This window comes from Mycolicibacterium hippocampi (assembly GCF_010723735.1).
In the GTDB taxonomy this organism is placed as follows: domain Bacteria; phylum Actinomycetota; class Actinomycetes; order Mycobacteriales; family Mycobacteriaceae; genus Mycobacterium; species Mycobacterium hippocampi.
Window position 1 is genome coordinate 5,357,599 of sequence record NZ_BLLB01000002.1, and the last position, 56,445, is coordinate 5,414,043.

A 56,445-nucleotide genomic window follows, 5' to 3' on the forward strand; every position below is an offset into this window, starting at 1 on the left:
CGGCGAGAACAGCAACATCGGCGCCTCCAGCGTGTTCGTCAACTACGACGGAGAAGCCAAGCGGCGCACCACGATCGGCTCCCACGTCCGCACCGGTTCGGACACCATGTTCGTCGCGCCGGTGACGATCGGCGACGGCGCCTACACCGGTGCGGGCACGGTGATCCGGGAGGACGTCCCCCCTGGCGCGCTGGCCGTGTCCGCGGGCCCGCAACGCAACATCGAGGGCTGGGTGCAGCGCAAGCGCCCGGGCAGCGCGGCGGCGTCCGCAGCGGCGGCGGCTGAGGCAGCGGAGGATTCCTCACCTACCGATCAGTAGCCGTTTGTTGGCATTCTGGTAACCCGGCAGCGTGCGTGCGTGAGCGCTACGTACGATGGCCCGGTATCGATCGCCGACGCGAGGGCAGCCCGTGAGTCACGACTGGACCGACAATCGCAAGAACCTGATGCTGTTCTCCGGGCGGGCGCACCCCGAACTGGCCGAGCAGGTCGCCAAGGAACTCGACGTTCCGGTCACCGCGCAGTCCGCCCGTGACTTCGCCAACGGTGAGATCTTCGTCCGCTTCGACGAGTCGGTGCGCGGCTGCGATGCCTTCGTGCTGCAGAGCCATCCGTGGCCGCTGAACCAGTGGCTGATGGAGCAGTTGATCATGATCGACGCCCTCAAGCGCGGCAGCGCCAAGCGGATCACCGCGATCCTGCCGTTCTATCCGTACGCCCGTCAGGACAAGAAGCACCGCGGCCGCGAACCGATCTCCGCGCGGCTGGTCGCCGACCTGCTCAAGACCGCAGGCGCGGACCGAATCGTGACCGTCGACCTGCACACCGACCAGATCCAGGGGTTCTTCGACGGCCCGGTCGACCACATGCGCGCGCAGAAGCTGCTGACCGGCTACATCGCCGAGCACTACTCGAATCACGACATGGTCGTCGTCTCCCCCGACTCGGGACGGGTGCGTGTCGCCGAGAAGTGGGCCGATTCGCTGGGCGGTGTCCCGCTCGCCTTCATCCACAAGACCCGCGACCCGCTGGTGCCGAACCAGGTCAAGTCGAACCGGGTGGTCGGCGACGTGCGGGGCAAGACGTGCATCCTCACCGACGACATGATCGACACCGGCGGCACCATCGCCGGTGCGGTCCGGCTGCTCAAAGAGGACGGCGCGGTCGACGTCGTCATCGCCGCCACCCACGGCGTGCTGTCCGACCCCGCCCGGGAGCGACTGGCCGAGAGCGGCGCCCGCGAAGTCATCGTCACCAACACCCTGCCGATCGGCGAGGACAAGATGTTCCCGCAACTCACCGTGCTGTCGATCGCGCCGCTGCTGGCGAACACCATTCGCGCGGTCTTCGAGAACGGCTCGGTGACAGGGCTTTTCGACGGGTCCGCTTGACATGTCGGGGCGTGACACGGCAACGATCTATCACAACCCGAAGTGCTCGACATCGCGCAAGACACTGGAGTTGTTGCGCGACAACGGCGTTGAGCCCGAGGTCGTGCTGTATCTGAAGACCCCGCCGTCACGGGCCGAGATCGCGAAGCTGATCGCCGATGCCGGGATCGACGTGCGGTCCGCCGTGCGCAAGCGGGAGTCGCTCTACGCCGAGCTGGGGTTGGCCTCGGCGTCGGAGGACGAGCTCCTCGACGCGATGGCGCAGCACCCCGTCCTGATCGAGCGGCCGTTCGTGGTGACCTCCAAGGGGACCCGGCTGGCGCGGCCGCTCGACAACGTCCGAGAGATTCTGTGACGGTACGGTCCCTGGCGGCGGCGGCCGCGGTGGCCGTCGTGGCTGCGGGGTGCGGGACGGAAGCCCCCGACTACCAGTCCGTGTGGTCGACGCCCAGCGAGACGAGCACGGTGCCGCCCACCTCGGCGGTGGCGGCGCCGGTGAACATCGCCGGTTTCCTGGAACAGGCCGGCGTCGTCGGCGAGCCCGTCGTCTACGACAAGCTGACAGACCTCACGATCAATATGCCCACGCCGCAGGGCTGGACCCCCTACCAGGGCACCAACCTCGCCCCGGGGACCCGGATGATCGTCAAGGGTGACACCTACCCGACCGCGATGCTGATGGTGTTCCGACTCGAAGGTGACTTCGACGCCCGTGAAGCCGTCACACACGGCAACGTCGACGCCCAGATGTCACAGAACTTCCGGGAGCTCAACACATCCGCAGCGGACTTCGCCGGGTTCCCGTCGTCGATGATCGAGGGCAGCTACGACCTCAACGGCGCCCGGATGCACAGTTACAACCGGATCGTCATCGCCACCGGCGCACCACCGGCCAACCAGCGCTACCTCATCCAGTTCACCGTGACGGGCTATGCCGAGGACGCCGCCGACGAGGCGCCGGACATCGAGGAGATCATCGAGGGCTTCACCGTCGAGGTCCCCTGACCCCTTCTCGCCGGAACGGTATTCCAGCAGAGGTTTTGCGAGCCACGGCCTGCTGGAATGCAGTTCCGGCGGAGGTGGGGGCGAACACTAGGGTGGGAATCCATGAGCGACTGGACCGCCTCCGACCTGCCCTCGTTCGCCGGACGCACCGTGATCGTCACCGGCGCCAACAGCGGCCTCGGCCTGGTCACGGCACGCGAGCTGGCCCGCGTCGGCGCCAAGACCATCCTGGCGGTGCGCAACCTCGAAAAGGGCGAGACGGCCGCCGCGCAGATGGACGGCGACGTCGAGGTGCGCAGGCTCGACCTTCAGGACCTGACCTCGATCCGGGCGTTCGCCGACGGCTTCGCCGAGCCCGGCGCCACCGTGGACGTGCTGGTCAACAACGCCGGCATCATGGCGGTGCCGTACGCACTGACTGCCGACGGCTTCGAGAGCCAGATCGGCACCAATCACCTCGGCCACTTCGCGCTGACCAATCTGCTGTTGCCGAAGATCACCGACCGGGTGGTCACCGTGTCCTCGATGATGCACCTGTTCGGCTACATCAGCCTCAAGGACCTCAATTGGAAGTCGCGGCCGTACCTCGCCTGGCCGGCCTACGGCCAGTCGAAGCTCGCCAACCTGCTGTTCACGACCGAGTTGCAACGCAGGCTCGACGCAGCCGGGTCGCCGCTGACGGCCGTCGCGGCCCATCCCGGGTACTCGGCGACCAACCTGCAGGGAAAGAGCGGGAACCAGTTCGGCACCCGCGTCGCGGACGTCGGCAACCGGCTGTTTGCCACCGACGCCGACTTCGGCGCCCGCCAGACCCTCTACGCGGCCTCGCAGCCGCTGCCCGGGGACAGCTTCATCGGGCCGCGATTCGCCATGCGTGGCCCCACCGGAGCAGCCCAGCGCAGCCCGCTGGCCCGCAACCGCGCCAAGGCCGCGGCGCTGTGGACCCTGTCCGAGCAGCTCACCGGGGTGGAGTTTCCCATCTGATTTTTGGCTGACCACGGTTCTGCGCTACCCTTACCGACGCGTCACGGCGAGGGTGGCCTGCTCTTCATGGCCACCGTTATCGACGGGAACCAGCATCTTCGATGGTGTTCAACCCTGGCCGTGCCCGACATCGATCACCGGCACAGGAGCACCACAATGGCGAGAAACGCCCCCAACAATCTGACCGCGCAGGTCCGCACCGCGACCGGCAAGGGCGCCTCGCGTCGCGCCCGCCGCGAGGGCAAGGTACCCGCGGTGCTGTACGGCCACGGCTCCGACCCACGCCATCTCGAGCTCGACGCCCGTGACTTCGCGGCCGTGCTCCGCCACACGGGCACCAACGCCGTGCTCACGCTCGACATCGAGGGCACCGAGCAGCTCGCGCTGACCAGGGCACTGGAGATCCACCCCATCCGCCGCAACATCCAGCACGCCGACCTGCTCGTGGTGCGCCGCGGCGAGAAGGTGACCGTCGAGGTTCACATCGTGGTCGAGGGTGACGCCGCCCCCGACACCCTGGTCAACCAGGAAACCAACACCATCGAGATCGAGGCCGACGTCCAGTCGATCCCCGAGCAGTTCACGGTGTCGGTCGAGGGAGCCACTGCGGGCACCCAGATCACCGCCGCCGGCGTCGAGCTGCCCGAGGGCGTCACGCTGGTGTCCGATCCCGAGCTGTTGGTGGTCAACGTGATCGTCGCGCCGACCGCCGACGACCTCGAGTCCGAGGGCGCAGGCGAAGAGGGCGAGGCCGCCGCCGACGAGGAAGCCACCGAGGAAGCAGCATCCGACTCCGACTCCGAGTAGGCCTGCCGGGACGGAATGCTGCCGTGGCCGAGCCGCCCCCTGCCCTCGGGCAGGGTCCCCTGTTGGTGGTCGGCCTCGGCAACCCGGGACCGAAGTACGCCCAGAACCGGCACAACGTCGGCTTCATGGTCGTCGACGTCCTTGCCGGCCGGGTCGGCGAGACGTTAAAGGTGCACAAGAAGTCCGGGGCCGAGGTGGCCACCGCCCGGCTCGCCGGTCGGTCGGTGGTGCTGGCCAAGCCACGGGTGTACATGAACGAGTCCGGCAGGCAGGTCGGACCGTTGGCGAAGTTCTATTCGGTGGCCCCGGCGGACATCGTGGTGATCCACGACGAGCTCGACATCGAATTCGGTCGCATCCGGCTCAAGCTGGGCGGCGGCGAGGGCGGCCACAACGGCCTGCGTTCCCTCGTTTCAGCGTTGGGCACCAAGGACTTCAAGCGAGTACGCGTCGGCATCGGCCGGCCGCCCGGCCGCAAGGATCCGGCCGCCTATGTGTTGGAGAACTTCAGTTCGGTCGAGCGCGCCGAGGTCCCGACGATCTGTGAGCAGGCCGCCGACGCCGCGGAGTTGCTGATCGCCCAGGGACTCGAAACCGCGCAGAACACCGTCCACGCGTGGTCCTAGCGCAGCCCCATCCCGCCGTCGACCACCTTGACGGGCTTGTGCGGGAAGCGTTTTCTCGCGTGCGCCTCGGCGTCGGAATCCTTGAGCACATATAGGTTCTCCACCTTGTCCTGAAGCGGCCGCAGCACCAGATCCATGAACCCTTTACGGTCATCGAGATAGGGTTCGATCACCTCCTCCCCCGCAGGGCAGACAGCCAGGCAGTAGGCGGCCTTGTAGTTCGCCTTGAACGACAGGCTCTGCCACATCGACGCGTTTTCCGAATCGGTGACGCGGGAGCGGAAGTCGGCGGCGTCGGTGCTGTCGGCGACGGTCTGCGCCCAGTCGGTGAAACCGCCCATGAACTCGCGGTAGTTGTGCACCGAACAGGCAAAGAAGTCGAAGTCCCCGTTCTTCTTGATGGCACCCACCGGGCACGCCGCAACGCACAGCTTGCATTCCAGGCACGGTGAGTAGTCCAGCGGCTCACCGTAACTGCTGATCGGCGCGGCGACCAGGATGGTGCCGAGGAGGATGAAGTTGCCGAACCTGGGATGGATCACGTTGCGATGGATGCCCATCACCCCCAGGCCTGCGGCCACCGCGACCGGTTTGTGCGCCACCACCCAGATCCGACCGGGAAAGCGGTCCATCTCCATCGGGAAGGTGGCCGACGGGTTCACCACCCGGTAGCCGACGTCCTGCAGCACCCGGGTGATCCGGTGCGCCGCCTCGTTCATGATCTCGCCGCTGCGGTGGAACTCCTGGTTGGCCACGCTGCGCTCGCTGGACCGGACGTTGTCGCGGTTCATCTTCACCACCAGGGAGATGTAGCTGAGCGCGCCCGGCAGGGCGGCTTCGACGTGTTGGCGCTCCGAGCTCAGGGCCGGGTTGTCGACCGCAGCGAAGGCGACGTCGTCGGCCCCGGCGTCCAGACACACCTGCCGCAACCACTCCGCGTCCAGGATGCCCGGTTTCTGTGCTGGACGGGCACGGACCGCGCGCACGGTGGGATGTTCGGCCAGTCGCGCAGGTAACCTCTCCATGCTGGGTATAGTACACAATACTCAGCAACGGCGTATGAATTGATTTCGTCGCCACCGCCGTCGCGGTCGCGGTCGCGGGCCGTGAGCGTGCTCGAAAAGCCAGGAATTACGGCGCGGCGGTGTGCAGACACGCGCGCTCGCGGTACGGCTGGCGTGCTACCCGGACGTGCGGCGGCGGTAGGCATACAACGCCACCGGCGCGAAGACCGCCGTCAGCGCCAGCGACCACAGGATCGTCGACAGCACCGGGTGATGCAGCGGCAGTTGGGCGCCGGCGGGTGCGGGACCGCCGTTGCCCCACAGCTCGCGCATGGCCTGAGCCAGCGACGAGACCGGGTTCCACTCGGCGATCATTCGCAACCAGTGCGGCATCGGCTCAGTCGGCACGAAGGTGTTGGCCAGGAAGGTCACCGGGAAGAGCGCGGTGAACATCACGCCGTTGACCGCCTCGACGGTGCGCATCAGCGAGCCGACGAGGATGCCGAACCAGATCATCCCGAAGCCGAACAACAGCAGCAGCGCGAACGCCAGCACCGCTTCGGCGATGCCGCCCCGGATCCGCCATCCGATCAGCAGCCCCGTCACCGCCATCACCACCACGCCCAGCGACGAGTGGATGACGCTGGCGATGCTGCGCCCGATCAGCACAGAGGACCGGGAGATCGGCAGCGACCGGAACCGGTCGATGATCCCCTTCTCCACATCGGCGGTGATTCCCGCCGCCACCACGAACGCCGAGAACACGATGGTCTGCGCCAGAATGCCCGGAAGCAGGAACTCACGGTAGGAAGCGCCGCCGGTGTTGGTGATCGACGCCCCGAAGACGAATGCGAACAACAGCACGAACATGATCGGCTGCGCCGTGACGTCGCTGAGCATCTCCGGCATCCGCTTGGTGTGAATCATGTTGCGTTTGACCATGATCCAGGACTGTTGCAGCAGATTCGTCGGATGCGTGGGAACGGGACGGGGGGTGATGGGCGCCTGCGCCCTGGTCTCGAGTGCGGTCATGCGCCCACTTCCTCACTGTCCTCGGTTCGGTGCCCGGTCAGCGTCAGGAACACGTCGTCGAGGCTGGGCCGCGACAACCCGATGTCGTCGACGCCGATGCCGCTGTCGCGCAGCCAGCCCGCCACACTGATCATGTCGTCGAGCCCGTCGGCAGAGGCGGTCAGCCTGCGGGCGGCGGTGTCGGTGAACACCTCGGCCCCGGTCCTGGCCAACAGCGCGTGGGCGGGTTCCAGGTCGGCGGCGTCGGCGACGGTGACCACCAGGCTGGCACGACCGGCCTGCTGCTTGAGTTCCAGCGGTGAGCCCTGCGCGATGATGCGTCCCCGGTCGATCACCACGATGTTGTCGGCCAGCTGATCGGCCTCCTCGAGGTATTGGGTGGTCAGCAACAGCGTGGTCCCCTGCGCCACCAGCCCGCGCAGCACGTCCCACAGCTCGCTTCTGCTGCGGGGGTCGAGCCCGGTGGTGGGCTCGTCGAGGAACAGCACCGGCGGCGACGCCAGCAGGCTCACGGCGAGGTCCAGCCGACGCCGCATGCCGCCGGAATAGGATTTCACGACCCGGTCCCCCGCGTCGGTGAGCGAGAACTGCTGCAGCAGTTGATCGCCGATCCTGCTCAGGTCCTTGCGCCGGATGCCGTAGAGGCCGCCGATCATCCGGATGTTCTCCCGCCCGGTGAGCAGCTCGTCGACGGTGGCCACCTGACCCGTCAGGCCCATGTGGCGCCGCACCTGGTCGGGCTCGGTCAACACGTCGTAGCCGGCGACGCGTGCGGTGCCGCTGGTGGGCTCGGTGAGCGTGGTCATCATCCGGACCGTCGTGGTCTTACCGGCGCCGTTGGGCCCCAGCAGACCCAACACGGTACCGGGGGGAACGGTGAAGCTGACGCCGTCGACGGCGGTTTCCTGGCCGTAACGCTTGACCAGTTCGATCGCTTCGATCGCCGGCGGGGATGGCATGCGCTCGACGGTATCCGCGCGGACCGACATCCGGCCACTCGATTACCGGCCGACGACGATGGCGAGCGCGACGTTTTGTACGCAACACGCCGTGCGAGAGCGTGCAGACACGCGCCCTCGCCGGGAAAGCTAGCCGGTGACCAGCGAGACCGACGTGGAGCGGCGCAGCTTGCCCGACGGCGTCTTCGGGATGCTGCCCGGCCCGAGCACGACGACGTTGCGGGGCCGCACGTCGACCTCGGCCACCACCTCGTGGGCGACCTGATGTTCGATCCGGCGGACCTCGACCGGGTCCTCCCAGGCATTGGACTCGACGGCGACGGCGAAGGTCTCGCGCGAGTGCCCGGCGTCCAGTCGAACCGCAACCGCGCAACCGGCCCGGACCCCTTCGACCCGGCCCGCCGCGCGCTCGATGTCGGTCGGGTAGATGTTGCGGCCGGCCATGATGATGACGTCCTTGACGCGTCCGCAGACCACGACGTGGCCGTTGTCGGTCAGGTAGCCGAGGTCTCCGGTGTCATACCAGCCCTGCTCGTCCTGAGCCGGGATGAAACCACCCATGGTCAGGTAGCCGGGTGTCAGGCATTCGCCACGCAGTTCGATGACCCCGACACCGCGCGTCGGCATGATGTTGCCGTGGTCGTCGATGATGCGGGCCTCGAGATCGGTGAGCAGCGGTCCGAGGGTGGCCAACCGCTTGGTGTTGCCTTTCGAGGCGGGCACCGCACGGCGCAGGGCCGCCAGCAGGTCGGCGTCGACCTCGTCGACGACCAAGCCGGCGTTGCACGGCGAGAAGGACACCGCCAGCGTCGTCTCGGCCATGCCGTAGGCGGGCAGGATCGCCTCGGGTCGCAGGCCGAACGGCTTGCCGGCGTCGATGAGGTCCTCGACGTCGGCCGGCTCGACCGGCTCGGCCCCCGACAGCGCGAAGCGCAGCGTGGACAGGTCGAACTCACCTGGCTTGGCCTGCCTGCGCAGCCGCTTGGCGAACAGCGCATAGGCGAAGTTCGGCGCCGCGGTCATGGTGCCCTTGTACTTGTCGATGAGCTTGGCCCACAGCAGGGTGTCCCGCAGGAAGTCCATCGGCGTGACCTTGACCAGCTCCGCGCCGAAGTACATCGGGATGGTCAGGAAGCCGACCATGCCCATGTCGTGGAAGCAGGGCAGCCAGCTGACCATGACGTCCTTGTCGACGTCGTACTCGGCGCCGATGAACATCGCCTCGGCGTTCGAGTAGATGTTGCGGTGCGTGATCTGCACCGCCTTCGGGGATCCGGTCGAACCGGATGTCAGCTGCATCAGTGCGAGGTCGTCCTCGCCGACGTCGATCGGGTCGATCGGCTCCGAGGTCAGCAGGTCGGCGACCGTGAGGACCTTGATGCCCTTCTCCTCCAGCACCGGGATCGCCACCAGGAACGGCTCGGACACGATCACGGCCTTCGCCTCGATCATGCCGATCACGTTCATCGTGTCCTCGGCCCACACCACCAGGTCGGTGCGCGGGGTCGGCTGGTGCAGCATCGTCAGGCTCGCACCGCGCATCCACAGGCCCTGGGCCGTGGGGGCGATCTCCACCGGGAACCCGGCCAACACGCCCACGGCGTCGCCGAGGCCGATACCGGCCGCTTCGAGACCACCAGCGATGCGCCGTGCCCGCTCGTGCACCTCACCCCAGGTGTGCCGGACCGGCTCGTACGGCTCGCCGGTCACCATGCCCCTGCCGGTGGTGTGCGCACTGCGGTACATCTTCTCGGTGAATCTGCTCACCACGACCTCCTCGCCGACATCTGCCCCGATGCGCATGCGCGTTTGCCATGCTCCGCCTGCTGGGAGGCGTTTTCACGGAGGCGCGCACACGGTTGGGCAGCAGTTGTGTCTCGAATCGGTGATGGCCCGTAAGCGCGATCGAACCCAGTCCGTCGCCCACCGTGCTCAGCGGTGGCGGAACTGGTTGCGTCCACTGCTCGACCGCTAGCTCTCACCGTCGCTCATCTTAGGCAACTCTTAAGTAACTGCCAAACGGAAGCGAGGAATGAGTCATTAGTCACACTGGTTCGTGACCCGGCCGAAGCGTGTTCACACCGAGGTCGACGGACTGGGGACGACGCGGGCGCCCTGCACCGGGCCGCTGGCCACCCGGACCGTGCGGCACACCCCGGCCCCGGCGAGTTCGGTGCCGACGTCCACCGCGGCACCTGCCGAACCGCACAGGAACGCACAGGTGGGCCCCGAGCCGGACACCACTCCGGCGAGGGCGCCGGCCGCCACTCCCGCGCGCAGGGTGCGGCGCAGCGACGCGTCGAGGCTCAGCGCCGCGGGTTGCAGGTCGTTGCCGAGCAGCGGCGCCAACTGCGCCGGATCCCCCGAGGCCAGCGCGGTCAGCACCGGTTCGGCCGATTCCAGGCGCGGCGGCAGGTTGCGATCGTCGGCCGCACGCAGTCGGTCGATCTCGCCGAAGACCTTCCTGGTGGACAGTTGGCCGGCCGAGAACGCCAACACCCAGTGAAATGTGTTGCGGGCGAGGACTGTTGCCAGTTCCTCGCCCCGGCCGGTGCCCAACGCCGTACCACCGTGCAGTGCGAACGGCACGTCACTGCCCAGCTGGGCGGCCAGCACATGCAGGTCCCGCCGCGGCACGCCGAGCTCCCACAGCGAGTTCATCGCCACCAGCACCGCAGCCGCATCGGCGCTCCCGCCGGCCATTCCGCCGGCGACCGGGATCGTCTTCTCGATCGAGATCGCGACGTCCGGGGTCCGACCGACGTGCTCGGCCAGCAGTTCGGCGGCGCGCCACGCGAGGTTGCGCTCGTCGGTGGGCAGCGATTCCGCGCCCTCACCCGTGACCTCCACCGACAGCATGTCGGCGGTCGTGACGGTCACCTCGTCGAGCAGTGACACGGCATGGAAGACGGTGGCAAGTTCGTGGTAACCGTCATCGCGCCGGTCACCGACCTCCAGATAGAGATTGACCTTGCCGGGAACTCGGACGCTCACCGACCCGGTGGGCACCCATTCCGATGCGGTATTTCCGTCGTTCGCGGACACCGCTCGACACTAACGCCGCAACGACCCGCGGGGGCACCCGACGCCCGGGCGGTCCCGCCCTATCGCGCGGTGATCTCCGATGCCTGGTCGACGTCGACCGCGGGTTCCTCGACCGACTGCTCGGCAGCGGGTGCGGCCTTGGGCGTGATGTGCCAGTCCGCAGAACGCTGCAACAACCGCACGAAGTCGGCGACGGCGAGCGTCTCACCACGGCGCGACGGATCGATGCTGGCAGCCAGCAGCCGGCTGGCCGACTCGTTGCCCGAACCCGCCCATTCGGCGAACGCGTTGCGCGAGGTCTTGCGCCGCTGTGCGAATGCCACGTCGATCAGCTCGAACACCTGCTCACGGAACTCGGGATCGGTGGGCCAGGGGGACGTCTCGTGCCGGTCGATGCGCACCAGGCCGGAGTAGACGCGCGGAATGGGCCAGAACACGGTCGGCGACACCATGCCGTAGCGCCGCACATTGCCGTAGAACCGGACCTTGACGCTGGGCACGCCGTACTCCTTGCCGCCGGGTTCGGCGGCGAGACGCTCGGCGACCTCGGCCTGCACCATCACCATGACGGTGCGGATGGACGGGAACTCGGCAAGCAGATGGAGCAACGCCGGGACAGCCACGTTGTACGGCAGGTTCGCCACCAGGGCCGTCGGCATCTCGGTGAGATCGGACTTCTTGAACGTCAGGATGTCGCGGTTGAGCACCGTCAACCGGTTGATCTCGCTGTGCGAGTGGTCCGCGATCGTCGTCGGTAGCTGGCGGGCCAGCACCGGGTCGATTTCGACGGCGGTCACCTTGGCGCCGCGGTCGAGCAGCGCCAGCGTCAGCGAACCAAGACCCGGTCCGACCTCGAGAACGTGGTCGGAACGGTTGACGCCGGAGGCCGACACGATGCGGCGCACGGTGTTGGCGTCGTGGACGAAGTTCTGACCGAAAGACTTGCGCGGCCGGAAGTCCATGGCCTTAGCCAGGTGACGAATCTCAGTTCGCCCGAGCAGCCGAATTGTCACGACGCACCGATCCTCCCGCTACAGGTCGGCCACGCCCCCCAACCTTGACGCGCCCGAGTTACTTCAGCAATCGCGATCTGCTCTTCTCTAGTTGCCAGATCCGCCCTCGCAGCATAGCGCAGACCACCGCTGCGCTCCCACGTGTTTTGGTCAAATTGGACGCCACCAAAGTATCCATTGCCGGTATTGATGGCCCAATTACCTCCCGCTTCGCAGCGGGCAAGCGCGTCCCAGGTGGCCCCGTTGGACACCGGGGGCACCTCGGTGCCCGGTTTCGCCCCGACTCTGAGCACACCGTCGCGGGCCGGAGTGATGACGACATTGGCTACTGGCAGCTTGCCGGTTTCGACGCCGTTGACCTTGGCAACCGCGAACGTGACGTCCTGAATGCCGGGTTGTCCCGGATCCTCGACGATCTGCCGGCTCATGTTGAGCGTGACATCCTCGATGCGCTGGTTGTTCGGTGCCAGAGGCACTCGCTGGATGACCTTTTCGACGCGGATCCGGGTGACCTCGACCAGCATCCCGTCGACCACCGGTGACGACGGCGCCGGGACGACGGTATCCCTTTGCTGCAGCGGAGCACCCGCGGCGTCGAGCAGCGCGGCGACGTTCGGTGCGGCCAGACGCACCGTACGGATTGCGCCACCGTCGTTGATCTGCACCGTCTTCGGGCTGACCACCGGCAGCGCCATACCCCCGAGCGGCACCCGGCTACCGCGTGACGCGGCCACCGGCGCCTTGTCGGTCATCTCGAGCTGGGCCAGTGCTTCCTGCACGGTCGACGCGGTCGTCCACACCTGCTCGGAGCCGCCGCCGTCGGTGGAGATGTCCAACGGGCGGCTGCGACGCAGCACGATCGTCCCGGCCTGTTCCACCGGCGAATCGGCGGCCGGAAAGAGGTCGTCGCGGTCGCCGACCTGGTAACCGTTCTCCTCGACGACGTCGATCACCCGGGTCTTCATCGTCGGCACCGTCATCGAGGCACCGTCGACCGTCAGCGTCACCGTCTTGTGCGCGGCAACCGCGGTTCCGCCCGCAAACACCAAAGCCAGCAACGTCGCGGCGACAACCACCCGCAACATCGGCGAGCGCGTCTGATGAAGTCTGTTCAAAGCATTCAAGATCGTCGTCTATCCCCGACTAGAGCAGTACGCGCAGCACAGCGGCCGGCACGCATTTGATTACAAGACGGTAACGAAGTGGTCTACGAGCGGCAACTCTGCAGCCCGTACGTGCGTTCCGCCGTCGCAGAGGTCTCGTCTGCGATGGTCTCCGCGGTCTGGCCGACGATGTCGGCCAGCGCACGCACAGTGTAGGGCAGGCAATAGGGCTCGTTCGGCGCCCCGCGATACGGGTGCGGCGTGAGGAACGGCGCATCGGTCTCCACGAGAAGTTGCTGAGAAGGGATCAGCACTGCAGCTTCCCGCAGTTCACGGGCGTTGCGGAAGCTCACCGTGCCGGACAGGCTGAGCAGCCAGCCGGCCGCCACACACGTGCGCGCCATCTCCACACCGGACGAGAAACAGTGGAATATCACAGTCTCGGGCGCCCCCTCGGCGCGCAGCACGTCGAGCACCTCGACGTCGGCGTCCCGGTTGTGGATCATCAACGGCTTGCCGGTGCGCTTGGCCAGGTCGATGTGCCATGCGAAGGCCTCGCGCTGCTCGGCGGGCCCGGCGCAGCCCTCCAGCCGGCCCGGCCAGTACATGTCCATGCCCGTCTCCCCGATCGCGACCACCCGCGGATCGGCGGCCAGCCGCTCGATCTCTGCCCGGGCCTCGCCGGTCAAAGCAGCGGCCCGGGTCGGATGCAGCGCCACCGCGGCGTACACCCGCGGATCCCACGACGACGCGTCCACCGCCCAACGGGCCGAGGCCAGGTCGTCGGCGATGGTGACGACCGCCCGCACGCCCGCCCGGGCGGCGCGGTCGACGATGGCGCGGACGTCGTCGGCGTCGGCAGCGCCGCAGGCGTCCAGATGGGTGTGTGCGTCGACGAGGGGCGTCAGCGGCTCCGGGAGGGGCGGCGGCTCGCGCCGCTGTTTCGTAGAGCTCACCGCTCACACTTTAAGGTTGCCTTCTGATGCCTGCCTCACTCCCCGGCGCGGGGACGCGCACCCCTGCCTCACTCCCCGGCGCGCCGTACTACATCACCACCGCGATCGCGTACCCCAACGGGACCCCGCACATCGGCCACGCCTATGAGTACATCGCGACCGACGCCGTGGCCCGGTTCAAACGCCTCGACGGCTTCGACGTCCGCTATCTCACCGGCACCGACGAGCACGGGCTGAAGATGGCGCAGACAGCAGCGGCCGAGGGCATCCCGACCGCCGAGCTGGCGCGGCGCAACTCCGATGCGTTCCAGGCGATGCAGCAGGGTCTCGGCGCGACGTTCGACCGGTTCATCCGCACCACCGACGCCGACCACCTCGAGGCATCCGTCGACATCTGGAAGCGGATGGAGGCGGCCGGCGACATCTATCTGGACTCCTACTCGGGCTGGTACTCGGTGCGCGACGAGCGCTTCTACACCGACGACGAGCTCGAAGAACGCCCCGACGGCTCACGGGTCTCCATCGAGACGGGAACCGAGGTCACCTGGACCGAGGAACAGACGTACTTCTTCCGGCTGTCCGCCTACGCCCAGCGACTGCTGGACCACTACGCAGCGCACCCCGAGTTCATCGGCCCCGACGTGCGGCGCAACGAGATCGTCAGCTTCGTCTCCGGAGGTCTGCGCGACCTGTCGATCTCGCGGACCACGTTCGACTGGGGAGTGCCCGTCCCCGACCATCCCGACCACGTGATGTACGTCTGGGTCGACGCGCTGACCAACTACCTCACCGGTGTCGGTTTCCCCGACACCGACTCCGAGGACTTCAGGAAGTACTGGCCGGCCGACCTGCACATGATCGGCAAGGACATCATCCGTTTCCACACGGTGTACTGGCCTGCGTTTCTGATGTCGGCCGGTATCGAGCTGCCGCGCCGGGTGTTCGTACACGGGTTCCTGCTGGTCAGCGGCGAGAAGATGAGCAAGTCCGTCGGCAACGTCGTCGATCCCGTCGCGCTCGTCGAGGCGTTCGGGCTCGATCAGGTGCGTTACTTCCTGCTGCGTGAGGTGCCGTTCGGGCAGGACGGCAGCTACAGCGAGGACGCCATCATCGGACGGATCAACGCCGACCTCGCCAACGAGTTCGGCAACCTGGCCCAGCGGTCGTTGTCGATGGTCAACAAGAACCTCGACGGCGTGGTGCCCGAGCCCGGACCGTTCAGCGACGCCGATCGGGAGCTTCTGGCGCTCGCCGACGAATTGCTCCCCAAGGTCCGCGCGCACTTCGACGTGCCGGCCATGCACCTCGCGCTGGAGGCGATCTGGTCGGTGCTCGGAGCGGCCAACCGGTACTTCTCGTCGCAGGAGCCGTGGGTGCTGCGCAAGACCGACACCGAGGAGGCCCGGGTGCGGTTCGCCACGGTGCTGTACACGACGCTGGAGGTGGTGCGCATCGCGGCGCTGCTGAGCCAGCCGGTGATGCCCGACGCGACGGCGAAGCTCCTCGACCTGCTCGGCCAGTCCGGCGACCAGCGCTCGTTCGCCGCGCTGCCGGTGCGGTTGGCGCCCGGAACCGTGCTCCCCGCCCCCACCGGTGTCTTCCCGCGCTTCCAACGCGACTGAGTTTCTCCTAGTTTCTCCTATACAGAAGTGATGCGCGTCACGTCGTGTCACATCCGGACCGCCGCCGGTGTCTCGAGGGCAGGTCCGAGAAAAGGAGAGACACCATGAACGAGAAGAACACCAAGGTCGCCAATGTCGCCAATGTCGTCGTGGTCGGTGGCGGCTACGCCGGCGTCCTGGCCGCCAACCACCTGCGCCTCGACGACAGCATCGACATCACGTTGATCAACCCGCGGCCGTCCTTCGTCGAGCGGATCCGGCTGCACCAGTTCGTGACCGGATCAGACGACGCGGTGGTCGACTACGGCACGGTGCTCGGCGAGGGCATCAACCTGGCCGTGGACTCCGCGACGCGGATCGACACCTCCGCCCGCCGGGTCGAACTGGCCTCCGGCGGCAGCATCGGCTACGACTACCTGATCTATGCCGTGGGCAGCACCGGCGCCGCCCCGACGGTCCCCGGTGCAGCCGAATACGCCTATCCGATATCGGAATACGAACACGCCGAACCGCTGCGCGCGGCCGTGGCGGCCAGTGGTGCCGACGCGCCGCTCTGTGTGGTCGGCGCCGGACCCACCGGTCTGGAGATGGCGGCCGAACTCGCCGAGGAAGGCCGGCGCGTGACGCTGATCTGCGGCACGGTGATGGGCCCCTACCTGAGCACCCGCGCCCGCCGCGCGGCCGCCAAGCGGATGGCCAAGCTCGGCGTCACCGTGATCGACGGTCCAGGGGCGGTCGTCACCGAGGTGCTGCGCGACACGGTGGTGCTGGCCGACGACCGCAGGGTCGCCGCCGCCGTGACGATCTGGACCGCCGGGTTCGGCGTGCCCGACCTGGCCGTGCGCAGCGGCCTGAGCACCGACTCGATCGGCCGACTCCTCACCGACGAAACCCTGACCAGCGTCGACGACCCCCGGGTCGTCGGGGCCGGCGATGCGACGGCGCCGTCAGACCTGCCGCTGCGGATGAGCTGCCAGGCGGCGATCCCGCTGGGCGCGCAGGCCGCGAACACGGTGCTCAGCCGGATCGCCGGCACCCCGCCGAAGCCGTTGAACCAGGCCTTCACCGGGCAGTGCATCAGCCTCGGCCGGTCGGCGGGGCTGATCCAGATCGCTCACCTCGACGACACCGTGACACCGCTTTACCTCGGGGGCCGGGCCGCGGCGAGCATCAAGGAGGCGGTCTGCAAGGGCACGATCTCGTTCCTGTCCCGGGAAGCCCGCAAACCGGGCAGCTACTTCTGGCTCAAGGGCGGAAAGCGCCAGCAGAAGCTGGCGGCCCAACCGGTGCCGTCGTGAGCGAACACGCCGAACGCTTCACGCATCTGCGGCCGCTGCTGTTCACGATCGCGTACGAGATCCTCGGCAGCGCAACCGAATCCGACGACGTCCTGCAGGAGAGCTACCTGCGGTGGGCCGACGTGGACCTGAAAAAGGTGCTCGACACCAAGGCCTACCTCGCCCAACTGGTCACCCGGCAGTCGCTGAACACGCTGCGGGCGCAGTCGCGGCGCCGGGAAGAGTACGTCGGGCCGTGGCTGCCGGAGCCACTGCTCACCGAGCAGGATGCGTCCGCCGATGTGGTGCTCGCCGAGTCGGTGTCGATGGCGATGCTGGTGGTGCTGGAGACGTTGACCCCGGACGAGCGGGCGGTGTTCGTTCTGCACGAGGTGTTCGGCTTCTCCCACGACGAGATCGCCGCGACGATCGGCAAGTCGGCGCCGGCGGTGCGCCAGATGGCGCACCGCGCCCGCGCCCACGTGCAGGCGCGACGAAAGCGGTTCCAGCCCGTGGACGCCAAGGTGTCCTCCGAGCTCACCACTCGGTTCTTCACCGCGGCCGCCACCGGTGATCTCGACGGCCTGATGGCGATGCTCGCGCCCGACGTGGTGTGGACCGCCGACAGCGACGGCAAGGTCAGCGCGGCCCGCCGGCCGGTGGCGGGGGCGGATCGCGTGGCCAGACTCATCCTCGGGTTCATCCGGCTGGCCGGTTCCGACGGCAGGGTCGAACCCGCGATCTACAACAGCGCACCCGGCCTGGTGCTCTATCTCGGCGACCATCTGGAGGGGGTTGTCACCTTCGAGGTGATCGACGGCCGGATCACCAACTTCTACGCGATGCGCAACCCCGAGAAGCTGGCCACCGTGATGGTGCCCCGCCGGATCGGCCGGTAACCGGTAGCCCACGGCAGGCTCGGGTCTGTCAGGCTGGGTCGGTGCGCATCGAGCGACTCGGCGATTTGGGTGATGCCTCGTCGGTGCTGCGCGCGCTGGGGGCGGCCGCGACCTCGCAGGGCATGGCCCCTCCTGCCGCCCTGACCGGCGCCTGGTTCGGGTCGCGGGCGATCATCGCGCCGTCGCTGACAGCGTCGGAGGTCCCGGCCGGCGAGGTCTTCGACGTCGCATCCGGGCACTGCACCGACGGCCCGGTCGGGGGCGGCTGGTTCGGGTATCTGTCCTATCCCGACGCCGGCGCCGACGGGCTGGGCCCGCGGATTCCGCAGGCTGCGGGCGGTTGGACCGACAACGTGCTCCGATGTGACGACCACGGCACCTGGTGGCACGAAAGCCTCTCCGGGGCAGCGCTTTCCGGTTGGGTTTCGGATGCTCTGCGGAATCCCGCTGTCCCCCGCTGCACTCAGATCGTCTGGGGCCAGGCAGACCGTGCGGCCCACCACCGGGGCGTGCTCGACTGTCTGGACGCCATCGGCGCCGGTGAGGTGTATCAGGCCTGCGTGTGTACGCAGTTCACCGGAACGTTCGCCGGCGACCCCCTCGATTTCTTCGCCGAGTCGGTGTCCCGGACCGCTCCCGGCCGCGCGGCCTACGTCGCCGGGGACTGGGGTGCGGTGGCGTCGCTGTCGCCGGAGTTGTTCCTGCGCCGCTGCGGTGAGGCAGTGACGTCGAGCCCGATCAAGGGCACGCTGCCGGCAGACGCCGACCCGGCCGGGCTGCGCGCGTCGGTCAAGGACGTCGCGGAGAACATCATGATCGTCGACCTGGTGCGCAACGACCTGGGACGGGTGGCCCGCACCGGGTCGGTGTCGGTGACCGAACTGCTCGCGGTGCGCCCGGCGCCGGGCGTGTGGCATCTGGTGTCCACGGTCTCGGCGCGGGTGCCCACCGATCTGCCGATGTCGGCCATGCTGGACGCGACGTTCCCGCCGGCGTCGGTGACCGGCACCCCGAAGGGACGGGCCCGCGAACTGCTGACCGGGTGGGAATCACACCGGCGCGGCGTGTATTGCGGCACAGTAGGTCTGGCATCGCCGGTGGCCGGCTGCGAGTTGAACGTGGCGATCCGCACGGTGGAGTTCGCCGCCGGTGGGACTGCGGTGCTCGGCGTCGGGGGCGGCATCACCGCCGACTCCGACCCGGGCCGCGAGTGGGACGAGTGCCTGCACAAGGCCCGGCCGATCATCGGTCACCTCGGCGCGCTGACGTCAGTCGCGCGCGCGTAGCACCGCGTCGTAGAGCTCGCGGCGCGACGGAGCGCCGGGGTTCGCGGCGACCACCTGGGCGCACGCGTCCTTGACCCGCATGCCGTCCTCGACCAGCCGGTTCACGTCGGCCACCAGCGCCTCGGGGTCCGCGGTCGGGATGGCCCCGGCCAGCACCACGGTGACCTCGCCGAGCACCCCGTCGGCGGCCCATTCGGCGAGTTCGCCGATCGACCCCCGGACGATCTCTTCGTGGGTCTTGGTCAGCTCCCGGCAGACGACCGCCCGCCGCTCGGGACCGAACACGGCGACGGCGTCCCGCAGGCAGTCGGCCAGCCGTCGCGGCGACTCGAAGAACACGCAGGTCCGCGGCTCTGCGACCAGCGACCGCAGCCACGAAGTGCGCGCCGACTGCTTACGCGGCGCGAACCCCTCGAAGCAGAACCGCTCCGACGGCAGGCCGGCGACGGCCAGTGCCGTCGTCACCGCGGACGGACCGGGCAGACACTGCACCGGCAGGTCGTTGTCGACACAGGCCGACACCAGCCGGTAGCCGGGATCGCTGATCAGCGGCATCCCGGCGTCGCTGACCAGCAACACCGTCGCCCCGCCGCGGATGTCGTCGACCAGCGCAGGCACCCGCGACGCCTCGTTCTGGTCGAACACGCTGACCACCCGCCCGGCGAGCCGGACCTCCAGCGCCTGGGCCAGCGTGCGGACCCGGCGGGTGTCCTCGGCGGCGATCACGTCGGCGCTGCCCAGCGCCCGGACCAGTCGGGCCGACGCGTCCGACGGCTGCCCCAGCGGGGTGGCTGCGACAAGCAGTCGGCCGGGGGACATGGACTACAGCCTACGATCGCTGTCGTGAGCGCCACCGCGGACGTGAGGAGCAGGAGTACCCCCGCGGACGAACTCTTCGCTCACGAGCGCACGGTTCCGGTGATCAGCCCGGGGCCGCTGGTACCCGTCGCGGATTTCGGCCCGATCGACCGGTTCCAGGGGTGGATGATGACCGCGGTCATCACCGCGCTGGCTGCGGTCACCCGGTTCCTCAACCTGCGGTCGCCGACCGACGCGGGCACTCCGATCTTCGACGAGAAGCACTACGCGCCGCAGGCCTGGCAGATGTTGCACAACAACGGTGTCGAGGACAACCCGGGCTACGGGCTGGTGGTGCACCCGCCGGTCGGCAAGCAGCTGATCGCCCTCGGCGAGGCGATGTTCGGCTACAACGGGCTGGGCTGGCGGTTCTCCGGCGCGGTGTGCGGCGTCGTCATGGTTCTCCTGGTGGTCCGGATCGCACGGCGGATCAGCAGGTCCACGCTCGTCGGCGGGATCGCCGGGCTGCTGGTGATCGCGGACGGCGTCAGCTTCGTCACCGCGCGCACCGCCTTGCTCGACGGGTTCCTCACGGTGTTCGTGGTTGCGGCGTTCGGCTGCCTGATCGTCGACCGCGACCAGGTGCGCGAACGGATGCACATCGCGCTGCTGGAAGGCCGGATCGGCGAGACGGCATGGGGTCCGCGCCTCGGGGTCCGCTGGTGGCGTTTCGGCGCGGGCGTGCTGCTCGGGCTGGCCTGTGCGACGAAGTGGTCGGGGCTCTACTTCGTGATGTTCTTCGGCGTCATGACGGTGGCCTTCGACATCGCCGCGCGCCGGCAGTACCGGGTTCCGCGGCCGTGGCTGGGGGTGTTTCGCCGCGACGTCGGTCCCTCGCTGTACGCGCTGGTGCTGATTCCGTTCGGGGTGTACCTGGCGTCGTACGCGGCCTGGTTCGCCTCGGAGACCGGGACCAACCGCTACCAGGTGGGCCGCTCCATCGGACCCGACAGCGTGCTGCCGGTCCCCGACGCGGTGCGCTCGCTGTGGCATTACACCTACGCGGCCTTCCGTTTTCACTCCGGGCTGACCAACGCCGACGGCAACCACCACCCGTGGGAATCCAAGCCGTGGACGTGGCCGATGTCGCTGCGACCGGTGCTCTACGCGATCGAGACCGAGAACGTGCCGGGGTGCGGCGCGCAGTCGTGCGTCAAGGCCGTGATGCTGGTCGGCACCCCGGCGATGTGGTTCGTCGCGGTGCCGGTGCTGGCGTGGGCGGTGTGGCGCGCATTCGTCAAGGCCGACTGGCGTTATGCGGCGCTGCTGGTCGGCTACAGCGCGGGCTTCCTGCCGTGGTTCGCCGACATCGACCGGCAGATGTACTTCTTCTACGCGGCCACGATGGCACCGTTCCTAGTGATGATCATCGCGATGATCCTCGGCGACATCCTCTACAAACCGAGGCAGAACGCCGAGCGACGAACGCTGGGGCTGCTGGTGGTGTGCTGCTATGTCGCCCTGGTGATCACGAACTTCGCCTGGCTGTACCCGATTCTGACGGGTCTGCCGATCTCGCAGAGCACGTGGAACCTGCAGATCTGGCTCCCCTCCTGGCGCTAGCCCCCGGCCGAAATGGGGTTTTCAGGTCGTCATTCCGCTCACCGGCCTGGTGGGTGAGGTGCAGTGTAGCGATGACGACGCGCCCAACCAGACGGCCCAACAGCAACGACCTTCGGCGTCCATGTGCACGGCATGGACTCGAGAACAAGGATCATTCCAATGGATCAGCATTCTGACCCGGTTCGAACCGACGACATCTACGCGGCGCTGCCAATGGCGATGGAACTAGCGACCGAATACCTGGCGGGTCTCCCACACCGGGCGGTCGATGCGATCACCAGCTACGACGAAGTGGTCGATGCCCTGAGCGGGCCGCTGCCCGACCAAGGCACGAATGCGGTGGAGGTAGTCGAGCGGTTAGCCGCCACTCTGGGTCCGGCAACGATTGCGTGCGCCGGCCCCCGCTACTTCGGCCTCGTGGTCGGGGGAACGTTACCCGCGGCGCTGGCCGCCGACTGGCTGGTATCGACCTGGGATCAGACGGCCTACAGCCGGATGTCCTCGCCGGCGGGTGCTGCGATCGATGCCGTCACCGAGCGCTGGGTTCTTGACGCTCTCGGGCTGCCCAGGGGAGCATCGGTGGGTTTCGTGACCGGAGCCACGGCGGGAAACGTCGTCGGGTTGCTTTCCGCACGGCACGTGCTGTTAGCGCGGCGAGGTTGGGACGTTGAGGCCGATGGTCTCGCGCAGGCACCCCGTGTTCGCGTCCTCGTGGGCGACGAGGTCCATCCCTCGGTACTGCAGGCGTTGCAGATGATCGGTTTGGGAGCGCGCCGCGTCGAGCGCGTAGCCGTCGACGCACAAGGAGCCATGAGAGCGGATGCGCTCGCCGACGCGCTCGCCGCTGACCCAGACCCCGCCATCGTCTGCGCACAAGTCGGCAACGTGAACTCCGGAGCGTGCGACCCGGTGTCAGAGATCGTCGCGGCAACGCGCGAGCACGGCGGATGGGTTCATGTTGACGGCGCGTTCGGACTGTGGGCTTGTGCATCGCCGCGACTGTCGGCACTCGTTCGAGGTGTCGAGCTGGCCGATTCGTGGTCGACCGACGCGCACAAGTGGCTCAACGTCCCGTACGACTGCGGGCTGGCCATCGTTGCCGATCGCCGAACTGCCCGCTCGGCACTGGGCGCCAACACCAGCTATCTTCCCACGAGTAGCGAGCGCGAACCCGGTGTCCTTGTGCCCGAGATGTCCCGGCGTGCACGGGCGGTCCCCGTCTACGCAGCGTTCGCCTCGCTAGGCAGGCAGGGGCTGCGACAACTGATCGAACGCTGCTGCGACCATGCCGACCGTCTGGCCCAGATGATCCAGGCCACGCACGGCTTTGTCGTGTGCAACGACGTCGTGCTCAACCAGGTCCTGATCCGTGCTGACGACAGCGACGAGCGCACTTGGCTTGTGGCAGAACTCGTGCGACGCACAGGTGAGGCGTGGGTCGCGGGAACCGAATGGCACGGTCGAGCGGCGATACGCGTTTCCTTCTCCAACTGGACGACAACAGATACCGACGTCGACCGCCTCGCCGAAGCGCTGCGGCAATCGCTGACGGCGGCGCGCAAGGCACAAGAATAAGGCAAGGCTGCGGCCGAATCCGACAACACAGCAATCGTCTCCTCCAACGATTCCAGGTCATCGACGGCGAGCCGAAAAGAAACCATTCTCCGACAGCCCCACCGCGCATGGGCACAACGCGAACCAGACGTGAAGGTCGTGCGAGAGGTGAATTCAACGACCGCGAAACCCATTTCGGCGCAACTAGAGCGGGTCGCGGGCCGCCGGGCACGACATACAGCGCGGCCCGCCGCGGCCGGTGCCGAGCTCGGACGCCGCGATCGACAGCACCTCGATGCCCGAATCCGCAAGGCGGGCATTGGTTTCGGTATTCCGCTCGTATGCCACCACCACCCCGGGTGCCAGCGCCAGCGTGTTGTTGCCGTCGTCCCACTGCTCGCGTTCGGCGGTGACGGGATCGAGCCCGGTGTCGATCACCCGCAGCTTCCCGATGCCCATCGCCTCGGCTGCGGCATTGACGAACGGCGCGGCGCCGTCGATCTTCACCCCGTCGGATGAGCGGCGAATCGTGAACGTCGTCAACGAGTCCACGATGTTCGGATACATCACGACGGCATCGGTGTCGACCATCGTGCACACAGTGTCGAGATGCATCTGCGCCCGCTCCTGCGCGATCGGCACCGCCAGCACCGTGTGCGCCAAGTCATCGTCGAAAAGGCTGCGCGCCAACGCCTCCGCCCCCGCCGGTGTGGTCCGCTCCCCCACCCCGACGGCAACCACGCCGGGCGCCAGCAGCAGCACGTCGCCGCCCTCGACCGGGGCCGACCGCGACTCGTAGGCGCGGCGGACGCCGAGGAAACGCGGGTGGTGCGCATAGATCACGTCGGTCAGCGACGTCTCGCGTGACCGAGCGGGCAGGGCGAGCGAGGTGATGGCCACCCGCGGGCCGATCCAGAACGACGAGTCCCTGGCGAAGAGCAGGTTGGGCAGCGGGTTGATCACGAAGTCCCCGCCATGGTGCATGCGCCTCACCAGCGACAGTTCGTTCTCTCCGAACGACAGCTCGTCGAACGTCATTCCGGCCATCAGCACATGTGCCAACGAGGCGGCGTCCAGAGTGCGCAGGTACGTCGAGAGCTCCTGGGCCAACGGCAGACCGAGCCTTCGGGAGTCGACCGCGGCCGCGATGCCGTGCATCCGGGCGGCCCCGCTGTTGGCCAGCGCCTCGGTGAGCAGGTCACCGAGCAGCAGCACCTCGACCCCGCGGGAACGCAGCAACGCCGCGAAGGCGTCGTGCTCCTCCTGCGCCTTGGCCACCCACGGCAGCCCGTCGAAAAGGAGGGTGTCGTTGTTGCGGGGCGTCAGCCGCTGCAATTCGGGACCCGGACGGTGCAGGATGACGGCCCGCAGCGTACCGACCTCGGAATTGCACCCCAACACCACGTCCGTCACATCAAGCACCGTATCCCGAAACAGCCCACCTCAACTATTGTTGAGGTCATGGAGATGGCACAGGAGCTCACTCCCGGGGACATGGCGGTCCGCAGTGGCGTGGCGGTTTCCGCCCTGCATTTCTACGAGCGCGAGGGGCTCATCGCCAGCCGGCGCACCACCGGCAACCAGCGCCGCTACAGCCGCGACACGCTCCGCCGGGTCGCCTTCATCCGGATGTCGCAACGGCTCGGGATCCCGCTGGCGCGGATCCGCGACGCGCTGTCGACGCTGCCCACCGATCGGGTCCCCACGAGCAAGGACTGGGCCCGGTTGTCCGCAGGCTGGCGGGAGGACCTCGACCAGCGCATCCTGCACCTGCAGCGGCTGCGCGACAACCTCACGGGCTGCATCGGCTGCGGGTGCCTGAGCCTGAAGGTCTGCGCACTCGCCAATCCCGGCGACTCGCTCGCCGAGCACGGCCCGGGCGCAGTCCGGCTCTGAGTTCGAACGCCTGTGCGATAGACTTCGGCTCATGGAGCCGGCTCTGCAAAGCTCTCTGTTCGACCACGCCGAACGCCGCGACCTCGGCGACGGCGCGTGGCTCGAGCTCCGTTCCGGATGGTTGTCCCAGGACGACGCTCGAGACGACTCACTGTTCGCGCAACTGCGTGACACGATCCCCTGGCGGGCCGAGCGCCGCCAGATGTACGACCGGGTTCTCGACGTTCCCCGGCTGGTCAGCTTCCACCACCTCGTCGACGACGAACCGCCCCATCCCCGGCTGAAACAACTCAGAAGACGCCTGAACGACGCCTACGCCGGCGAGCTCGGCGAGCCGTTCGTGACGGCCGGGCTGTGCCTCTACCGGGATGGCAACGACAGCGTCGCCTGGCACGGCGACAACATCGGCCGCAGCAGCACCGAGGACACCATGGTCGCCATCGTGGGCCTGGGTGCGGCCCGGGTTTTTGCGCTGCGACGCCGCGGCGGCGGCCCGTCGCTGCGGCTGCGCCACGGCCACGGCGACCTGCTCGTGATGGGCGGTTCGTGCCAACGCACCTGGGAACACTGCGTCCCGAAGACCGCCCGCCCCACCGGTCCGCGGATCAGCATCCAGTTCCGGCCGCACGACGTGCGGTGAGTCAGCCCCTGACCAGGCTGACCGCTTGGGTGACCAACTCGCGGGCGCGCGCCGTATCAACCGGGACGAGCGGCTGGTCCGGGATCACCAGCGAGTTCGCGGTGACGATCACGATGAAATTGCCGAAGTTGGCGACGTAGTTGTAGAGGTCGCCGGTGCGCGGTGCGCCACCCGCGGTGGTCTGCAGCACTCGGCGGGTGCCGACGACCTGGGTGTTGTCGATCTGCGGGGCCTCGACGACCTTGATCAGGCCACGGACCCCCCGCCCGCCGAACACCACCTCCTGGCACTGCTCGGTGGGCACGCTGGCGGGCACCGGTTCGGAGGTCTCGACCGCGATCACGATGTATCGGAGGCCGTCACCTTCTGCCGTGGTCGCGGCCATGTTGCCCTGCACCCCCGCTGGGACGGCCAGTTTGCCGGCCGCCTCGGCGCAGTCGGGGGGGTCGAAGACCAGCCCCTCGGGCAACGACTGCGGGCCGAGCAGTCCCGGCTCGATGGCGGCCGGGCCCACGGTGCTGACCGTGAACGACGGACCGAACTCGGACTCGAGGTCGGCGACGTTGGCGATATCGGCTTGCGAGAGGTCCTCGGGCTGTCCGGAACTGCACGCCGCCAGCAGCCCGGCGCACGCGACGGCCAGCGCCACCTTGGGGTTCGACAAGGGGTTCGACATCGCCGCCAAATGTACCCGGGTGGTCCGGTTCAGCCGCGCAGCGCGGATGTGGCGCTGGCCAGCAGGTCGCCCGCAAAGCCGGGTCCGAGCGCCGGATGGGGTGATCCGGGGTCGGTGATCAACGTGACGAAGCAGACGTGACCGTCCAGGTATGCAATGAATGTGTCTGCGCGGGAGCGTGTTTGTGTCCCACCCTCGACCCGGGTGGTGGCAGTGGTACTCATCGCCACCGTTGTTGCGGCGTCGATCACCGGACCGGGCCGTGTGCTGACGGTCCCGGTGGTGTGCCCAGATGCCACCGTCCACTGCGCACACTCGGCGAGCAGCGTGGAACCCGGCACCTGTGGGCCGTGGGCCCGGGCGACCACCGTGTGCACGATCCCGCCGGGCCCGGACGCCGACCAGCCCCGGGTCGTCGCCGGGTCGACGGCCGGTACCGCCAACTGCGCGCACTGCGGCGGCTCCGAGACCGCCGCCTCTGCGAAGCCCCACAACACGATCGGTGCGGGTGCTGCGGTGTACCCGGCGACCTCGTAGCCACCGGGCAGCTCGCTGCGGGTCCGGTCGATTCTCGCGGGGTTGATCTGGCCCGCTCCCGATGTCGTCGAGGACGGTGCGGGGGCGGGTTCCGTCGGCTGGGCGCAGCCGGCACCCAACACGGCCAGTGCGCAGACCCCCATCAGCCTCACGGCCCGTTGATACCACGTGACGGCACCAGGTCCGTGACGGCACCAGTGTTCGCCCGCCTTTTCCATGAGATCTGGTTCTCGGACGGTTATGCTGCGCTGCGATCCGGCTTTCGTCGAGCGCAGACTGCGTCCACGCCACGGGGCCGATGAAACAGGAGACGACATGACAATTCCCATTCGGGCCGGCGTCACCGCCATCGCCGCCGTCGCACTCGGAATCGGCCTCTCAGCCTGCGGTTCCGACACTCAGACCGAGGAGACGACGACCACCACGTCGGCCGAGGCGGAGACCACCACCAGTGAGGCTCCCACCACAACGGCCGAGGCCGCCGGGCCCGCCAAGACCATCGTCGACTACATCCAGGAGAACAACATCGAGGAAGCCCCGGTGAAGCGTGGCGATCCTGGTGCGCCGACCATCGACCTGCCCTTCCCCCCGGGGTGGGAGGACGCCGGGCCCGCCACCCCGGAATGGGCATACGGCGCAATCGTCTTCACCGGCGACCCGGCGATGGCCCAGGACCCCCCGACGATCATCGCGATCCTGTCCAAGCTGACCGGAAACGTCGACCCGGCCCAGATCCTCGAGTACGCCCCGGGCGAGATCCAGAACCTGCCGGAATTCGAAGGACCCGAGACCGGCCAGCCCGGCACCCTCGACGGGTTCGAGTCCGCCCAGATCGGCGGCATGTACGTCCGGGACGGCGTGACCCGGATGATCGCCCAGAAGACCGTCGTGATCCCCGGCCAAGACGGCCTCTACGTGCTGCAGCTCAACGCCGACGGCACCGAGGATCAGGCCATGCCGCTGATGGACGCCACCGCGGCCATCGACGAAGAGGCCACGATCACCCCCTGAGGCGGGCGTCAGGCCCTCGACACCGCCGAGGCCTCGGCGATCTGTTCCGGGCTCGGGCGCACCCCGGTGTAGCGCGCGAACTGCTCGGCAGCCTGTAGCGCGATCACCTGCGCCCCGGTGATGACATCGACGCCGGCTGCGCGTGCCGCGCAGATCAGCGGCGTCTCGGACGGCAGCGCCACGACGTCGAAGACCGTGCGTGCGGCGCGGATCGTCGCGTCGTCGAACGCGACGTCGTTCTCCTCGGGCCCGCCGGCCATCCCGATCGGCGTGACGTTGACGACGATGTCGGCGGTGCGCCGGCCGACCTCGGCGGTGTACTCGTAGCCGAGCCGGTCGGCCAGCGCCGCTCCGGCGACCGGATTGCGTGCGACGACGACACCGGCGTCGAATCCGCTGTCGGCGAACGCCGCCCCGACGGCACCGGCCATCCCGCCGCTGCCGCGGATCAGCACCGACTGCTGCGGGGTCAGCCCGTGAGTGCCGATGAGCTGTTGCACGGCAAGGTAGTCGGTGTTGGATGCGGTGAGCCGGCCGTCATCGTTGACGATCGTGTTCACCGACCGGATCGACTTCGCCGAGTGCTCCACAGCGTCGACGAGGTCGAGCACCGCCTGCTTGAACGGCATCGACACCGAGCACCCGCGGATCCCCAACGCCCGCACCCCACCGATCGCTGCGCTGATGTCGTCGGTGGTGAAGGCCTTGTAGAGGAAGTCGAGTCCCAGTACCTCGTAGAGGTGGTTGTGGAATCGGGTGCCGATGTTGCTGGGACGTCCCGCCAGCGAGATGCACAGCCGGGTGTCCTTACTCAATTGCGGCCTCCGGCTCGCGGTCCCCAACTGCGGACTCCGGCTCGCGGTCCCCAACTGCGGCCTCCCACTCGCGGCGCTCAACTGCGGCCTCATCCCACCGCCCGGATGACCTGCCGGGCCACGTCCCGGATCTGGCGGGTCAGCTCGGGCGAGAAAGGCAGATCCTTCGGGTGGGGCACCGCGATCTCGGTGGTGACGACGCCGAGGTCGTCGCGGTGCCACGTCGCGCCGAACCGGTCGAGTATCGCCCGCATGGGCGCGTTGTCGCTGAGCACCCGCGCGGTGAACCGCTGCACACCGTCACACCAGGCGGCCACCGAGATGGCGCCCATCAGCAGGGTGCCGATGCCCCGGCCCTGGTACGCGTCTCCGACGATGAACGCGATCTCGGCCTCTGCCGGGTTGACCGCATCGCGGACGAATCGCACGTCGGCGACCACCGGGCCGTCGGGCCGGTCGGTCAGCACGAACACGAAGTGCTCCAGGTAGTCCACCTCGAACAGGTAGGCCATCAGCGCTTTCGACGGGACCTTGACCGACTGGAAACGGCGGTAGAGGGTCTCGCCGGAGAACTCGACCGGGCCGTTGGTGGTGCGTTCGATGTCACCGGGCAACACCGGGCGCAGGTACAGCGTCGAGCCGTCGCGGACCTCGACCGGGATGGGCGTGACGAACGCGGCCAGGCGCTGGCGGGCGGTCCGCACCAGCTTGTCCATCAGCCCGGGCACCTCGAGCATGGTGGCGAATGCTTCGCGACCTCCGACCCAGCCGGTCAGCGGATCGGTCGCCACCACCGTCGCGGTCCGCGGCGCATCCCGCAACAGCGCGATCTCGCCGACGATCAGACCGGGGGTCACCTCGACGACGGTGTCGTGACCGTCGACACCGCTGTGGGTGACTTCGGCGCGACCGGAACCGATCAGCAGGAACGACACCGCGAGTTCGCCCTGTTGCATCAACACCTGACCGGCGGCGGCCGTCACCGGGCGCAGTTGTGCGGCCAGCGGGACAAGCGCCTCGACGGCGGTTCCCGCGAATACTGCCAGGGCAGCGAGATCATCGGCTCGGACAACGGTCAGGCCGGACACCTCACGAGGTTACGGCGGGCGGGGAATACGGGGCAAGAACCATAAAGGACGAAGTCACCCGCGGACAGGGTCGGACGGCGAAGTGGCGACAGCCGTGATCAGAATTGTCCACCCCCGCGAATCGGCTAGTGCGCGGCGTCGAAAGCTTCGACAATCTCGGCTTTGATGCGACCACGATCGGCCACCTCGTGCCCATTCTTTCGCGCCCACTCGCGAATCGCGGCCAGCTGCTCCGGCGAAGACTTGCCGTTGCCGTTGGTCCGCACGCGGCGCGAACGTCCGCCACCGCGAACCTTTTCCGCCGCCTCGACGTACGGCTTCAGGGCCTTCTCGAATTTGGCGATGTTGGTCGCGGAAAGGTCAATTTGATAGTCGGCGCCGCGAAACGAGAATTCAACTCGTTCACCGTCGCCTTCGCCTATTTCAGACCCGTCAATATCATCGATCAGTTGGCGGACAATTACCTCGGCCATGACAGCTCCTCATCGAACTTAATTACTGGCCAGTAACACTACCAGTAAATTCGACATGCCTATCCCGAATGTTGATGGATACACCAATAGGCAGACAAGCGGTTACTGCCGCGCCATCGCGATCCGGAATCTCTCGTCGGGGTCGATGTAGTGGTCGGCGTCCTCGGCGTCCTCGCCGAGGTCGATGCGCACCCAGTCGATCTTGCCGCTGAACCGGCTGGTGTGGGCGGTGTAGTCGGGGCTGACGGTGGTTCCGGACTCGTAACCGACATCAGTGGTCTCGTCGGCGGAGAAGATGAAACCCTGCGTCTGGTCTACGCGCCCGCTGCCCACCTCGGTGCCGTCGTAATAGAGCCTGACGCTGCCACCTCTGCCCATTCCGCCGCCGTCGTAGTCGAACTCCATCCGCACCTGCGCGGTGCCCGCGGGGACGGGTTCGCTCGCTTCGATGTCATAGGACTTGATGCCGAGCACGTTGTAGTGGAATTTGGCACGGCCGTCCTTTGTGTACAGGCTCCACCCGCCGAACCTGCCGCCCTGGGCGATGATCACACCCTCGGCACCACTGTCGGGCACATTCACTTCCGCGGTGACGGCGAACGACTTGTTCTTGATGTCGAGCACACTGTTCTCAGACAGCCGCCCCATCCCGGCGAACAGCAGCTGGCTGTTGCCCTTGATCAACGACGGTCGCCCGGCGGTGGCGGGGTTGATCCGCTCGATCTGCCGGTCGTCGAGCGGGAGAACGTTGTACTTGACGGCTTCGATCAGCCAGAGGCGTTGCAGCTCATGCAGTTTGTCGGGATGCTCTTTGGCGAGATCGTTCGCCTGCGTCCAGTCGCTGTTCCCGTCGTAGAGTTCCCACACGTCGTCGTCGAAGGCGGGCATCACCTGGCCCCCCATCGCCCAGGGGGTGCGGTGCTTGGTCACCGCGCTCCAGCCCTTGTGGTAGATCCCGCGGTTGCAGAACATCTCGAAGTACTGGGTCTCGTGCCGCTCCGGAGCGTCGGCGTCGTCGAAGCTGTACAGCATGCTGGTGCCCTCGATAGGGCTCTGCATCACACCGTTGACGAACGTGGGGGCCGGGATGCCCGCGGCCTCGAGCACGGTCGGCGCGAAATCGATGACGTGGCTGAACTGGTTGCGGTGGCCACCTTTGTCCTTGATCCCGTTGGGCCAGTGCACGATGGTGCCGTTGCGGGTGCCGCCCCAGTGCGACGCCACCTGTTTGGTCCACTGGTAGGGGGCGTCCATCGCCCAGGCCCACCCGACGGCGTAGTGGCCGTAGGAGCCTTCGCCGCCGAACTCGTCGAGCTTCGAGATCATGAACTCGGGCGTCTCGATGTCGGCCATGCCGTTGAAGTTGGCCATCTCGTTGTAGGCGCCCTGCAGGGTGCCCTCAGCCGAGGCGCCGTTGTCCCCGACGATCAGATAGACGAGGGTGTCGTCGAGCACCGGCCCCAGCGCATCGAGCAGCCGGCCGACGTGGTGATCGGTGTGCTCCATGAAGGCGGCGTACACCTCCATCTCACGTTCCAGGACGGGCCGCAGCGCGGGATCCATGTCGTCCCAGGCCGGGATCTCCGCGTCCCGGGGCGTCAGTACGGCGTCCGGCGGGATGACTCCCAGTTCCTTCTGCCGTTCGAAGGTGATCTCGCGCTGGCGGTCCCAGCCGTGGGCGAACTTGCCCTTGTACTTGTCGATCCACTCCGGGGGCACCTGGTGGGGCGCATGGGTGGCACCGGGGGCGAAGTACATGAAGAACGGCTTGTCCGGCAGCAGCGCCTTCTGTTGCCGCACCCAGTTGATCGCCTTGTCGGTCAGATCCTCGGTCAGGTGGTAACCCTCGGCCGCGGTCTTGGGCGGCTCGATCGGGGTGGTCCCCTCGTAGAGCGCCGGGTCCCACTGGTTGTTCTCCCCGCCGATGAAGCCGTAGAAGTACTCGAAACCGCCGCCGCCGGTGGGCCATGCGGTGAACGGTCCGGCCGGGCTGGTCTGCCACACCGGAACCTCGTGACACTTGCCGAACTGCGCAGTCGAGTAGCCGTTGAGTTTCAAGGTCAACGCCAATGGCGCCTTGGTGTTCGGCAACACCGACGTGTAACCGGGTGCGGCGGTGGCGGTCTCGGTGATGTTTCCCATGCCCACCGAGTGGTGGTTGCGGCCGGTCAGCAGCGCTTGCCGGGTGGGCGAGCACAACGCCGTCGTGTGAAACCGGTTGTACCTCAGGCCGCCTGACGCGAGCTTCTCGAAGTTCGGCGTCTGACACGGCCCGCCGAATGTACCGCTGGCGCCGAAACCCACGTCGTCGATCAGGATGACGACGACGTTGGGCGCGGTGGCCGGCGGACGTACGTCCCTGATCGGCGGGTAGCCGGTATCCGGGTCCTTCGCGTCGTACGTCGTCAACCCCATGTGGGCCACATCAGGGATCGGCAGGACGTCGCGACGGATCGAGTCCGGACGCTGTGCTGCGGTCATCGGGTGCCTTCCGCACGCGGAGGCCGACGCCGGACGGTGAGCACCCGCCTCCTGGAGCGCCCGCTGAGATCGTACGCATCACCCCGGACCGGCGCATCGATCGCGGGAACATGACGGCCCGGCGTCACAACTGGCGGCGTCCTTGGCGCATGATGCGATGCAGACAGAAGTTTCGCGACGTGGACAGGAGCGACGGTAGTGAGGACGTTGATCACCGGAGTAGACGCTGACGGCAAGTCCTGTGTGGTCAGCCGGGACGAGCTGGCGCTGGACCAGCTGGCGCCCGGCTTCGCGATGGGTATTCCTTACACGACGGCGACCAGCCCGCCGCCGCAGCGCCCCACAGGCACGGCCCCGCTGATCGACCAGGGAATCGACCCGGGTCTGGTCCGGTGGATGGTCGTCGAACTCGGACCCGACTCCGAGACACCCATGCACCACACCGACACGCTCGACCTGCAGACGGTGCTGTCGGGAAGCGTCGACCTGATGCTCGGCGACGGCGCCCACCGACTGACCCAGGGCGACCTGGTGGTGTTGACCGGTGTCGACCACGCATGGCGGGGAGGGCCCGACGGGTGCCGCCTCAGCGCGGTTCTGATCGGCACTCCCCCACCCGACGCGGACGCGGGGTCACGATGAGCGAACCCGGATTCAGTTCGCACTCAGAGCTTTTCACCCTCGCCGGAAAGCGGGCGCTGGTCACCGGCGGCACCCGTGGCATCGGCCTGATGATGGCACGCGGGTTGCTGCAGGCCGGTGCGCGGGTGGTGATCAGCTCCCGTAAGGCCGATGCCTGTGAGGCCGCCCGGGCCGAGTTGGCTACGTTCGGCGACGTCCGGGCGGTGCCGGCGGACCTGTCCCGGCACGACGAGTGCTCCCGGCTCGCCGGACTCGTCACCTCCGAGGGCGGGCTGGACATCCTGGTCAACAACGCCGGAGCGACGTGGGGTGAACCGCTGGAGAGTTTCCCCGACGCCGCATGGGACAAGGTGCTCGATCTCAACGTCAAGTCGCCGTTCTGGATGGTGCAGTCGCTGCTGCCGGCGCTGCGGGAGGCCGGCAACGCGACCGACCCCGCCCGGATCATCAACGTCGGCAGCATCGACGGCCTGCGGGTCAGCCCGATGCCCATCTACTCCTACGCCAGCAGCAAAGCGGCACTGCACCAACTGACTCGAGCCCTGGCCCGTGAACTCGGCCCCCAGCACATCACCGTGAACGCCGTCGCCCCAGGGCCGTTTCCGTCGAAGATGATGGCGGCCACGCTGGAGTCCTTCGGCGACGAGATCGCGGCGTCGGCGCCGCTGCGACGGATCGGATGTGACGACGACATGGCGGGCATCGTGGTCTTTCTTGCCAGCCGGGCGGGTGCCTACCTCACCGGAGCGGTCATCCCCGTGGACGGCGGCATCTCGACGACGGCAGGCTGACGATGGCCGTCAGCGAGCAGCGCGCCGGCGTCGACCTGACCAACCTCGACGAGGCGTTGAGCCCGGAAGCCGGGGCCACCAAACGCGACCTCGTCGATTACCTGGACGGGGTGGCCGAGCGCATGCTGCCCGGGCTCGCGGGGCGGCCGCTGACGGTGCTGCGGGTGTTGCGCGGCCAGAAGCCGTTCATGCAGAAGAACGTTCCGAAGTACACCCCGGACTGGGTGCGCACCGTCCCGATGTGGGCGGAGGCATCCCAGCGCGAAGTGCATTACGCGCTGTGTGACGATCGGCGCACGCTGCTGTGGCTGGCGAATCAGCGGGCCGTGGAGTACCACCCGACCCTGGGCTTGGCCGACGACGTCTACCGCCCCACGCACCTGGTCCTCGACCTGGATCCGCCCGACGACGACTTCTCGAAAGTCGTGCCCGTCGCCCACCTGGTGCGCCGCGCCCTGGCGGACGCTGACCTGTCGGGATCGGTGAAGACCAGTGGGGCCAAGGGAATTCACGTGTTCGTACCCGTCGAGCGCGGCATCCCCGTCGAGGACGTGGCCGCGGCGACGCGGGCGTTGGCCGCGAGGGCGGCGGCGCTGGACCCGTCGATCGCGACGACGGCCTTCATCGTCGAGGACCGGGAGGGCAAGGTCTTCGTCGACTCCACCAGGGCCGGCGGCGCCACCGTGGCCGCCGCCTACAGCCCACGCCTACGTCCGGGCACCCCCGTGTCGTTCCCGCTGGAATGGTCTGAGCTGGAACAGGTCACGCCGCAGGACTTCACCGTCCACACCGCACTGGCTGCTCTCGACGGCAGACCGTCGTGGGCCGATTGGATGCCGCCGCCACAGCGGCTGCCGGCCGAACTGGTCGAGTTCGGGCACACCATCCCGGTCGCCCGGGTGGCGGCGATGCACGAGGGAAAGCGGCGGGCCCGCGCCCGCCGGCAGACCAGCTGACCCGTCTCCCCGCCGGAACGGTATTCCAGCAGCGGTTTTCCGAAAGAGGCGCTGCTGGAATACCGTTCCGGCGCGGCCGTGGAGCTGATCAGCGCAGCGCGATGCCCACAAAGTAGCTGCCCAGCAGCGCTGCGCCGATGACAACCACCCAACCATCCGTCAGCCGGCACAGCAGCGCCGGCGCGTGTCTGACCTCCATGAACTCCCGGAAGATCACGCGGACTTTGACCAGAGCGATCACGATGGCCGCAGAGGTGACCAACGAGTTCGCGTGCAGCACCTCGCCGTCGTCGGCAGAGTGGTCGATCCACAGATAGCAGAGCGTCAGCAGCGTCAAGACCAGCCACGCGATCGGCAGTCTTTTGTTGAACGTGGTGTCCACCGATTCACCTCACGACGTAGAGAAGGGCGAAGATGAGAACCCAGAGAAAGTCGACGGTGTGCCAGTACGTCGCTCCGGTTTCTACGAGTTGCTGCGAGCGGCGGCCCGGGCTGCGGAGTTGGTGGATGACCACCCCGAGCACGACAAAGCCGATGAGTAGGTGCAGACCGTGGATGCCGGTGAGGAAGAAGTAGTAGTTGAAGAACTCGTTACTGGTGACTCCGTTGCCGGCTGAAACATAGTGAACCCATTCGGACACCTTGGCCGCGAGAAAGATCAACCCGAAGAATGCGGTGAGGCCCGCATTGGTCAGGGCCCTGCGGTATGCGCCGACGCGAGCGGCCTCGACACATCGTGCCACCGACCACGAACTCAGGAGGAGTACAACGGTATTGAGCACCCCGATGCGCACATCCAGGAACGCCTGGTATGGCAGAAAGTCCTCGGGCCGCTGGGCCCGGTTGAACAGATAGACGCCGAAGTATCCGGTGAATATCAGCGCTTCGAAAAGGACGAAGGCCCACATATCCGGTTGTCCCGGGATGAACTTGGCGTCTCCGACCGATTCCTTGGTGTGGGTCATCGCCCCTCCTGCGCTGCGGGCGTCGAACCGTCGGATCGGTGACCGGAGCCGACCTCGGGCAACGGACCGGTACCGAAATCCTCACGTTGGATCAACTTCTTGAGCAACAAAATGAAAGCGCCGGTGTAGATTCCGAAGACCACCATGTTGATCCACCACGCGATCAGGCCGTTCCACGCGAAAACCCCACGATCGAATATCCACGCGGGTGAGACGACGACTTCGGTGAGTGCATTGCACAGGTTCAAATAGCCGAACCACTTCGGCAACACTCGGTTCTTGTCGAGCAGGATGGCGGTCATCCAGACCAGCGAACCGATCAGGAATACGCCCATCGTCCCGACGAACGACAGAAACGCAAAATCGTAGAGCCAGCTGATCAATTCGGGGCTGCGGTCGGGCCGGTAGGCACCGACGGTGAGCACGATGCACAGCAGCAGCATGCCTGGGATCGCGCTGAGCGAGTACAGCACGAGATACGAGTAGCCGAAAACTGGACTCACCGACATGCGTCGCATGGAATAGGCGATGAGCGCGTTGATGGGTGCTGTCATACCGAGGACGATGAAGATGACGGCGAAACCGATCAGCAGACCGTGATGATTGTCGTGAAACCACTGCACCCTGCCGGAAACGTCCAGGCCCGGGTCCGGCGGAGGCTGCGTACGGGTGACGATGAAGAAGATGACACCGAAGAACTGGTAGAACACCACCATGCTCCACCAGGCCACCCACAGTTCACGTTTCGGGTTGTGCCGCAGGTGCCATCGTAGGGACCGCAACGAGTACCCGGAAGGCGGCTCGGCCGGGACCGCGGGTTCGGTCGTCGTCGCGGTCACGCGGGGGCTTCCTCGGCGTGCTGCCGGGCCTCTGCACGTTCCCGCCGAACCGCACCACTCAGTACGACACTCATCACGACTATCCACACCGCGATTGCAATGTTCTTGAGCCAGAACGACAAAGCTCCGTCCCAGGCCAGCGGCCCGTCGAACGCGAGGGCGGTGAATGCCGCGGGCACCAGCGCGGCGGCGACGACGAGATTGAAGTGCGCCACCCAGCGGGCAAACACCGGGCGAGACTGATCGTCGAAGTAGACCGCGAGTGCGACCAGAACACTCTGCGCGATCAGAAAGGGCACCTGGCTGGTGAACGTGATCCACGCCATGTCGTTGAACATCTGGGTCAATTCGGGTGCCCGCTCCGGACGGTAGGCGGCAAGCAGCCAGCAGACGTTGGCTATCAGGAAAAGCGTCGGCCCGCCGGCCACGCAGCCCAGAACGGCGTAGGAGAGGATCGGCGTCCGATGGGCCATCCGGCGGATCTGCATCATGATCAGGATCAGGATCGGGATGAGGCCGACACAGAACCAGTTGAACAGAATCATGCTGTACCGAATACGTGGGAGGTTCTGCGGGTCACGGTAGAACGCCGCGACCTGATCGGCGGACATCGTCGGCGCCATCGGCGGGGTGAAGCCGGGGAACAGGATGAAGGCGGCGATCCAGATCAGCGCGACAAAAGGCAACGCTCCCAACAGAATCAGCTCACCGTCGACCCGGCGCCCGGTGCGGTGCTGGCCCGTCCCGTCCTCACCGACTACCGACATCGTCACTCCCTTCGCCCGACAGCGCACCTCGACTAGCCAATCGGCTAGTCCAGGACACTAGCTGGACGGCTAGCCGTCGTCAACGACGTCATCTAGGCTTCCCCCGTGGGATCCGCCAACCGGCAAGCTGCCGAGCGTGAGCTGAAATCCATCGAGCACAGCGCCCCCCGGACGCGGGTGCTCGACGCGGCCCTGCGACTCTTTGCCGAGTTCGGCGTCAGTGGCACGTCACTCCAGATGATCGCGTCCTCCGTGGGAATCACGAAAGCCGCTGTGTATCACCAGTTCCGCACGAAAGAAGAGATCGTCATCGCGGTGACCGAACGCGAACTGAGCCGGCTGATCCCAGCGCTGGAACGGGCAGAGGCCGAAGACGACCTCTCACTAGGCCGCGACGAGCTGTTGATCGAGGTCATCAGCATGGCTGTACGCGACCGACGCCTCGTGCGGACTTTGCAGTTCGACCCTGTGGTCGTGCGCCTACTTGCCGAGCATCCGCCGTTCCAGCAGTTCATGGCTCGCCTCTACGGGGTTCTGCTGCGCGACGCCGGAGACGACGTGCTGATCGAAGCGGCCATGCTCTCTGGTGCGATCAGCAGTGGGGTCATGCATCCGCTCGTCGCAGACGTGGACGACGACACACTGCGCACCCGACTCATCGATGTGAGTCGCCGACTCCTCGGAATCGTCCCTGCATCCCGACCACCGAATTGACCGGGACCCTCACTGGCGCGCCTCCTCGAGGGCGACTTGGACGTCCGCCTGGGTCTCGGCGAGAAACGCCTGGAATTCGTCACCGATCATGAACGTCGTGGTGAATTGATTTCGCTGTGCGTCTGGTCGGCCCCGCCCTCCAGGCTGACGTAGTCGGTCGACGACGGGTCTGCACCCGCCGCCGACACGAGCAGGTCGAAGGGGGCCTCGTCGTCGGTCGCGGCGCCGACCGCGACACCGTCGGGGTCCGACCGGATCGCCGCCATCACGTCGCCCAGGTTCTCGTACGGCCCCGGATATCGCGACAATGCTCCGCGATCACCGCGCCGACAGAAAACCCCGGCCGATGGCCGGGGTTCACGCCCATATGTGGAGCTAAGGGGATTCGAACCCCTGACCTTCTCGATGCGAACGAGACGCGCTACCAACTGCGCCATAGCCCCTGATACCGGTAGCAGGCTACCAGTCGCCGGACACCGGCTGAAAATCGCAGCGCTACTGCCCGGCAGCGCGCGGCAGGTCGTAGTGGCGGGCGAACGGGACGTAGTCGAGGTGCTCGAACTCGGGGTCCTCGTCATCGATCTCCAGCACCGCCGCGCCTGGCCTGCGCAACCGTGCAGGCACCACGTCGAACTCCGGGTCAGCGGTGTTCTCGACGCCCAGTCGCGCCCTGGCGACCCGCTGGGCACGACGACGGCGGACCCGCTCTTCGATCCGGGTCTGCCGACGCAGGTAGGCCAGGTAGAGAACCGCAACCGTTCCCACCGCCGCACACGCCCACCACATGGTCGATGACCACGTGAACGCTGCCACGGCACTGGCGAGCAGCAGCACCCCCATGACCGTCAGGGTGCGTGCCCGGAACCGGTACTTGCGGGCCGTCACCGCCTCGGCGGTGCTCGACTCGTAACGACGACGTCGCGACGCGCTCATCGAGTCCGCGATCCGCAGATCGGCGTCCGAGGGCGCCTCCAGCCCCGACGAATCGGCGACGTACTCGTACTCATCGTCATCGGCGGCGTCGTCAGCGTCATCCTCGGCGTCGCCGTCGTCATAGTCAGAGTCGTCATAGTCGGCGCCGTCATCGTCGCTGTCGGCTCCGGCGGACGCGTCGTCGTATTCCAGCGTGAGCTCGTCGCTTTCGGCGACCACCACGGGCTCGTCCTCGGCCGTCACGGCTCCGACCGGCAGCGCGCCGGAATCCTCCACGACGTCGACGTCGAGGTAGTCGGATTCGGCTTCGACGTCCTGGTCCCGGGTGGCGACCATGACGACCGACCGGCCGGGCGCGTCTTCGACGTTGTCGGGTTCATCGTCGACGTCGTCGGAGTGCCGCCAGTCCGGATCGCTGCGATGTCCCGATGCGGGTCCACCTCGTCGGCGCAACCGGGCGGTGCGGCTGCTGTTGAGCACGCGGGTCGACAACGCGACGTCGCTCGTGCGACGGACCGCGTCGCGCTTGTTGATCAACATCGGAACCAGCACGAACAGCCAGAGGACGACGAGGGAAATCCAGAGGAGAGATTGGGGGATGCTTGGCATGGCGCCTGCTCCTTTCCCCATCAGGCTAGGTCTGTGACCAGCGCATCCAAGGGCGGCGCGCCGAGGACAATTACACACCTGTAATTCGCTGGTAGCAAGCACCAAACGTCACTTGTGTCACATCAGTAACACCAGACATGATTGCGGGGGCAGATCAGGCCCAGGAGGCGCGCCCCGCGCGGACCAGGGTGGAGCTCACCGAACCGTTCAATTCCTCGATCGTGACGGCCACCAACAGGTGATCGCGCCAGCCGCCGTCCACGTCCAGATAGCGCTTCAGCAGGCCCTCTTCCCGGAAGCCGGCCTTTGCCAGCACCGCCCGACTCGCGGCATTCTCCGGCCGTACCGTCGCTTCGACACGATGCAGCATCACCGGACCGAAACAGTGGTCCAAGCCCATCGCCAAGGCCGCGGTGGCCACCCCACCACCGGTGTACCCGCTGGCCACCCAGTACCCGATCCAGGCGGAGCGCAACGCCCCGTGCGTCACGTTGCCGATCGTGAGTTGGCCGGCGAACTGCCCGTCGACCTCGATCACATATGGCAACATCCGGCCCCTGCGCGCTTCGGCCCGAAGACCCGAGCACACCGAAGGCCACGTCGAAACGGCATGCCGCACTTCCCAACTGAGATCGGTCGACGGTTCCCAGGGTTCGAGGTGGCTGCGATCCGCCAGCCGGGCACGGCTCCATTGCGCGGCGTCCCGGAGCCGGACAGGACGCAGTTGCACCACTCCGGCGGACACCCGCAGCGGACCCACCGGCAGTGGCCAGCCAGGATGCTGCGAGCGGGAACTCAGGAAACTCATGACCGCCGCCATCAAGCGTTCAGCCGCGCTGAGCCAGGAAGGCGACGTCGACGACCTCGCCGGTACGAATCTGTTCGGCCTCGGTGGGCACCACGACCAGACAGTTTGCCTCAGCAAGGGTTGCCAACAGGTGCGACGACGCACCGGGCGCCCCGCCGAGGGCCTGCACCAGATACTCACCGGTGTCCTGGTCTCTCATCAACTGCCCGCGCAGAAATCCCGTGCGCCCGGCCACCGAGCTGATCGGAGACAGCGCCCGGGCCTGCACGACACGCCGCATGGGCGCCCGTTTGCCGAGCGAGAGGCGGATCAGCGGCCGCACCATCACCTCGAAGACCACCAACGCGCTGACCGGATTGGCGGGCAACAGGAACACCGGCACCCGCTCGGGCCCCAGCTGGCCGAACCCCTGCACCGACCCGGGATGCATCGCGATGCGGGTGACCTCCATTTCCCCGAGTTGCGACAGAACCGACCGCACGCCCTCGGCGGCCGCGCCGCCCACCGCTCCCGCGATCACCACTGCTTCGGCGCGGTTGAGCTGACCCTCGACGACTTCGCGCAACTGCTTGGCGTCGGTCGGCACGATGCCGACCCTGTTCACCTCCGCGCCCGCATCCCGGCCGGCGGCCGCCAGCGCATAGGAGTTCACGTCGTACACCTGACCGTTGCCGGGGGTGCGGGAGATGTCGACGAGCTCACCGCCCACACACATCACCGACAGCCGGGGCCGCGGGTGCACCAGCACCCGCTCCCGCCCGACCGCGGCGAGCAACCCGACCTGTGCGGCCCCGATGATGGTGCCGGCACGAACGGCGACGTCGCCCGGCTGTACGTCGTCGCCGGTGCGCCGGACATACGCACCCGACCTGACCCCGCGCAACACCCTGACCCGCGATTCGCCGCCGTCGGTCCAGCGCAACGGCAACACCGCATCGGCGAGGGTGGGCATCGGGGCACCGGTCTGCACGCGTGCCGCCTGACGCGGCTGCAACCTGCTCGGGGTGCGCGCCCCGGCCTCGATGGATCCCATCACCGGCAGGCTGATCTCGCGGTCGGCGGTGGTGTCGCTGTCGAACTCGCCGTCGTCGCCCTCGGCTTCGTTGATCCCGAGCACGTCGACGCTGCGCACCGCATATCCGTCGATCGCTGCCTGGTCGAACCCGGGCAGCGGACGCTCGGTCACCACCTCTTCGGCGCACATCAAACCCTGGGCTTCCGCAATCGCCACCCGCACCGGCCGTGGGGCCACCGCGGCGGAAGCCACTCGAGCCTGCTGCTCCTCCACCGAACGCAAAACACGCCTTTCTCCCGTTGAAGAACATCCGGCCGACGTCGATCTGCGCGTGATGCGCTCGGCGATGCAGCCGTCAGTGCTCGGTCGTCGCGTGAGCGAGTCCCAACCGCTCGACCAACCACTGCCGCAGTTCGGGGCCGTAGTCGTCTCGCTCCAACGCAAAGTCAACCGCAGCCTTGAGGTAGCCGCCGGGATTTCCCAGGTCGTGTCGAGACCCGCGGTGCACGACCACGTGGACCGGATGCCCTTCCTCGATGAGCAGTGCGATCGCATCGGTGAGCTGCAGTTCGCCGCCGGCACCCTTCGGAATCCGCCGGAGCGCGTCGAAGATCGCCCGGTCGAGCACGTAACGGCCCGCCGCGGCGTACGGCGAGGGCGCGTCCTCGGCCTTGGGTTTCTCGACCATGCCCTTGACCTTGAGCACGTTGGGGTTGGTGGCATCGGGAACGGTCTCGACGTCGAACACGCCGTAGGCACTGATGTGCTCTTTGTCCACCTCGATGGCGCACAGCACCGTGCCGCCGCGCTTGGCCCGCACCTTCGACATCGTCTCCAGCACCCCGGTCGGCAGCACCAGATCATCGGGCAGCAGAACCGCGATCGCATCCTCGTCGGGGCCCAGGCTGGCTTCGACACAGCCCACGGCATGCCCCAGACCGAGGGGTTCGGCCTGAACCACGGACTCGACCTTGATCAATGCGGGCGCGCGCCGGACCTTCTCGAGCATCGACTTCTTGCCGCGTGCCTCCAGCGTCCCCTCGAGGACCAGATCCTCGACGAAGTGCGCGACCACACTGTCCTTGCCCTCGGACGTGATGATGATCAGCCGCTCCGCGCCGGCTTCGGCGGCCTCCGCGGCGACCAACTCGATGCCCGGCGTGTCGACGACTGGCAGCAGCTCCTTGGGCACCGTCTTGGTGGCAGGGAGAAAACGTGTCCCCAATCCCGCCGCGGGTACCACCGCGGTGTACGGGATCGGAACTTCAGGCTGATTCATCGTTCACACATTAACCTCTCTGAGTTGGATGTTCCCTCCCTACCCGGCTCCGGAGGACTCAGCGGTGCGATCGACAAAGGCACAGGTTAGAGCCGAGATTCTGGCCGCCCGCCGGGCCGTGACCCCGCAGACCCGCGCAGCCGAGGCCGCGGCCCTCGCCGCCCACGTGCTCACTTTCGTCGACCCTGGTCAAGCGGTGTGCGGCTACGTTCCGGTGGGCTCCGAACCCGGGTCGGTGGACCTGATCGACGGGTTGGTGCGGCACGAGGCGGCGGTGCTTCTCCCCGTCGCGCGCCACGATTCCGGCGGTGTGGCGCTGCCGCTGCGGTGGGGACGCCACCGCCCCGGCGAGCTGGTCGACGCCCCGTTCGGGTTGCGTGAGCCCCCGCAGCCGTGGTTGCCCGCCGACGCGGTGGCCGAAGCGGCGGTGGTGTTGGTGCCCGCTTTGGCCGTCGACCTGCGGGGCACCCGTCTGGGACGCGGTGCCGGCTTCTACGACCGGACGCTGATGCTGGCCGGTCGGGGTGCGGTGGTGGTGGCCGTGGTGCGCGACGACGAACTCGTCGACCAGCTGCCGTCGGAGTCACACGACGTGCGGGTGACCCATGCGCTGACGCCGCGTCAGGGTCTGGTCCCTCTCGGCCGATGAGCGCTGACGCCCGGCGCCGGGGAATGCCCCTGCCCGGCTAGCGGTTCTAGCACTTGAGCCGCTAGAGTGCTAAAGAAGTTCGACCACCTCGGAGGGTTCTCGTGCCTACCTATTCCTATGCCTGCACCGAATGCGACAACAAGTTCGACGTCGTGCAGGCGTTCACCGATGACTCCATGACGGAGTGCCCGAAGTGCGACGGCCGGCTGCGCAAGCTGTTCGGCAAGGTCGGGGTGGTCTTCAAGGGCAGCGGTTTCTATCGCACCGACAGCCGCGAAGCAGCGAAGAGTTCGGCCAAGAGCTCCAGCGGCTCCGACAGCGGCTCGGAGTCCTCGTCGTCTTCTTCCTCATCGACGTCGGAGAAGAAGTCGGACAAGTCCTCGGGGTCCTCGGACAAGTCGAGCTCGTCGAGTGATTCGTCGAGCAAGTCCTCGGCACCGGCTGCCGCAGCCTCCAGCTAGAGAGTTATCCACAGCCGCGTGATCGGCGGCTTACCGAACCTCTCCGCGCTGGCTAGCGTGGCCGCATGGGGGATTCGCTCGACCCTTCGCCGCTGAGTCGGCTCACCCAGCTTCTCCGACCGGACTGGTCGCGCACCATCGCCGCCCGGCGAGCCCTCGCCGGTGCCCTCGTGGTGCTGGCCGCCGTCGCCGCTTGGCGCGACGATCCCCGCGCAGACGTCGCCGAGGTCGTGGTCACCACCCGAGACCTGTCGCCGGGCTCCGAGCTCACCGCCGACGACGTCCGAGTCGAAAGCCGCGCAGCGGCAAGCATTCCCGATGGTTCGCGCACCGAACTCGACGCGGTGGTGGGTACCACGCTGGCAGGACCGGCGCGCCGTGGTGAAGTGGTCACAGACGTGCGGGTGCTGGGTCCGCGGCTGGCCGAGTCGGCTGCCGGACCGGACGCCCGCATCGTGCCGCTGCCGCTGGCCGACGCGGCACTCGTCGACCTCGTCCGGCCCGGCGATGTCGTCGACATCGTCGCGGCACCGACCTCAGCCGCACCCGCAACCGAGGCCCGGGTGATCGCCACTGACGCGGTGGTGGTGCTGGTGTCCGCCGAGCAGAACGGCCCCACCGCCGGTGGGGGCGGGCGGGTGGTGCTCGTTGCGCTGCCCGCGGCGGCCGCCAAGGCCGTCGCCGGCGCGGCACTGGTGGAGACCGTGACGCTGACGCTGCACTAGCTGCTGCGACAAACAGTTCGCCCCCGGTGTGACCACCGGGGGCGAACTGTGAAAAGTCAGATCAGAACGGGTTTGCGCTGCCCGGGCCGCACTGCGGTCCGGTGCTGGTGGAACTGGGATCGAACGCGCCACCCCAGGGGTTCGACCGGCTGAGTCCCTGGGCCTGCCAGCCATCCGATCCGACCCACTCCGGCCCGGCTTCTTCGGCCTTCTGGGACGGGACTCCCATGTCGCTGGCGATGACCGAGGCCGTCCCGAGCGTGCCGGGGTTGGCGGCGCAGTAGTCCGCACCCGCAGTAGAAGCCGCCTGACGCGAGCTCACGACACCGTCGCCGCCGATCGTCGGGTGGGAGGGATCGTTGGGGTCCGCGCCCGCGGTCCCGGCACCGAACGTCAGGGCCGCCACGCTGAAGGCGAGCGCACTAAAGCCGAGAACGCCCAGCTTCTTGGAATTGTGGGTGAGAGCGGCCATCGGCCTGCCCCTTTCTGTGACGGGAACGCGTACGTTGCGAGTCGAAAAAGCACTCAAGTCCAAGCAAAGACTAGCAGGCCGGACCCGACCGTGCATGACATCGCAGAGCAAAGCGAGATCCTTAGGATCGTTTTAGCTTCGCCGACGCACCCCACGACCATACTCCGTCTCGGATTTGCGGCCTCAGAGCTGGGAATCCGGTGAATCGACCCGCCGTCGAGATGCTCCCGGCGGACCACTCGCAAAAGTCGACGCAGGCCGCTGCGGCAAAGACGTGGGCGACGGCCTTGGCGACCCGCTCCCGGGTGCCCCACGCGGGGGCGGGCGGATGTCCGCGGACCTCGGCCGGTCGGGGTCGTCCAACGGACCCCGAGGATGCAGCCGACAGCGCTACGGTTCGTCTGAATTTTGTATCAGTCGCACACGAAAGGACAGGCGATGCTGAAGGGGTTCAAGGACTTCATATCTCGGGGCAATGTGATCGACCTGGCTGTCGCGGTCGTGATCGGGGCGGCATTCACCGGCCTGGTCACCGCGTTCACCCAGAATGTCGTCCAGCCCCTCATCGACCGCATCGGCGCAGGACCCGAAGCCGAGTACGGCATCCTGCGCATCCCGCTCGGGGGCGACCAGTACGTCGATCTCAACGCCGTTCTGTCTGCCGGCATCAACTTCCTCATCGTGGCCGCGGTGATCTACTTCGTGATCGTCGTCCCGTTCAAGAAGCTCAAGGAACGCGACAAGAAGGTGGACTCGACGGAGACCGAGCTGACCCTGCTGACAGAGATCCGGGATCTGCTGCGGGCGAACGAAACCGCCGGACCGGCCGGCAAGCACGGCAACACCGCCACTCCGCCCGATCATTCGGAGTGACCACCCGGCACCGATTCGAGCCCGTCAGACGAAATCGGCCCCCGGCGGTTGCCGGGGGCCGATTGTCGTCAGGGCTATGTCAGTTGATGTTCCAATGTCAGTTCATGTTCCACGGTTCGCCGTAGGTGGTGACACTGTCACCGGTCGACGAGACCAACCGAGCGAACGGACGCAGCAGCACACCGCCGGCCGCACCGGTCACCGTGCCGTGCGCGTTGGACACGGCCACCGAACCGCCGGGCCCTTCCACGTCGACACTGAAGGTCGCCACTTCCTGGATACCCGGGCCGTTGCCGAGGTCAGCCGAGATCGACACCCCGGGGAACAACGGCGGGGTCACGATGCCGGAGAACCCGCCATCGAGCGGGATGGGACCGAAGTCACCCTCGAAGCCGTCGAACGCGATGTTCGGGGTGGTGTAGCTGAAGTTGATGCCCACACCCAGCGACCACGGGAAGCCCACCTGGTAACCGAGCTCCAGGGTGCCCTCGAACTCATCGGCATCCTCGCCGGCCACGATGTAGGACGCCTTGCCGGAGTGGAACCACTCGCGGGTCAGCCGGTTCCGGTCAAGGGGAAACACGCCGTTGAGGAATGTGTCCCACTGCTGGATCGTCAGAGTCCGACCCTGGCCGTCGACCAGGCTCAGCTCATTGTCCAGCCCTGCGTGAGAGGTACCGGTGCTCACGAACAACGCCGCGATGGACGCAACCATCGCGATCAGCACCCGACTGATTGCCTTCATGTTCTCCCTTGATATGTAGACGGAACCCCGGGCGGGGGCACCGAGTTGTTCGTGCCTGATCTATCGCGACAAGACCTCGCGAGCGCAACATGTGAGTGGAATTAAAGATCCGCCATGTCGTTCTCACGATTCGCTCATGTTGAACACGAGGAACATAACGGGGAGAAATCAGTCCGGCAACACGAACGGCACCGCCCACCAGGGCATCTGGGCAAGTTTACCCAGTGTTCACCAGCCGTTGCCCGCACCGCCCACAACGAAATCGACCCCCGGCGGTTGCCGGGGGCCGATTGTCGTCAGGGCTATGTCAGTTGATGTTCCAATGTCAGTTCATGTTCCACGGTTCGCCGTAGGTGGTGACACTGTCACCGGTCGACGAGACCAACCGAGCGAACGGACGCAGCAGCACACCGCCGGCCGCACCGGTCACCGTGCCGTGCGCGTTGGACACGGCCACCGAACCGCCGGGCCCTTCCACGTCGACACTGAAGGTCGCCACTTCCTGGATACCCGGGCCGTTGCCGAGGTCAGCCGAGATCGACACCCCGGGGAACAACGGCGGGGTCACGATGCCGGAGAACCCGCCATCGAGCGGGATGGGACCGAAGTCACCCTCGAAGCCGTCGAACGCGATGTTCGGGGTGGTGTAGCTGAAGTTGATGCCCACACCCAGCGACCACGGGAAGCCCACCTGGTAACCGAGCTCCAGGGTGCCCTCGAACTCATCGGCATCCTCGCCGGCCACGATGTAGGACGCCTTGCCGGAGTGGAACCACTCGCGGGTCAGCCGGTTCCGGTCAAGGGGAAACACGCCGTTGAGGAATGTGTCCCACTGCTGGATCGTCAGAGTCCGACCCTGGCCGTCGACCAGGCTCAGCTCATTGTCCAGCCCTGCGTGAGAGGTGCCAGTGCTCACGAACAACGCCGCGATGGACGCAACCATCGCGATCAGCACCCGACTGATTGCCTTCATGTTCTCCCTTGATATGTAGACGGAACCCCGGGCGGGGGCACCGAGTTGTTCGTGCCTGGCCTACCGCTACACCACACACCTCGCAAGAGCTTCATGTGAGTGGAATTAAAAATCTCACAGTCCGTTCTTACGATTCGCTCATCGTTGACACGAGGAACATAACGGGGAGGAATCAGACCGGCAACGCGGAGGCTCGGCGATGTCGATCTGGGCGCGCAACTGGGCGTAGTTTGCTGAAGGTTCCCCGTACGCCTCCAACCCCCTGTCCGCGACGGCGGGGCGTTCCATTTGGGCAACGTCGCAGTTTTTTGCCCCGCATCAAGGTGTTCGCTCTGCCGGCCCGGACTGTTACGGGTGCGCTCTCTGCGGTTATTGGGGAATGGGACGTTCAGTCGTGATGCGGCGGCACATTGTCACGGAGCCAGCGGTCGCGCTCGGCGTCGTCGTCGGGCGACGAATTATCGCGTTCGTCAAAAGGTATCTCCGGCAAGGCTTCCCCGAAAATCTTGTTAACTGCATCCGAGGAGCGCCGTGGACCTTGTGTCACTGTCGAAACCCATTGTGATAAAGCTCACACTGCGCATCCGGCGGGCGTTCACCTGCTCTTAACACGGCCGGCCGGTCTGCTGCTCGGGCTGTGGCCGCCAAAAGGTCCTGCATGAGCAATTCGTCAGATCTCCAAGCTGGACAGCTGCGCGATGATCTGAGCCGCCAGCGGTCCCAGGGTGGCCATTCCGTCGCGAACCGCAGCACGCGATCCGGCCAGATTCACCACGAGGGTGCTCCCGGAGATGCCGGCGAGCCCGCGCGACAACCCGGCGTCGGCGATACCCGCCGAGAGTCCCGAAGCCCGCAGTGCCTCGGCGATGCCCAACAACTCCCGGTCCAGCAGCTCGAGCGTCGACTCCGGGGTGACATCGCGCGGCGTCACCCCGGTTCCTCCGACCGAGACCACGAGGTCCACGCCTCCGATGACCGCGGTGTTCAGCGCGTTGCGGATCTCGACCTCGTCAGAGGACACCACCACCACGCCATCGACCACGAACCCCGCTTCCCCGAGCAGTTCGGTGACCAGCGGGCCGCTGTGGTCCTGTTCGTCACCGTGGGCGGTGCGGTCGTCGACGACTACGACCAACGCGCGGCCGACCAACGCATGAGGCTGTTCCATGAGCTCAACCGTATATCTCGGCACGGACATCGATGCAGCGACACCGAGGTCCGGACGCGGGTGACCGTCGACGACCCTCACTGGTCGGCCTTGCCGAGGGTGACCTCCACCGTGTCCGTCTGACCGGCCGGGTCGACGAACGTCAGCGTGACCTTGTCACCGGGGGCCTTGGAGCGCACGGCCGCCACCAGCGCGTCTGCGCTGCCGATCACCCGATCGTTGAGCTTGGTGATCAGAACGCCGCTGGGCAGCCCGGCTGCGGCGGCGGCGCCACCCGAGGTGACCTCGACGATCTTGGCGCCTTCCGCACTCGCGTCGTTGCCGACCTGGACGCCCAGCGACGCGCGAGACGCGCTTCCGGTCTGGATCAACTCGTCGGCGATCCGCTTGGCCTGGTCGACCGGGATCGCGAAGCCCAAACCGATGGATCCGCCCTGCGGTCCGCCGGCATCGGCACCCATCGTGGCGATCGCCGAGTTGATCCCGACGAGTTCACCGTTCATGTTCACCAGTGCGCCTCCCGAGTTACCCGGGTTGATCGCCGCATCGGTCTGGATGGCGTCGAGCACGGTGTTCTGGTTCCGCGCGTCGCCACCGGCGGCGACGGGACGGTTCAGCGCGCTGATGATGCCCGTGGTGACGGTGCCGTCGAGGCCCAATGGGGACCCGATGGCCACGACATCCTGACCGACGCGCAGGTCCGCCGACGAACCGACCTCGATGGGCGTCAGGCCCGACACCTTCTCGGCCCGCACCACGGCGATGTCGCTACCGGGGTCGGTGCCGATCACGGTGAACGTGGTCGTACGACCGTCGGAGAACACCACCTTGGTCTCCGCCCCGGCCGACGGGTTCTCGGCCCCGGCGACCACATGGTTGTTCGTCAGGATCAGCCCGTCGGTCGACAGGACCACCCCGGAACCCTCCTCGGACTGCCGTCCGACGTTCACCTCGAGCTTCACGACGCTGGGGACGACCTTGGCGGCCACCTGCTCGACCGTGCCGGCCGGCACGCTGGCTGCCGGCATACTGGGCGCCGCACCCGAGGCGCTGCTGCCCGCGGAGTTGTGATCAGGGTGTGCCAGCACCGCGACACCGCCGCCGACACCCGCGGAGACGATCGCCAGCGCGGCCGCGCCGGCCGCCAACGCCGTTGCGCGGGAACGCTTCCGGGGTTGCGGACGCGGAGGCGCAGGCATACCGGGACGCTGGTGCTGACCCGGCCCTGCCGGCATCGGGGCCCCACGGTACGGGTCGTAATGAGTCCGAAACGCCTGCCGCTGTTGCTCAGTCGCATACCGCCAGTCGTAAGGCTGCTCTCCGTACGGGGGCTGCGCGCCGACGGAGCCGGGGGGCACGTGCCCGTGAACACCGGGCTGACGAACCGGCGGCGGGGTCGGCGAGTACCTCGGGTGGTTTGTCATGTCGCTGCGATGCTCTTCCTGAAGTAGTTTCTCTCGACTGGGACAACGAACGCTGCTCCCCAAGGGTGCCCAAATGTGCTGAGAAACCCCTTAGAGATCAATTGCCACAGCGATAACGATTCGATCTACCCCGCCGAACTGCTGCTGGCCATCTTCCCGTGTGATGGTGCTCACCGCAGTGATCAGTTGCCGCGTGTCGCCGAGGCCTGCTGGTCGTCCCGGACGACAGAGGGTCTACCCGGGAGCACCACGTGCATCGACGTGCCCGGCGGCTGTCCCCCCGGAACGGTCTCCCGGACGAGCAAGGTACCGCCGTGCTTGAGAACCACCTGTTTGACGATCGCCAGGCCGAGACCGGAACCCGGCATCGCCCGGGCCGCGGTCGACCTGAAGAACCGCTCGAAGACGAGACTGCGCTCCTGCGGGGGGATTCCGGGACCGTGGTCGGAGACCACCAACTCCGCGTGCTGGGCGTCGACCTGAGTGAGCCTGACGGACACCCGACCATCGGGCGGGCTCCACTTGGCGGCGTTGTCCAACAGGTTGAGAACCGCACGGGCCAGACCGGCCCCGTCGCCGTACACCTGCCACGGGATGACCGAGATGTCGAACTCGATGTCGTTGCGGCGCCTGCGAACCCGCTCCAGCGACCGATCGATCACCTCGGCGAGCTCGACCGTCTCGTGGATGACGCCGCCGGCATCCTCGCGGGTCAGATCCACGAGATCGCCGACCAGCGTCGACAATTCCTCGATCTGGGCGATGACGTCGGCCCGCAGCCCGACCATCTCCTCTTCCGGTAGCCGCGGCGCACCCGGCGCCATGGATGCCATCAGCAGCTCCACGTTGGTGCGCAGAGACGTCAACGGAGTGCGTAACTCGTGACCGGCATCGGTGACCAGCCGCGCCTGTCGCTCCCGGGATTCGGCAAGCGCCCGCAGCATCATGTTGAAAGCCTCGGTGAGGCGGGCGAGCTCGTCGGTGCCGTACACCGGAATCGGCCGCAGGTCGTCTGTGCGAGCGACCCGTTCAGCCGCCTGGGTGAGGCGGGCCACCGGACGCAGACCGGTGCGCGCCACCATGCCGCCGACGATCGCCGCGACGGCTACGCCGATCCCGCCGACGATCAGCAGGACGGTGCCCAAGCGCCGGAGCACCTTGCCGGTCGGCTCGAGGCTCATCGAGATCAGCAGCGAGTCACCGCTGGCGGGAAGATGCCTGGCGAGCACCCGCTGATGGTTGACGGTGCGCAACGACATCAGCAGCTTGCCCTGGATCACGTCCTTTTCGGGCCCGCCCAACGGCAGCGTCTGGCCCTGCTGGTTGGCGGTGTAGATGGCCCGCGTGGTGAACAGCATCGCGTTCATCTCGGAGTACGCGGTGCCCTCGATCACGCTGGCCGGATCGGCGGTCAGTGTTCCGCTCTCGATCAGCAGGTCGGCACGGCTGCGCAGTTGGGTGTCGATGTCGTCGTAGAGCGCCCGGGACACGACCGCGTAGACGGCGACCGCCATCAACACCACCACCATCGCCACCATCGACATGGCCAGCAGCATCACCCGCCACCGCAGGGACACCGAAGTGGTGGGCGGGGGCATCGGCGTCGGGGTCCCGGACCACGGGCTGAAGGTGCGATCGGTCATCAGGGCGGTGTCTCCCGCAGCACGTATCCCACTCCGCGCACGGTGTGGATCAGCCGCGGCTCCCCCTCGGCCTCGGTCTTGCGCCGCAGGTAGCCGACGTAGACCTCGAGGGCGTTGCCCGAGGTGGGGAAGTCGAAGCCCCAGACCTCCTCGAGGATACGGCTGCGGGTGAGGACCCGTCGAGGGTTGGCGATCAGCATCTCGAGCAGCGAGAACTCGGTACGGGTGAGGCTGATCGGCCGGTCGCCACGGGTGACCTCGCGCGTCACCGGATCAAGCGACAGGTCCGAAAAGGTCATCGCCGCCGATTCACTGCCGTCTTCGGGATTGGTGCGGCGCAGCAGCGCACGCATCCGGGCCAGCAACTCCTCCAACGCGAACGGCTTGGGTAGGTAGTCGTCGGCTCCGGCGTCCAGACCGGCCACCCGCTCGGACACGGAGTCACGTGCGGTGAGCACGAGGATCGGCAGGTCGTCGCCGGTGCTGCGAAGCTGCCGGCACACCTCCAGCCCGTCCAGACGCGGCATCATCACGTCGAGCACCACCGCGTCGGGCCGGTGGCTGGAGATCAGATCCAGCGCTTCCCGACCGTCTTGCGCGAGCTCGACCGAATACCCGTTGAAGGAAAGGGATCGTCGCAGGGATTCGCGCACCGCGCGATCGTCGTCAACGACAAGTATGCGCACTGGACCAGTGTCGACCCCCCGGCTGAGAGTGGCCTGAGAGGCGCGCCGCTCAGCCGGCGAGTCAAGTCATCTAGCGGCGGTCGAGGTCGATCAATCCCAGACGAGCGGCCTTGAGCAGACGGCGCGGCACCTTGTGCTGCTGCCCGGCCACCGACACGCCGACGAGTTCGGTACGGGTGGCCTTCCACTGCGCGCGCCGGCTACGGGTGTTCGCGCGCGACATCCTGCGCTTGGGCACAGCCATGATCGAGCTCTCCATCTATCGGGGTGTCATCCGGTGCGGCGCTGCCCGTGACAGGCACTACCGGGCACCGGCAATTGCCGACCAGGATAGCCGGTGAGCTGGACGGGTTCCAAACTCCGCCTGCCGGACGGAGGCGGCAGGAACAACCCGGCGACAACCGGCACTGCTGACCAGGGGGTTGACGCGGTACCGACGGTACGCAGTAACCTACCGGTTGGTTGGTCATCGACGACGGGAGCGCGGGTGACATCAGCGGGTGGTGATCGGGTCCGCACCCCGGTTCGGATCGGCAACTGCTCGGGTTTCTACGGCGACCGGATCTCGGCGATGCAGGAGATGCTCACCGGCGGCGATCTCGACTACCTGACCGGCGACTACCTGGCCGAACTGACGATGCTCATCCTGGGACGCGACCGGATGAAGAACCCGGACAAGGGTTACGCCAAGACATTCCTGCGCCAGCTCGAACAGTGCCTGGGCCCGGCCCGCGACCGCGGCGTCCGCATCGTCACCAATGCCGGAGGCCTCAACCCCGCCGGTCTGGCGGCGGCCGTCCGTGCGCTGGCCGACGAGCTCGGCATCGCGCTCTCGGTCGCCCATGTCGAAGGTGACGACCTGCTGCCGCGGGTCGCCGAGCTGGGCCTGGGCAGCCCTCTGACCGCCAACGCCTACCTCGGCGCCTGGGGCATCGTGGACTGCCTCGACGCCGGCGCCGACGTCGTCGTCACAGGACGGGTGACTGACGCATCCGTCACCGTCGGACCCGCCGCGGCGCACTTCGGCTGGAGCCGCGACGACCATGCCGCGATCGCCGGTGCGATCGCCGCCGGCCACGTCATCGAATGCGGCACCCAGGCCACCGGGGGTAATTACTCCTTCTTCACCCGCGATTTCCCCGATCTGACCGCGTTGACACGGCCCGGATTCCCGATCGCCGAGATCGACGCCGATGGATCCTCGGTCATCACCAAACATCCGGGGACCGGAGGCGCGGTGACCGTGGACACCGTCACCGCGCAACTGCTCTACGAGATCTCGGGGGCGCGCTACGCCAACCCCGACGCTACGCTGCGCGTGGACTCGATCGAGTTGTGCGACGAAGGCGCCGACCGCGTCCGCGTCCGCGGGGTGGTCGGCGAGCCGCCGCCACCCACGCTGAAGGTCTCCCTCAACAGCATCGGCGGCTTCCGCAACGAGATGACGTTCATCCTCACCGGACTCGACATCGAGGCCAAAGCCGAACTGGTTCGCAGGCAGCTGGAAAGCAGTCTTGCGGTGATCCCCTCCGAGCTCGATTGGACGCTGGCGCGCACCGACCATCCCGACGCCGACACCCAGCAGACGGCGAGCGCGCTGTTGCGATGTGTGGCGCGCGACCCCGATTCCTCCGCCGTCGGACGCCAGTTCTCCTCGGCGGCAGTCGAACTGGCGCTGGCCAGCTATCCGGGTTTCACCACAACCGCACCGCCCGGCGACGGCCAGGTGTACGGCGTATTCACCGCGGCCTACCTGCCGGCCGATCAGGTCGAACACGTCGCCGTGCATCCCAACGGCTCCCGCACTGTGATCCCACACCCGACCCGGACGCTGGAACTGCAGCCGACGGCACCGGCAGCGCTGCCTGCACCGCTGCCCGGCGGTCCGACACGGCGTGTCCCGCTGGGCACCATCGCCGGGGCACGCAGCGGCGACAAGGGGGGCAGCGCGAACATCGGGGTGTGGGTGACGGGCAAGCAGGCCGACGATCAGTGGCGTTGGTTGGCGCACACCCTGACGGTGGAGAAGTTGCGCGAACTGCTGCCCGAGACGGCTGACCTGTCCGTCGCCCGGCATGTATTCGCCAACCTGCGTGCCGTCAACTTCGTGATCGACGGGATCCTGGGCGAAGGCGTGGCCTACCAGGCGAGGTTCGATCCGCAGGCCAAGGGGCTGGGCGAGTGGCTGCGCAGCCGCTGTGTCGACATCCCCGTCGAAATACTGCCCGACACACCGGAGGAACACCTGTCGTGAACATCTGGACCACTCCCGAACGCGACGATCTGCGAAAGACCGTGCGCGCGTTCGCCGAACGCGAAGTGCTCCCCCATGTGGACGAGTGGGAGCGCGAGGGTGAGCTGCCCCGCGACCTGCACCGCAAGGCAGCCGCCGCAGGACTTCTCGGCGCCGGCTTCCCCGAAGCGGCCGGCGGCGAAGGCGGTGACGGGGCTGATGCCGTGGTCATCTGTGAGGAGATGCACCAGTCAGGGTCGCCCGGCGGCGTCTTCGCCTCGTTGTTCACCTGTGGCATCGCGGTGCCCCACATGATCGCGTCCGGGGACGAGCGGCTCATCGACACCTATGTGCGACCGACGCTGCGCGGTGAGAAGATCGGGGCGCTGGCGATCACTGAGCCGGGTGGGGGTTCCGACGTCGGACACCTCACAACACGCGCCGTCCGGGAAGGTGACGAATACATCCTCAACGGCGCCAAGACTTACATCACATCGGGGGTGCGCGCCGACTACGTCGTCACCGCGGCGCGCACCGGCGGGAGCGGCGCCGCCGGCGTCTCACTCATCGTCGTCGACAAGGGCACACCCGGTTTTGAGGTCAGCCGCAAGCTGGACAAGATGGGGTGGCGTTCATCGGATACCGCCGAGCTGTCCTACACCGACGTGCGGGTGCCCGTCGCCAACCTGATCGGCCCCGAGAACTCGGGTTTTCTGCAGATCGCCGCCGCCTTCGTCTCCGAGCGGGTCGGGCTTGCGGCACAAGCTTATTCGAGTGCGCAGCGCTGCCTGGACCTCACCGTCGACTGGTGCCGCAACCGGGAGACCTTCGGCAAGCCGTTGATCGCCCGGCAGTCGGTGCAGAACACGCTGGCCGAGATGGCCCGCCGCGTTGACGTCGCCCGCGTCTACACCCGGCACGTGGTGGAACGCCAACTCGCGGGTGAGAGCAACCTCATCACCGAGGTGTGCTTCGCCAAGAACACCGCCGTCGAGGCCGGCGAATGGGTGGCCAACCAGGGGGTGCAGTTGTTCGGCGGGATGGGTTACATGGCCGAGTCGGAGATCGAGCGCCAGTACCGCGACATGCGGATCCTCGGGATCGGCGGCGGCACCACCGAAATCCTCACGTCGCTTGCCGCCAAGACGCTCGGCTTCCAGCCATGAGCCTCAAGTCTGTTCTCGACACCCGCTCGCCCGGCTACACCGCCGCCGCCGAGGCGATGGCGGCCAAGCTCGCCGAACTGGAGGCCGAACACACCAAGGCGCTGGCAGGTGGCGGCGAGAAGTACGTGGCGCGTCACCACAACCGCGGCAAGATGACCGCCCGGGAACGTGTCGAGGCGCTGCTCGACGCCGATTCGCCGTTCCTGGAACTGAGCCCACTGGCTGCCTGGGGCACCGATTTCACCGTCGGCGCGAGCGTGGTTGTCGGCATCGGGGTGGTCAGCGGGGTGGAATGCCTGGTGGTCGCC

At 67.5% G+C, this 56,445-nt stretch carries 60 protein-coding genes and 1 tRNA gene (2 of these 61 cut by a window edge); 27 read left to right on the forward strand and 34 right to left on the reverse strand.

The window, feature by feature from the left end; all coding sequences use genetic code 11:
- The 7 genes from glmU to pth all read left to right on the forward strand — a co-directional run.
- Positions 1-319: the end of a bifunctional UDP-N-acetylglucosamine diphosphorylase/glucosamine-1-phosphate N-acetyltransferase GlmU gene (glmU, locus tag G6N53_RS26735; RefSeq protein ID WP_163894230.1), read on the forward strand. Its footprint begins 1,139 nt before the window's first position; the window shows 319 of its 1,458 coding nt (coding positions 1,140-1,458); its start codon lies off the left edge, out of view; its stop codon occupies positions 317-319.
- 91 nt (positions 320-410) lie between these two features.
- Positions 411-1,391, forward strand: a complete 981-nt coding sequence (locus G6N53_RS26740) for a ribose-phosphate diphosphokinase (RefSeq protein ID WP_163894232.1) — start codon at positions 411-413, stop codon at positions 1,389-1,391.
- 1 nt (position 1,392) lies between these two features.
- A complete protein-coding gene (arsC, locus tag G6N53_RS26745; protein ID WP_163894234.1) occupies positions 1,393-1,746 on the forward strand; it encodes an arsenate reductase (glutaredoxin) in 354 nt (117 codons plus the stop codon).
- Complete coding sequence (locus G6N53_RS26750; protein WP_163894236.1) at positions 1,743-2,396, forward strand: LpqN/LpqT family lipoprotein; 654 nt, start codon at positions 1,743-1,745, stop codon at positions 2,394-2,396. The genes arsC and G6N53_RS26750 overlap by 4 nt, the downstream gene beginning before the upstream one ends.
- Before the next feature lie 102 nt (positions 2,397-2,498).
- A complete protein-coding gene (locus tag G6N53_RS26755; RefSeq protein WP_163894238.1) occupies positions 2,499-3,380 on the forward strand; it encodes an oxidoreductase in 882 nt (293 codons plus the stop codon).
- 156 nt (positions 3,381-3,536) lie between these two features.
- A complete protein-coding gene (locus G6N53_RS26760; RefSeq protein WP_163894240.1) occupies positions 3,537-4,187 on the forward strand; it encodes a 50S ribosomal protein L25/general stress protein Ctc in 651 nt (216 codons plus the stop codon).
- A 23-nt stretch (positions 4,188-4,210) separates the two neighbouring features.
- The gene (gene pth / locus G6N53_RS26765; RefSeq protein ID WP_163894242.1) at positions 4,211-4,813 is read left to right on the forward strand and encodes an aminoacyl-tRNA hydrolase; all 603 of its coding nucleotides are present in this window, start codon (positions 4,211-4,213) and stop codon (positions 4,811-4,813) included.
- On the opposite strand, the gene G6N53_RS26770 is transcribed toward pth, so the two are convergent.
- The 8 genes from G6N53_RS26770 to G6N53_RS26805 all read right to left on the reverse strand — a co-directional run bounded on the left by G6N53_RS26770 (position 4,810) and on the right by G6N53_RS26805 (position 13,925).
- Positions 4,810-5,838 (reverse strand): epoxyqueuosine reductase, encoded by a 1,029-nt coding sequence (locus G6N53_RS26770; RefSeq protein WP_163894244.1) that lies wholly within the window; start codon positions 5,836-5,838, stop codon positions 4,810-4,812. The genes pth and G6N53_RS26770 overlap by 4 nt on opposite strands.
- Positions 5,839-5,994: 156 nt before the next feature.
- A complete protein-coding gene (locus tag G6N53_RS26775) occupies positions 5,995-6,849 on the reverse strand; it encodes an ABC transporter permease (RefSeq protein ID WP_163894246.1) in 855 nt (284 codons plus the stop codon).
- Positions 6,846-7,808: an efflux ABC transporter ATPase subunit, DrrA-related gene (locus tag G6N53_RS26780; protein WP_163894248.1), complete on the reverse strand. Its 963-nt coding sequence runs from the start codon at positions 7,806-7,808 to the stop codon at positions 6,846-6,848. The genes G6N53_RS26775 and G6N53_RS26780 overlap by 4 nt, the downstream gene beginning before the upstream one ends.
- 129 nt (positions 7,809-7,937) lie before the next feature.
- Positions 7,938-9,575 (reverse strand): fatty acyl-AMP ligase, encoded by a 1,638-nt coding sequence (locus G6N53_RS26785; RefSeq protein WP_163894250.1) that lies wholly within the window; start codon positions 9,573-9,575, stop codon positions 7,938-7,940.
- A 309-nt stretch (positions 9,576-9,884) separates the two neighbouring features.
- Positions 9,885-10,853 (reverse strand): 4-(cytidine 5'-diphospho)-2-C-methyl-D-erythritol kinase, encoded by a 969-nt coding sequence (locus G6N53_RS26790; RefSeq protein ID WP_163894252.1) that lies wholly within the window; start codon positions 10,851-10,853, stop codon positions 9,885-9,887.
- A gap of 59 nt (positions 10,854-10,912) precedes the next feature.
- On the reverse strand, positions 10,913-11,866 hold the full coding sequence (rsmA, locus tag G6N53_RS26795; protein WP_163894254.1) for a 16S rRNA (adenine(1518)-N(6)/adenine(1519)-N(6))-dimethyltransferase RsmA: 954 nt from the start codon (positions 11,864-11,866) through the stop codon (positions 10,913-10,915).
- A complete protein-coding gene (locus G6N53_RS26800; RefSeq protein ID WP_163894256.1) occupies positions 11,863-12,990 on the reverse strand; it encodes a resuscitation-promoting factor in 1,128 nt (375 codons plus the stop codon). Before G6N53_RS26800 ends, rsmA begins: the two co-directional genes overlap by 4 nt.
- Before the next feature lie 83 nt (positions 12,991-13,073).
- Complete coding sequence (locus tag G6N53_RS26805; protein WP_163894258.1) at positions 13,074-13,925, reverse strand: TatD family hydrolase; 852 nt, start codon at positions 13,923-13,925, stop codon at positions 13,074-13,076.
- A 26-nt stretch (positions 13,926-13,951) separates the two neighbouring features.
- Between G6N53_RS26805 and metG the strand changes: the two genes are divergently transcribed.
- From metG to G6N53_RS26825, 4 genes are all read left to right on the forward strand, one after another.
- Positions 13,952-15,547: a methionine--tRNA ligase gene (gene metG / locus G6N53_RS26810; RefSeq protein ID WP_163894260.1), complete on the forward strand. Its 1,596-nt coding sequence runs from the start codon at positions 13,952-13,954 to the stop codon at positions 15,545-15,547.
- 104 nt (positions 15,548-15,651) lie between these two features.
- A complete protein-coding gene (locus G6N53_RS26815) occupies positions 15,652-16,845 on the forward strand; it encodes an NAD(P)/FAD-dependent oxidoreductase (protein WP_163894262.1) in 1,194 nt (397 codons plus the stop codon).
- Complete coding sequence (locus G6N53_RS26820) at positions 16,842-17,723, forward strand: RNA polymerase sigma-70 factor (protein ID WP_163894264.1); 882 nt, start codon at positions 16,842-16,844, stop codon at positions 17,721-17,723. Before G6N53_RS26815 ends, G6N53_RS26820 begins: the two co-directional genes overlap by 4 nt.
- A 41-nt stretch (positions 17,724-17,764) precedes the next feature.
- Positions 17,765-19,009, forward strand: a complete 1,245-nt coding sequence (locus G6N53_RS26825; protein ID WP_163894267.1) for an aminodeoxychorismate synthase component I — start codon at positions 17,765-17,767, stop codon at positions 19,007-19,009.
- Here the strand turns inward: G6N53_RS26825 and rsmI are convergent.
- Positions 18,992-19,828 (reverse strand): 16S rRNA (cytidine(1402)-2'-O)-methyltransferase, encoded by an 837-nt coding sequence (gene rsmI / locus G6N53_RS26830; RefSeq protein ID WP_163894269.1) that lies wholly within the window; start codon positions 19,826-19,828, stop codon positions 18,992-18,994. The genes G6N53_RS26825 and rsmI overlap by 18 nt on opposite strands.
- Before the next feature lie 42 nt (positions 19,829-19,870).
- On the opposite strand from rsmI, the gene G6N53_RS26835 reads away from it, so the two are divergent.
- Together G6N53_RS26835 and G6N53_RS26840 are read left to right on the forward strand one after the other, a co-directional pair.
- On the forward strand, positions 19,871-21,430 hold the full coding sequence (locus G6N53_RS26835) for a dolichyl-phosphate-mannose--protein mannosyltransferase (RefSeq protein WP_163896399.1): 1,560 nt from the start codon (positions 19,871-19,873) through the stop codon (positions 21,428-21,430).
- A 159-nt stretch (positions 21,431-21,589) separates the two neighbouring features.
- Positions 21,590-23,005 carry a pyridoxal phosphate-dependent decarboxylase family protein gene (locus tag G6N53_RS26840; RefSeq protein ID WP_163894271.1) on the forward strand — a complete coding sequence of 472 codons (1,416 nt, stop codon included), beginning with the start codon at positions 21,590-21,592 and terminating at the stop codon, positions 23,003-23,005.
- A gap of 183 nt (positions 23,006-23,188) precedes the next feature.
- On the opposite strand, the gene arcA is transcribed toward G6N53_RS26840, so the two are convergent.
- Positions 23,189-24,397: an arginine deiminase gene (gene arcA / locus G6N53_RS26845; protein ID WP_163894272.1), complete on the reverse strand. Its 1,209-nt coding sequence runs from the start codon at positions 24,395-24,397 to the stop codon at positions 23,189-23,191.
- Positions 24,398-24,445: 48 nt separating this feature from the next.
- On the opposite strand from arcA, the gene soxR reads away from it, so the two are divergent.
- Positions 24,446-24,880, forward strand: a complete 435-nt coding sequence (gene soxR, locus G6N53_RS26850; RefSeq protein ID WP_163894274.1) for a redox-sensitive transcriptional activator SoxR — start codon at positions 24,446-24,448, stop codon at positions 24,878-24,880.
- 31 nt (positions 24,881-24,911) lie between these two features.
- Positions 24,912-25,520: an alpha-ketoglutarate-dependent dioxygenase AlkB gene (locus tag G6N53_RS26855; protein ID WP_163894277.1), complete on the forward strand. Its 609-nt coding sequence runs from the start codon at positions 24,912-24,914 to the stop codon at positions 25,518-25,520.
- Position 25,521: 1 nt separating this feature from the next.
- Here G6N53_RS26855 and G6N53_RS26860 read toward each other — a convergent pair whose 3' ends face one another.
- Positions 25,522-26,196, reverse strand: coding sequence for a DUF5642 family protein (locus G6N53_RS26860; RefSeq protein WP_205390474.1), 675 nt, complete (start codon positions 26,194-26,196; stop codon positions 25,522-25,524).
- A 29-nt stretch (positions 26,197-26,225) separates the two neighbouring features.
- On the reverse strand, positions 26,226-26,876 hold the full coding sequence (locus G6N53_RS26865; RefSeq protein WP_275999185.1) for a DUF5642 family protein: 651 nt from the start codon (positions 26,874-26,876) through the stop codon (positions 26,226-26,228).
- 172 nt (positions 26,877-27,048) lie between these two features.
- Between G6N53_RS26865 and lpqN the strand changes: the two genes are divergently transcribed.
- Positions 27,049-27,744, forward strand: a complete 696-nt coding sequence (gene lpqN, locus G6N53_RS26870) for an envelope biogenesis lipoprotein LpqN (RefSeq protein WP_163894281.1) — start codon at positions 27,049-27,051, stop codon at positions 27,742-27,744.
- 8 nt (positions 27,745-27,752) lie between these two features.
- On the opposite strand, the gene G6N53_RS26875 is transcribed toward lpqN, so the two are convergent.
- The 4 genes from G6N53_RS26875 to G6N53_RS26890 all read right to left on the reverse strand — a co-directional run bounded on the left by G6N53_RS26875 (position 27,753) and on the right by G6N53_RS26890 (position 32,601).
- Entirely contained in the window at positions 27,753-28,586 is an 834-nt protein-coding gene (locus tag G6N53_RS26875; protein WP_237166655.1) for a shikimate 5-dehydrogenase, read from the reverse strand.
- Positions 28,587-28,648: 62 nt separating this feature from the next.
- Positions 28,649-29,647: an acetyltransferase Pat gene (pat, locus tag G6N53_RS26880; RefSeq protein WP_163894284.1), complete on the reverse strand. Its 999-nt coding sequence runs from the start codon at positions 29,645-29,647 to the stop codon at positions 28,649-28,651.
- A gap of 125 nt (positions 29,648-29,772) precedes the next feature.
- Entirely contained in the window at positions 29,773-30,120 is a 348-nt protein-coding gene (locus G6N53_RS26885) for a histone-like nucleoid-structuring protein Lsr2 (RefSeq protein WP_163894286.1), read from the reverse strand.
- A 102-nt stretch (positions 30,121-30,222) separates the two neighbouring features.
- Entirely contained in the window at positions 30,223-32,601 is a 2,379-nt protein-coding gene (locus G6N53_RS26890) for an arylsulfatase (RefSeq protein ID WP_163894289.1), read from the reverse strand.
- 198 nt (positions 32,602-32,799) lie between these two features.
- On the opposite strand from G6N53_RS26890, the gene G6N53_RS26895 reads away from it, so the two are divergent.
- The 3 genes from G6N53_RS26895 to G6N53_RS26905 are packed head-to-tail and all read left to right on the forward strand — an operon-like array spanning position 32,800 to position 34,990.
- Positions 32,800-33,243, forward strand: coding sequence for an AraC family ligand binding domain-containing protein (locus tag G6N53_RS26895; RefSeq protein ID WP_163894291.1), 444 nt, complete (start codon positions 32,800-32,802; stop codon positions 33,241-33,243).
- Positions 33,240-34,034 (forward strand): SDR family oxidoreductase, encoded by a 795-nt coding sequence (locus G6N53_RS26900; protein ID WP_163894293.1) that lies wholly within the window; start codon positions 33,240-33,242, stop codon positions 34,032-34,034. The genes G6N53_RS26895 and G6N53_RS26900 overlap by 4 nt, the downstream gene beginning before the upstream one ends.
- A 2-nt stretch (positions 34,035-34,036) precedes the next feature.
- Positions 34,037-34,990 (forward strand): DNA polymerase domain-containing protein, encoded by a 954-nt coding sequence (locus G6N53_RS26905; RefSeq protein WP_163894296.1) that lies wholly within the window; start codon positions 34,037-34,039, stop codon positions 34,988-34,990.
- An 88-nt stretch (positions 34,991-35,078) separates the two neighbouring features.
- On the opposite strand, the gene G6N53_RS26910 is transcribed toward G6N53_RS26905, so the two are convergent.
- Genes G6N53_RS26910 through G6N53_RS26925 form a run of 4 tightly spaced genes read right to left on the reverse strand, consistent with a single transcriptional unit; the run spans position 35,079 to position 37,561 of the window.
- Positions 35,079-35,372 carry a cytochrome C oxidase subunit IV family protein gene (locus tag G6N53_RS26910; RefSeq protein ID WP_163894298.1) on the reverse strand — a complete coding sequence of 98 codons (294 nt, stop codon included), beginning with the start codon at positions 35,370-35,372 and terminating at the stop codon, positions 35,079-35,081.
- Between the two features lie 4 nt (positions 35,373-35,376).
- Positions 35,377-35,955 (reverse strand): cytochrome c oxidase subunit 3, encoded by a 579-nt coding sequence (locus G6N53_RS26915; protein ID WP_163894299.1) that lies wholly within the window; start codon positions 35,953-35,955, stop codon positions 35,377-35,379.
- A complete protein-coding gene (locus G6N53_RS26920) occupies positions 35,952-36,794 on the reverse strand; it encodes a hypothetical protein (RefSeq protein ID WP_205390475.1) in 843 nt (280 codons plus the stop codon). The genes G6N53_RS26915 and G6N53_RS26920 overlap by 4 nt, the downstream gene beginning before the upstream one ends.
- Positions 36,791-37,561, reverse strand: coding sequence for a hypothetical protein (locus G6N53_RS26925; RefSeq protein ID WP_163894301.1), 771 nt, complete (start codon positions 37,559-37,561; stop codon positions 36,791-36,793). The genes G6N53_RS26920 and G6N53_RS26925 overlap by 4 nt, the downstream gene beginning before the upstream one ends.
- A gap of 105 nt (positions 37,562-37,666) precedes the next feature.
- On the opposite strand from G6N53_RS26925, the gene G6N53_RS26930 reads away from it, so the two are divergent.
- Complete coding sequence (locus G6N53_RS26930) at positions 37,667-38,275, forward strand: TetR/AcrR family transcriptional regulator (protein ID WP_163894303.1); 609 nt, start codon at positions 37,667-37,669, stop codon at positions 38,273-38,275.
- Positions 38,276-38,361: 86 nt separating this feature from the next.
- Here the strand turns inward: G6N53_RS26930 and G6N53_RS26935 are convergent, their stop codons facing one another.
- The 6 genes from G6N53_RS26935 to G6N53_RS26960 all read right to left on the reverse strand — a co-directional run bounded on the left by G6N53_RS26935 (position 38,362) and on the right by G6N53_RS26960 (position 42,919).
- A complete protein-coding gene (locus G6N53_RS26935; RefSeq protein WP_237166656.1) occupies positions 38,362-38,583 on the reverse strand; it encodes a hypothetical protein in 222 nt (73 codons plus the stop codon).
- A 62-nt stretch (positions 38,584-38,645) separates the two neighbouring features.
- A tRNA-Ala gene (locus G6N53_RS26940) sits at positions 38,646-38,718 on the reverse strand.
- A 52-nt stretch (positions 38,719-38,770) separates the two neighbouring features.
- Positions 38,771-39,817 carry a divisome protein SepX/GlpR gene (gene sepX, locus G6N53_RS26945; RefSeq protein ID WP_163894305.1) on the reverse strand — a complete coding sequence of 349 codons (1,047 nt, stop codon included), beginning with the start codon at positions 39,815-39,817 and terminating at the stop codon, positions 38,771-38,773.
- A gap of 154 nt (positions 39,818-39,971) precedes the next feature.
- Positions 39,972-40,625 carry a GNAT family N-acetyltransferase gene (locus G6N53_RS26950; RefSeq protein ID WP_163894307.1) on the reverse strand — a complete coding sequence of 218 codons (654 nt, stop codon included), beginning with the start codon at positions 40,623-40,625 and terminating at the stop codon, positions 39,972-39,974.
- A 19-nt stretch (positions 40,626-40,644) separates the two neighbouring features.
- On the reverse strand, positions 40,645-41,922 hold the full coding sequence (gene glp / locus G6N53_RS26955; protein ID WP_163894309.1) for a molybdotransferase-like divisome protein Glp: 1,278 nt from the start codon (positions 41,920-41,922) through the stop codon (positions 40,645-40,647).
- A 73-nt stretch (positions 41,923-41,995) separates the two neighbouring features.
- Complete coding sequence (locus G6N53_RS26960; RefSeq protein WP_163894311.1) at positions 41,996-42,919, reverse strand: UTP--glucose-1-phosphate uridylyltransferase; 924 nt, start codon at positions 42,917-42,919, stop codon at positions 41,996-41,998.
- Between the two features lie 64 nt (positions 42,920-42,983).
- On the opposite strand from G6N53_RS26960, the gene G6N53_RS26965 reads away from it, so the two are divergent.
- The 3 genes from G6N53_RS26965 to G6N53_RS26975 all read left to right on the forward strand — a co-directional run bounded on the left by G6N53_RS26965 (position 42,984) and on the right by G6N53_RS26975 (position 44,754).
- Positions 42,984-43,568 (forward strand): 5-formyltetrahydrofolate cyclo-ligase, encoded by a 585-nt coding sequence (locus G6N53_RS26965; protein WP_237166657.1) that lies wholly within the window; start codon positions 42,984-42,986, stop codon positions 43,566-43,568.
- A gap of 101 nt (positions 43,569-43,669) precedes the next feature.
- Positions 43,670-44,029: an FmdB family zinc ribbon protein gene (locus tag G6N53_RS26970; protein WP_163894315.1), complete on the forward strand. Its 360-nt coding sequence runs from the start codon at positions 43,670-43,672 to the stop codon at positions 44,027-44,029.
- Positions 44,030-44,094: 65 nt separating this feature from the next.
- Positions 44,095-44,754, forward strand: a complete 660-nt coding sequence (locus G6N53_RS26975) for an SAF domain-containing protein (RefSeq protein ID WP_163894317.1) — start codon at positions 44,095-44,097, stop codon at positions 44,752-44,754.
- A gap of 61 nt (positions 44,755-44,815) precedes the next feature.
- Here the strand turns inward: G6N53_RS26975 and G6N53_RS26980 are convergent, their stop codons facing one another.
- Positions 44,816-45,226 (reverse strand): hypothetical protein, encoded by a 411-nt coding sequence (locus G6N53_RS26980; RefSeq protein WP_163894319.1) that lies wholly within the window; start codon positions 45,224-45,226, stop codon positions 44,816-44,818.
- Between the two features lie 438 nt (positions 45,227-45,664).
- Here G6N53_RS26980 and mscL point away from each other — a divergent pair, with 438 nt between their 5' ends.
- Positions 45,665-46,099, forward strand: coding sequence for a large-conductance mechanosensitive channel protein MscL (gene mscL, locus G6N53_RS26985; protein ID WP_163894322.1), 435 nt, complete (start codon positions 45,665-45,667; stop codon positions 46,097-46,099).
- A 97-nt stretch (positions 46,100-46,196) separates the two neighbouring features.
- On the opposite strand, the gene mspA (G6N53_RS26990) is transcribed toward mscL, so the two are convergent.
- From mspA (G6N53_RS26990) to rpmF, 7 genes are all read right to left on the reverse strand, one after another.
- Positions 46,197-46,844, reverse strand: a complete 648-nt coding sequence (gene mspA, locus G6N53_RS26990) for a porin MspA (protein ID WP_163894324.1) — start codon at positions 46,842-46,844, stop codon at positions 46,197-46,199.
- A 325-nt stretch (positions 46,845-47,169) separates the two neighbouring features.
- A complete protein-coding gene (gene mspA, locus G6N53_RS26995) occupies positions 47,170-47,817 on the reverse strand; it encodes a porin MspA (protein ID WP_163894324.1) in 648 nt (215 codons plus the stop codon).
- A 670-nt stretch (positions 47,818-48,487) separates the two neighbouring features.
- Positions 48,488-49,015: a MogA/MoaB family molybdenum cofactor biosynthesis protein gene (locus tag G6N53_RS27000; protein WP_237166658.1), complete on the reverse strand. Its 528-nt coding sequence runs from the start codon at positions 49,013-49,015 to the stop codon at positions 48,488-48,490.
- Positions 49,016-49,062: 47 nt separating this feature from the next.
- Complete coding sequence (locus tag G6N53_RS27005) at positions 49,063-50,409, reverse strand: S1C family serine protease (protein WP_163894328.1); 1,347 nt, start codon at positions 50,407-50,409, stop codon at positions 49,063-49,065.
- A gap of 182 nt (positions 50,410-50,591) precedes the next feature.
- On the reverse strand, positions 50,592-52,007 hold the full coding sequence (locus G6N53_RS27010) for a HAMP domain-containing sensor histidine kinase (RefSeq protein WP_371870899.1): 1,416 nt from the start codon (positions 52,005-52,007) through the stop codon (positions 50,592-50,594).
- A gap of 44 nt (positions 52,008-52,051) precedes the next feature.
- Positions 52,052-52,738: a response regulator transcription factor gene (locus G6N53_RS27015; RefSeq protein WP_163894333.1), complete on the reverse strand. Its 687-nt coding sequence runs from the start codon at positions 52,736-52,738 to the stop codon at positions 52,052-52,054.
- Positions 52,739-52,808: 70 nt separating this feature from the next.
- A complete protein-coding gene (gene rpmF, locus G6N53_RS27020; protein ID WP_048474159.1) occupies positions 52,809-52,982 on the reverse strand; it encodes a 50S ribosomal protein L32 in 174 nt (57 codons plus the stop codon).
- A 327-nt stretch (positions 52,983-53,309) separates the two neighbouring features.
- Between rpmF and G6N53_RS27025 the strand changes: the two genes are divergently transcribed.
- The 3 genes in view from G6N53_RS27025 to G6N53_RS27035 are tightly spaced (each overlapping or abutting the next) and all read left to right on the forward strand, a layout consistent with a single transcriptional unit that may run on beyond the window.
- Positions 53,310-54,992, forward strand: a complete 1,683-nt coding sequence (locus G6N53_RS27025; protein ID WP_163896402.1) for an acyclic terpene utilization AtuA family protein — start codon at positions 53,310-53,312, stop codon at positions 54,990-54,992.
- Entirely contained in the window at positions 54,989-56,137 is a 1,149-nt protein-coding gene (locus G6N53_RS27030) for an acyl-CoA dehydrogenase family protein (RefSeq protein WP_163894335.1), read from the forward strand. Before G6N53_RS27025 ends, G6N53_RS27030 begins: the two co-directional genes overlap by 4 nt.
- A protein-coding gene (locus G6N53_RS27035; protein ID WP_163894337.1) for an acyl-CoA carboxylase subunit beta crosses the window boundary here: on the forward strand, positions 56,134-56,445 show its beginning. 1,281 nt of this gene lie beyond the right edge of the window; the window shows 312 of its 1,593 coding nt (coding positions 1-312); the start codon lies at positions 56,134-56,136; the stop codon falls past the right edge of the window. The genes G6N53_RS27030 and G6N53_RS27035 overlap by 4 nt, the downstream gene beginning before the upstream one ends.

Bases quoted from the DNA above. Each gene is read 5' to 3' on its own strand.
- arsC (WP_163894234.1), top strand. From the start codon at position 1,393: ATGTCGGGGCGTGACACGGCAACGATCTATCACAACCCGAAGTGCTCG.
- G6N53_RS26755 (WP_163894238.1), top strand. From the start codon at position 2,499: ATGAGCGACTGGACCGCCTCCGACCTGCCCTCGTTCGCCGGACGCACC.
- G6N53_RS26760 (WP_163894240.1), top strand. From the start codon at position 3,537: ATGGCGAGAAACGCCCCCAACAATCTGACCGCGCAGGTCCGCACCGCG.
- G6N53_RS26770 (WP_163894244.1), bottom strand. From the start codon at position 5,838: ATGGAGAGGTTACCTGCGCGACTGGCCGAACATCCCACCGTGCGCGCG.
- G6N53_RS26775 (WP_163894246.1), bottom strand. From the start codon at position 6,849: ATGACCGCACTCGAGACCAGGGCGCAGGCGCCCATCACCCCCCGTCCC.
- G6N53_RS26780 (WP_163894248.1), bottom strand. From the start codon at position 7,808: ATGCCATCCCCGCCGGCGATCGAAGCGATCGAACTGGTCAAGCGTTAC.
- metG (WP_163894260.1), top strand. From the start codon at position 13,952: ATGCCTGCCTCACTCCCCGGCGCGGGGACGCGCACCCCTGCCTCACTC.
- G6N53_RS26815 (WP_163894262.1), top strand. From the start codon at position 15,652: ATGAACGAGAAGAACACCAAGGTCGCCAATGTCGCCAATGTCGTCGTG.
- rsmI (WP_163894269.1), bottom strand. From the start codon at position 19,828: ATGTCCCCCGGCCGACTGCTTGTCGCAGCCACCCCGCTGGGGCAGCCG.
- G6N53_RS26840 (WP_163894271.1), top strand. From the start codon at position 21,590: ATGGATCAGCATTCTGACCCGGTTCGAACCGACGACATCTACGCGGCG.
- soxR (WP_163894274.1), top strand. From the start codon at position 24,446: ATGGAGATGGCACAGGAGCTCACTCCCGGGGACATGGCGGTCCGCAGT.
- G6N53_RS26855 (WP_163894277.1), top strand. From the start codon at position 24,912: ATGGAGCCGGCTCTGCAAAGCTCTCTGTTCGACCACGCCGAACGCCGC.
- G6N53_RS26860 (WP_205390474.1), bottom strand. From the start codon at position 26,196: ATGTCGAACCCCTTGTCGAACCCCAAGGTGGCGCTGGCCGTCGCGTGC.
- G6N53_RS26865 (WP_275999185.1), bottom strand. From the start codon at position 26,876: ATGGGGGTCTGCGCACTGGCCGTGTTGGGTGCCGGCTGCGCCCAGCCG.
- lpqN (WP_163894281.1), top strand. From the start codon at position 27,049: ATGACAATTCCCATTCGGGCCGGCGTCACCGCCATCGCCGCCGTCGCA.
- G6N53_RS26885 (WP_163894286.1), bottom strand. From the start codon at position 30,120: ATGGCCGAGGTAATTGTCCGCCAACTGATCGATGATATTGACGGGTCT.
- G6N53_RS26890 (WP_163894289.1), bottom strand. From the start codon at position 32,601: ATGACCGCAGCACAGCGTCCGGACTCGATCCGTCGCGACGTCCTGCCG.
- G6N53_RS26900 (WP_163894293.1), top strand. From the start codon at position 33,240: ATGAGCGAACCCGGATTCAGTTCGCACTCAGAGCTTTTCACCCTCGCC.
- G6N53_RS26905 (WP_163894296.1), top strand. From the start codon at position 34,037: ATGGCCGTCAGCGAGCAGCGCGCCGGCGTCGACCTGACCAACCTCGAC.
- G6N53_RS26915 (WP_163894299.1), bottom strand. From the start codon at position 35,955: ATGACCCACACCAAGGAATCGGTCGGAGACGCCAAGTTCATCCCGGGA.
- G6N53_RS26925 (WP_163894301.1), bottom strand. From the start codon at position 37,561: ATGTCGGTAGTCGGTGAGGACGGGACGGGCCAGCACCGCACCGGGCGC.
- sepX (WP_163894305.1), bottom strand. From the start codon at position 39,817: ATGCCAAGCATCCCCCAATCTCTCCTCTGGATTTCCCTCGTCGTCCTC.
- G6N53_RS26950 (WP_163894307.1), bottom strand. From the start codon at position 40,625: ATGAGTTTCCTGAGTTCCCGCTCGCAGCATCCTGGCTGGCCACTGCCG.
- G6N53_RS26960 (WP_163894311.1), bottom strand. From the start codon at position 42,919: ATGAATCAGCCTGAAGTTCCGATCCCGTACACCGCGGTGGTACCCGCG.
- G6N53_RS26975 (WP_163894317.1), top strand. From the start codon at position 44,095: ATGGGGGATTCGCTCGACCCTTCGCCGCTGAGTCGGCTCACCCAGCTT.
- G6N53_RS26980 (WP_163894319.1), bottom strand. From the start codon at position 45,226: ATGGCCGCTCTCACCCACAATTCCAAGAAGCTGGGCGTTCTCGGCTTT.
- mscL (WP_163894322.1), top strand. From the start codon at position 45,665: ATGCTGAAGGGGTTCAAGGACTTCATATCTCGGGGCAATGTGATCGAC.
- mspA (WP_163894324.1), bottom strand. From the start codon at position 46,844: ATGAAGGCAATCAGTCGGGTGCTGATCGCGATGGTTGCGTCCATCGCG.
- mspA (WP_163894324.1), bottom strand. From the start codon at position 47,817: ATGAAGGCAATCAGTCGGGTGCTGATCGCGATGGTTGCGTCCATCGCG.
- G6N53_RS27000 (WP_237166658.1), bottom strand. From the start codon at position 49,015: ATGTCCGTGCCGAGATATACGGTTGAGCTCATGGAACAGCCTCATGCG.
- G6N53_RS27005 (WP_163894328.1), bottom strand. From the start codon at position 50,409: ATGACAAACCACCCGAGGTACTCGCCGACCCCGCCGCCGGTTCGTCAG.
- G6N53_RS27010 (WP_371870899.1), bottom strand. From the start codon at position 52,007: ATGCCCCCGCCCACCACTTCGGTGTCCCTGCGGTGGCGGGTGATGCTG.
- rpmF (WP_048474159.1), bottom strand. From the start codon at position 52,982: ATGGCTGTGCCCAAGCGCAGGATGTCGCGCGCGAACACCCGTAGCCGG.
- G6N53_RS27025 (WP_163896402.1), top strand. From the start codon at position 53,310: ATGCAGGAGATGCTCACCGGCGGCGATCTCGACTACCTGACCGGCGAC.